Raw genomic sequence first — 57,671 nt, forward strand, 5'->3', positions numbered from 1 at the left:
TCCCGAATTACTTTTCCACCACAGAACCAATAACATCGCGAATTTTATCTACAGGAATGTTCATCATTTCTATACGTGGAGAAAACTCGCTTAGTTCATCACGTGCACTGGTTAAGGCTTTTGACATTTCATTGAGAATATGGATTCGACCATCTTTGGCTTGCTCAAGTGCTTTTCATAATTTCTTCGGTAATACCATCAATTTTAATGTCCATTTGCAAAGATGTGATACCGTTTTTTGTACCTGCTACTTTAAAGTCCATATCACCAAGATGATCTTCATCACCTAAAATATCAGACAAAATAGCAAAACGTTCACCTTCTTTAATCAAGCCCATTGCAATACCTGCAACAGGGCGAGCCAAAGGAACACCTGCATCCATAAGCGCAAGTGAAGTCCCGCAGACAGTTGCCATTGAAGATGATCCATTAGATTCAGTAATTTCCGATACAGCACGAATAGTGTAAGGGAAAGAGTCTTTTGTTGGCAATATTGGGTGAATAGCACGCCATGCCAATTTACCATGACCAATTTCTCGACGACCAGGAGAACTACGTCCTGTTTCACCTACTGAAAAAGGTGGAAAATTGTAGTGGAGTAAGAATGTTTCTTTGTACGTTCCTGTTAATGAGTCAATGTATTGTTCGTCTTCACTAGTTCCCAAGGTTGCGATAACAAGTGCTTGTGTTTCACCACGGGTAAACAGCGCTGACCCATGTGCACGAGGTAAAATACCAACTTCTGATTGAATTGAACGTACAGTTGAAAGGGTGCGTCCATCAATGCGTTTTCCAGTATCAAGAATATTTTGGCGAACAATTTTAGCCTGTAAATGCTTGAAAACAGTGGCAATTTGATCAGCATTAAATTCACAATTTTCCTCTATTTTCGACATAAATTTGTCGACAACGTTTGCCTTAATAGCGTCAATTGCGGTGACGTTCTTGTTTATCGGTGATTGTGTAAGCTTTTGGAGGTCTTTTTCGACCATTTCAAGCATAGTTGTTTCAAGGTCAGATAAATCTTCTGGAATGAAATCGCGCGGTTCTTTTGCAGCAACTTCGGCAAGTTTAATGATAGCGTCAATAACTGGTTGAAAACCTTTTTGACCAAATATAACAGCACCAAGCATGACATCTTCAGGTAATTCTTTGGCTTCTGATTCAACCATTAACACGGCATTTTCTGTTCCAGCGACGACAAGATCAAGTTTTGATTCGGGCATTTCATCAATGTGAGGATTGAGAACATATTGTCCATTACAATAACCAACTCTTGCACCAGCAATAGGACCTAAAAGGAATGCCTGATAAAGTTAATGCAGCAGAGGATGCAATCATAGCAAGAATATCAGGGTTGTTTTCTAAATCATGCTGTATAACAGAGGCAATGACTTGAGTGTCATTCTTATAACCGTCGACAAAAAGAGGACGAATCGGACGATCAATCAAACGTGAAATCAATGTTTCATTTTCACTCGGCCGACTTTCGCGTTTGAAATAGCCGCCTGGTATTTTACCGACAGCATAGGTTTTTTCTTGATAATTGACGGTTAATGGAAAAAAATCTTGATCTGGTTTTGGATTTTTTGCTGAAACGACGGTTGCCAAGACGATGGTTTCACCGTAGGTTGCAATAACTGCACCATCAGCTTGACGTGCAATTTTTCCTGTTTCGAGGATGAGTGGCCGACCGGCCCATTCAATTTCTACCTTATGGGTTTTAAACATTTTTTATCCTTAATGGCCAGTGTTCACGTTCTAGTTTTGTATGTTTACTTTTAAATGCGGGCAAGACAACAAGATGCTTCTGTTTTTTTCGCAAAGATAAGAATAAATCACAATTGAGATATGAAGCAACTGGCAATCCTGCCGTATGAAATTTTTTATCAATTTTGAAGATGAAAGCAGTAAGCCGACATAAATGGATGTTTTTTGTAAAAAACATCCATTTACTTTGTTTTAGCGACGCAAACCTAATTTTCCGATCAATACCTGATAGCGATCTTGGTCAATTTCTTTAAGGTAATCAAGAAGGCGACGGCGTTTAGAAACCATCTTTAAAAGGCCACGACGAGAATGATTGTCCTTTTTGTGAGATTTAAAATGATTAGTTAAATTAGAAATACGTTCAGAAAGAACAGCAACTTGCACTTCTGGCGAGCCTGTATCACCGGTTTTAGTTGCATATTCGTAATGAGAGCGTTTACGTTCAGCTGTAATCGACATCATATCATCCTTTCAAAAATGAGGAAACAACAGTCACCCATAGCCGAGATGTCGTCCAGCGAGGGTCTATGAAAACCAAGAAGAACAAAAATTCTTACTTGCTTTGGCATTATATAAGAAAGAAGAACAAATACTAGCCCTTGAAAGTATATTGAAGATCTTCTTTAGAAATAAAGTTGTTTAGTTTAAGGCTATTTTATGAAATATGGCATATCATTTGAGAGAAAGATTGCAGCTTTGCGCAATGTGTTTATGGTAAAAAGAGATTAGACTGCCGATTGGAGACAAAAGATGCAGAAAATTCTAACGTTAAAGCTTTTTCGAAATTCAGTGTTTCGAAATTTATGGTCAGCGACTCTCATTTTTAATTTAGGAGTTGTTATACAAGCTGTAGGGGCAAGTTGGCTGATGACTTTGATTAGTTCATCGCATTCATGGTTGGCTTGTTCAAGGTGCTACAGTATTACCGCTTTGTTTTTTCTCTGATGGCAGGAGCATTAGCCGATAATTTTAATCGGCGTCAGATTATGTTATTTGCACAAATAGTTATGATAATTGTATCAATTAATTGACTGTTTTATCCTATTTAGGATTGATAACGCCTTGGCTTTTACTGTGCTTACATTTTGATTGGATGTGGGCTTGCTTTTCATAATCCTGCTTGGCAAGCAACAATGGGGGATATTGTAAGTAGAGAAAATATCCCTACTGCTGTTACTCTAAATAGTATTGGCTTATTTAATGCGCAGTATAGGTCCTGCTATCGGAGGAGCTGTTATTGCTACTCTAGGTGGAACGGTTGCTTTTTTATTAAATGCTATGAGTTATATTCCTTTAACGAGTGCTTTATTTTTATGGAAACCCAACTATAAGACCAATACATTACCATTGCCGCGAGAGAAATTTTAGGGGCTATAGCAGATGGTTTGCGTTATGTTGTGATGTCGCCTAATCTTTTAAGCGTTATGGCCAGAGCATTTCTTTTGGTATCGGGACGATTTCGGTTTCTGCTCTGTTACCAATTGTTGCATGTGACATTCTTGGGGAAGTGCCCTTCTCTATGGTACGTTACTTGGTTGTTTTGGTATAGGTGCGATTACAGCTGGCTTGTTAATTCGTATATACGGCATTGTTTAATTCAGAAACAATTGTTGCGACTTCATTTATTGGCTTTCTTTTGTTTGCTTTGTTTTAGCAGTAAGTCGTTCAATTGTTGTAAGCCATCTTGTTTTATTTCCTGCTGGTTTATTTTGGGTTTTAGCGTTGTCGCTGTTTAATACATCTGTGCAACTTTCCACACCACGTTGGTTGTTGCGCGTGCTTTAGCACTTTATCAAACTGCATCTTATGGTGGTATGGCAGTTGGTAGTGTGATCTGGGGTGTATTTGCTGATGCTTATTCTCCAACAGTGGCTTTGGTGTTGTGCTCTCTTTTTAATTTTAGGAGCTCTTGCGGGTATAAAGTTTAAAATCCAAGAAATTCCTCAGATAGATTTTGATCCACTTGATCAATTTAAAGAACCACAAGTTTTGCTTGACTTGGAAGCATGTAGTGGTCCTATCATGATTATGATTGATTATCAAATCAATGAAAATGATCTCAAAGAATTTCTTGAAGTTATGGCACGTCGTCGTCATATTCGTCGACGTGATGGCGCTCGCCAATGGTTCTTGTACGTAATCTTGGAAAACCTGGCTGTTGGACAGAAGTTTATCATATGCCAACATGGGTAGATTATCTACGCCATAATTATCGTGCTATAAAAGCAGATGCAGAAGTGAATAAACATCTTAGTCGATTAAATTGTGCACCCGATGGTATAAGAATACATCGTATGATTGAGTGGCAAACAATACCACAGGCTGATGAGGTATATTTGAAGCTTTCTACAGAGCAATGATTTTAGTAGAACGGTTTGGATATAAAGTGGTAAAATGGACCAATTATTTGTAATAAGTGTAGGAAAATACTTTGTTCCATAAAGAGGTTATCGCAGATAGAAAGAAGTTCATCTATTTGTGAAAATACGTTTTGGTTTGAATTGGTTTTTTCAATAGTACCTATAGCGAGAAGTTGGTCTTTGTGGATTATACAAACATCATTTCATCAATACATGCATTTTGATTACGTAAGAGTACTGGATTGCCCGTTTTTAAATGCTGTACTTGATTTTCGCTTATGGTGTAATGAGGTAAGTGAACTAATGCGGCCTTTGTTTCAGTTAGTAGTTCATCAAGTATAGAGAAATCCCGTTTGGAAAATGCATAATTTTCTCCTTTTCGTCTTTATGTATTACAGCTGCCTCTAATTTACTCCATGGAATGAGATCATTTTCATTAAAAGGAGCCACTGCGACACGGCGTAAGTCAGCAATATATCCATAACAACCAAGGTCACGTCCCATATCGCGCGCTAAGGAGCGTACATATGTTCCTTTTCCGCATGTTATTTCAAAAATGGAATGTCCTTGTGTGGTTCCAGTAAGTTTGAGGGATTCAATTTTCACTTCGCGGGGTGGAATTTCAACAATCTCGCCTGCACGGGCTAGATCATAAGCACGATTACCGGCAATTTTAATTGCAGAAAATTTTGGAGGTGTTTGTAAAATAACACCTGTATATTTGGGTAAAAGGCGAGGATATCTTCTTGTGTTGGACGTTGAATCGCTGTTTTAATTACTTCACCTTCGAGATCATCTGTTGAACGCTCTTCTCCCAAGCTACATGAAAGTGATAGGTTTTGATACCTTCCATAACATAAGGAATAGTTTTGGTTGCTTCACCTAATGCAATAGGTAACATACCAGAAGCAAGTGGATCAAGTGTACCTGCATGCCCTGCTTTTGTGCATTAAAGAGCCATTTGATTTGTGAGACAGCTTCTGTTGATCTCATTCCTTTTGGTTTGTCAAGAATTATCCAACCAGAGATAGAACGACCTTTTTTTTTGCGTTGTTGTGCCATGCTCTTTTAATTTTCAGGCTCGTTATTATAAAGAAGATCGCGTGCTACTTCAGGTGAATGGAGTAGAGCATCAATTTTTGAAAAATTATCAAAACTATTATCAAACCGAAAACGTAATTCAGGCATGTATTTCATTTGTCGCAATTGATGGCTAATTTCTTTACGGATAAAACGACTATGTTTATTTAAAACTTCTATAATAGCAGTATGAGAAATATCGTGAACAATACTGAGTGGAGAAACAAAGCAAGTAGCAATTTTCAGATCTGCTGACATACGTACTTCAGAGATAGAAATAACAACACCTTTTAAGGCATCATCAAGTAAAATATCTCGTTGTAGTATATGAGCTAACACGTGGCGAACTTGTTCTCCCACTCTTAATTGCCGTTGTGATGGACCTGTGTTTTTCATTGAACTCATAACCTTTATTACAATTTCTCTTCTCTTTACTTTTTAAAAAATTAAAAAGGAAAGAGACACCATTCACCAATCCAAAAATTTCTCTCTTTTAATAGAGAGGAAAGTTATCAGGTGATTTTATAATGTGCGATTAATGTGCTCGACTCGGAAAATTTCAACAATATCGCCGATACGTGTATCTTCATAATTTTCAAATGCTATCCCACATTCTTGGCTAACTTGCACTTCATTAACTTCATCTTTGAAACGTTTAAGTGTTTTAAGTTTTCCTTCATGAATAACAATATTATCCCGAATGAGACGAACACTTGCTCCCCGTTCTATTTTACCTTCTGTAACTCGACAACCAGCAACTTTTCCAATTTTTGTAATATTAAAGACTTCCAAAATTTCAGCATTACCAAGAAACGTTTCACGTTTTTCTGGTGAAAGTAATCCTGACATGGCCGCTTTGACATCGTCAACAAGATCGTAAATGATGTTATAATAGCGAATTTCGATTCCTTGAGCTGCGGCTAAATCACGCACTTGTTTATTAGCTCGGACATTAAAACCAATAACAGCAGAATTAGATGCTGCAGCAAGAGAAATATCACTTTCAGTAATTCCTCCAGTACCAGAATGAACAATACGGGCACGTACTTCCTCATTTCCTAGCTTTTCTAATACTGATGCAATCGCTTCAATAGATCCCCGAACATCTCCTTTAATAATAAGCGGAAATTCTTTTATGCCAGCGGTTTGCAGTTTTGTCATCATTTGTTCAAGAGAACCACGAGAACCAGCTTTTCGTGCTACAGCTTTATCACGTGCTAATCGTTGACGGTATTCAGAAATTTCACGTGCTTTTTCTTCATTCACTACAACGGCAAAACGGTCACCAGCTTGCGGTGTACCTTGCATACCTAAAATTTCGACCGGTGTAGAAGGACCCGCTTGTTTAATATGGTTACCATGATCATCAATTAAAGCACGAACACGGCCCCATTCATTACCTGCTACGATAATGTTGGAAAGATGCAATGCACCTTTTTGAACAAGAACAGTTGCAATGGATCCACGTCCTCTATCAAGTTTTGCTTCAATAACAATACCTTCTGCAGTTCGCTCTGGGTCTGCTTTCAGGTCAAGAATTTCAGCTTGAAGAAGAATAGCTTCTAGAAGTTTATCAAGATTTTGACCAGTTTTAGCAGAAACTTCAACCTCTAAAGTTTCCCCACCCATGGATTCCACGAAAACTTCGTGTTGCATAAGTTCTGTGCGCACTTTTTGTGCATCAGCAGTTGGTTTATCAGTTTTGTTAATGGCAACAATAATAGGCACACCAGCAGCTTTTGCATGATTGATTGATTCAATTGTTTGCGGCATAACACTATCATCTGCAGCGATTACCAGAATAGCAATATCAGTAATTTGAGCACCTCGAGCACGCATGGCTGTAAAGGCAGAGTGTCCGGGTGTATCAATAAAGGTAATCTTCTGTCCATTTTGTTCAATTTGATAAGCACCAATATGTTGCGTAATACTACCTGCTTCATTAGATGCAACATTGGCTTTGCGAATAGCATCGAGCAAAGATGTTTTTCCGTGATCGACATGACCCATAATTGTTACCACTGGTGGACGTTGCCGCATTTTTGAGGGTCATCAGCTATATTAAAGATACCTTCTTCTACATCTGATTCTGAGACACATTTAACTGTATGACCGAATTCAATAGCGATAAGCTCAGCAGTATCTACATCAATAACATCGCCGGGCTTCATCATTTGGCCCTGTTTCATCAGAAATTTTATAACATCAACAGAGCGCTCAGCCATACGTTGCGCAAGTTCTTGAATGGTAATAGTTTCAGGAAGAATAACTTCACGAGAAATTTTTTCCCGTGGCTCTTGGTTTTGAGCACGTTTAAATTTTTCCTGTCTGCGGCGCATTGCAGCCATTGAACGGCCACGTGCACTGCCTTCTTCATCTAAGGCACTATTAAGTGTGAGTTTTCCGCGGCGGCGTTCATCGGCACCTTTTACAGCTTTAGGTGCACGTATTTCTGATTTAGAAAGATTAGCGCGACGGTTACGCTTTTCTTCGTCTTCATTGTCATCTATGGCGCGTTTTTCGATTGAAGCTGTATTTTTAAACGGGGTAGCTGCCTTTGCTGATTCTATTGGTTCTGTTAGAGAGACTGCAGGAGAAAAAGTTTGAGTTTGTACAGCAGTGTGTTGAGTGTCTTGCTGTTTCATTTTTTCTTGAGCAGCTTGTAAACGCAAGCTTTCTTCACGTTCTTTGGCACGTCTTTCTTTTTCTTCAGCTTGTTGACGCGTTATCTGTTCTTGGATTTTTGCTTCTTCTAAAGCACGAAATCTTGCTTCTATTTCAGCTGAAGAAAGATTACTTTGAGCCACAGATTTTTGGGCTATAGGTTTACTCGTTGCTTTTTCTTCAAACCGCGGTTTGGAGCGTGGTTGAGCCACATGCGGTTTAGTAATTGACAATGATGTCTCAACTTTTTCATCAGGACGTGTAATTTTACGTCGTTTAGTTTCGACAACTACAGCTTTTGTACGGCCATGACTAAAATTTTGTTTGACCATACTAGTTTCTAGCCCTGTTCGTTTGAGGGTCAGCGTCTTTTTAGCTGTTATCTTGTCATTATTATTTTCACTCATTGTATTTCCTTCACGGCTTTTGCCGTCATCTCACAAGGCTTATTGTATTTCTCGTTACGATAGGCGATCAATTTGTTTATCGTTTTGCTAAAACCCTCTGCAGATTTTGTATTCAATAAGGCTGCATGTATCACAAGATTAGCTCCAAAAACCACACTCATTTCATCGCTTGTAAATAAAGATAAAACTTTTATATCCTGATTCGTTTTCTGTTGTATTGCATAGATTGCTTGTAAAATTTTCCGTTTACCATCTTCCGTAGCTTCTTTTGCATGCAACACAAGAGCAACCTGACCAGAGCGGATAGCAGAATCAACTTTGGTTAAACCTGTGACAACAGCACCTGCTTTTCGCGCCATAGAAAGGCTCCCAAGGGCAGATTTTAGGAGGAGTTTATCCACAATATTAGCAAGATTTGAAGCAACCTCCACATCTGTTTTAAGATTTTTGCTAAAAGCTTTACGTTTAATTGCTTCTTCAACGGTATTATAATGAGCAGAGACCCAAATACCACGCCCGGGCAAATTAGCTTTAAGATCGGGGATAATTTGATTGTTTGGACCAACGACAAAGCGAATCAACGCTGTTGTTGAAGCGCTCTTCTTTGTCACAATACAGGTCCGCTCATTCATTTAAAGTGTGTCTCCTATTTAAAGTGTGTCTTCATCCACGTTATCTGTTTTCTCATTTTCTGTAGAATTTTCTGCGACACAATCAGTTTGACATATCCAACCTGCTTGCACACGTGCAGCTAAAATCATAGCTTCTGCATCAGTACGTGTAATATCAAATGGGGTTAAGATACCAGAGAAGTTCTGAACTTGACCTCCTTTGCGTTCTCGCCAGCCAATTAAGTCGTCCACTGCATAACCTGCAAAATCGTCTATTGTTTTAATACCATCTTCGCCAATAGCAACCAACATCGCGTTTGTCATGCCAGGAAGTGATCGCAATTCATCAGCAACACCAAGTTTTTTACGTTTTTCATCTAATTCTTTTTCTTTGCGTTCTAGGTATTCGCGTGCACGGCTTTGAATTTCTGAAGCAGTTTCATTATCAAAACCATCAATAGAAGCGATTTCTTCAAGATCAACATAGGCAATTTCTTCAATTGAAGCAAAACCTTCTGATGCCATAACTTGTCCGACCATTTCGTCAACATCTAAGGATTCCATGAAAAGCTTACTACGTTCATTAAATTCTTTTTGACGATTTTCGGATTCTTCTTGTTCTGTTAAGATATCAATGCTCCATCCTGTTAATTGCGAGGCTAAACGAACATTTTGCCCACGTCGCCCAATAGCGAGACTGAGTTGGTCATCAGGAACGACAACTTCAATACGTTCTGCATCTTCATCAAGAACGACTTTTGAAACTTCAGCAGGCTGTAATGCATTGACAATAAATGTTGCAGCATCAGGTGACCAAGGAATAATGTCAATTTTTTCTCCTTGCAATTCTGCAACAACAGCTTGAACCCGACTTCCTCGCATTCCAACGCACGCTCCAACAGGATCAATTGAACCATCACGTGAGACGACAGCAATTTTGGCACGCGAACCTGGATCACGTGCAACGGATTTAATTTCTATAATACCATCATAAATTTCTGGCACTTCCATGGTAAAAAGTTTTGCCATAAATTGAGGGTGCGTACGCGAAAGGAAAATTTGCGGCCCTCGCTGTTCACGATGTACGTCATTAACAAAAGCACGAATCCGATCTCCATAATGAAAGGACTCACGAGGAATTAGCTCATCACGCCGTATTATAGCTTCTCCACGTCCTAGATCGACAATAACGTTACCATACTCTACACGCTTGACTGTACCAGAAATTATTTCACCAACTTTATTTTTGAATTCTTCAAATTGCTGGTCACGTTCCGCATCACGTACTTTTTGGACAATAACCTGTTTGGCAGATTGTGCTGCAATGCGCCCAAAATCCATAGGAGGTAAAGGATCACAGAAAAAATCACCAATTTTTATATCAACTTGATGTTTTAAGGCGTCAGATAAAGCGATTTCATTTGTATAATCTTCAACGATATCAACAACTTGAAGTAAACGCTGCAATTTAATTTCACCAGTTTTAGAATTAATTTCAGCACGGATATTGGTTTCTTGACCATAACGTGAACGCGCTGCTTTCTGTATAGCATCAGCCATTGCAGAAATGACAATTTCACGGTCAATTGACTTTTCGCGTGCAACAGCATCTGCGATTTGCAGAAGTTCAAGCCTGTTAGCGCTTATAGCCATAGATTTTCTCCTTTTTTATACCATCCAAGCGGAATGATTCTAATTAACATTAATTTTGACAGTTTGTTTTCTCGGTTAAAGTATTAAAATTGTCTTCAGGGATTAGCTGTTGACGTAACTCTTTATCTTTTTTCAGTGCGTCGCGAATAAGTTCATCAGTAAGCACTAGACGCGCATTCGTAACATCAGCGAAGGGAATCAAAACATCCGCTATTTCTCCGTGAGAAGCTTTATCGGTATTTAAGGTAAAGCTATTTTGTGTAATATTTGTTAGTGTGCCGCGAAATTTTTGGCGCCCATTAATAACAACACCAGTTTCAATTTTTGCAATATGTCCTTGCCATTTGAAAAAATCAGATTTTCTTACCAATGGGCGATCAATACCAGGAGATGAGATTTCCAAATGATATTTTCGTTCAATGACATTTTGCACATCAAGAAAAGGCGAAACAGTGCGGCTAATAATTTCACAATCTTCTATTGCCATGGTGCCATCAGTGCGTTCAGCCATAATCTGAAGAGTTAAGCCATTTAAACCAGAGAATTTGACGCGAATTAAACGATAATTTAAAGGTTTGAGCAATGGTGAGACAAGAGCAGCCACACGCCCTTCAATCCCATCTTCTTCAAACAGACGTGGCTCATCAATGTTATTTATTGTTTCAGTTTCGTTTATATCATTCAAGTTGTTTTGACCCACTGATATTAAAAAAGAGCGGGTTCAAACAACCCACTCCTTATCACAAGATGAAGAATCCGTTTCATTATATTCTTAAATTTAAAGTTTTTCAAGTCGTCCATGATAAAGTGTTTTATCAGCTATTTCCTAATAAAAGTAAGATAAGCAGGTGTTCTGCCTTCACGCAAAGCTTTTGCTTCATAACGGGTGCTCTGCCATGACGGGTAGGGGTTTTTCCAATCTTTAGGACTTTCTACTTGCCATTCAAAACTGTCGTGATGTGTGCAGTGGTATAGGGTCCAATTAACGTAAGTATCTATATCGCTGGCAAAACGGAAATTTTTACCTATCTTAAGAACTCGAGCAAAACGATTAAGGTTTTTTGCATTGATAAATCGCCGTTTCCAATGCTTTTTTTTAGGCCATGGATCGGGATAAAAAAGGTCTATTCCATCAAGTGATGCTGTTGGCAGCCAATCAAGAAGTTGTGTGGCATCATTATCATAAAGGCGAAGATGATTTTGATAATGTGTGTGTTTTTCAATATGGACCAATATTTTTGCCATACCATTAATAAAGGGTTCTACGCCGATAAAACCAGTTTGTGGAAAACGTTCCATTTCATGAATCAAATTTTCACCTCCACCAAAACCAATTTCAAGCCGGACTTCCTTTACTTGAGTAGCAAATAAAGATGTTAGCTCTAAGGGTGCTGGTTTATTTAAATCAATGTTAAGAGTAGGGAGAAGCGTTTTTATACACGAAAGTTGATTGTTTCGTAGTCGTTTTCCTTGTCGGCGACCAAAAAAAGCTTCGCTCATACGTGTTTTATGCGCAATCATGGTACTTTAATCATTGATTTAAGCGTTGCAATTAGATCAGTTTTTTCCCATGAAAATGAACCGTCATGTTCTGGTTTGCGCCCAAAATGGCCATAAGCAGCTGTTTTGGCGTAAATAGGTTTGTTAAGACCAAGGTGTTTTCGGATACCTGTTGGTGAAAGATCCATTATTTTGCGGATTGCGGTTTCAATAGTATTTTCATCTACTTTTCCTGTTCCGTGAAGGTTGAGGTAAATAGATAAGGGTTGTGCAACACCAATTGCATAAGAAAGTTGAATAGTACACCGTTCTGCTAAATCAGCTGCAACAATATTCTTAGCTAGATAGCGTGCAGCATATGCTGCAGAACGGTCAACTTTTGTTGTGTCTTTACCTGAAAACGCCCCTCCACCATGGGGTGCTGCGCCACCATAAGTATCAACAATGATTTTGCGTCCTGTTAATCCTGCATCACTTTGAGGGCCGCCAATAACAAATTTGCCTGTTGGGTTAATATACCAACTGCATTCATCAGAAATAGGAATATCACGTAAAGCTTGGCGAATATAAGGCTCAACCACTGTTTGTACTTTATTTGAATCCCAATTTTCATCCAAATGTTGTATTGAAAGAACAATAGACGTTACTTCTATAGGTTTTCCATTTTTATATCGTATTGTTATTTGACTTTTAGCGTCTGGCCCCAGTTTTCCAGCTTCTCCTTCTTTTTTATGGCGCGCTATAGCAAGAAGCTCTAAGATTTTGTGCGCATAATAGATTGGCGCAGGCATAAGGTCTGGTGTTTCACGGCAAGCATATCCAAACATAATACCTTGATCGCCCGCTCCCTCTTGGCCTTGACGATCAGTTGCATTATCAACCGCTTGTGCAATATCAGCTGATTGTTGACGCAAAAGAACATCAATTTTAACAGTTTTCCAATGAAAACCTGCCTGTTCATAACCAATCGCACGAATGGCTCGACGCGCAGCTGCGCGAAAATGAGTAGGATTGATAATAGGAGAGCCAATTTTATCATAGATAAATTCTCCATTTCTATCTCTTTTTAAGAGTGTATCAGGAACACGTACTTCACCAGCAATAACCACGCGATTTATGCTCACTAAAGTTTCACAAGCGATTCGCATTAACCATGGATCAGTTCCAGTTTTCTGCGCTTCTTTATAAACCATATCAACGATTTCATCTGAAATGCGATCACAGATTTTGTCAGGATGCCCTTCGGATACTGATTCACTAGTGAAAAAATAATTTTGATGCGGCATAAAAACTCCCTCAGAAAAGAAAACCGGCATTTTCTTATTATTTATTTGAAGTTTGCTCTATTTGCCAATCCTATGGCAAATCGTCAATGCTGATTTATGAGGCGATATTAAAGGAAAAATGTATTTTTATTTTTATAATTTATTTGTTTGATCTTCTTCAGAAAGAGCTTTTGCTAAATCAATGATTTTTCGACGTACTTTAGCATCAAGTATATTAGTAAAAGCACGCATTAATTGGATTCCTTCGCTGCTAGAGCAAAAATCCATAAAATTACTTTCGCTTTCAGCAAAACCCTCTGCAGATTGAGTAATACCTTTATCAAAAAAATAAGAAACAGGAACATCCATAATTTCTGCAATTGCTTGAAGGCGACTTGCACCAACACGGTTTGTACCTTTTTCATATTTTTGGATTTGCTGAAAAGTAATACCTAATTGCTCACCTAGTTTTTCTTGGGTAAGACCTAACATATTACGACGTAAACGAATACGAGTGCCAACATAAACATCTATTGGATCGGGCTTTTTTCTAGTTTCGGTCATACTGCAACTCTTTATTTTAGCGCTTTGTTTCCAAATCAATATTAGATGCACGTAAAGTTAGTTTATCATAAATTAGGATAATGTGTAATACTTTTCCCCAACGTTACTGGTACGTATAACATGATATTGTACATAAGCATTCAATCATTAAGATTGTTTTGTAAAGCCAAAACTAATACGGTACAATAGCATAAGAATGAATAAGATGAAAGTAGAGAATATTCTGCATTCATTGTTCCATATTAGAATAATTGGTGATGGAATCGGAGAATCAAGAAAACCAATAACATTTTGTTCAAGAGCATCAACGATTCGTCCGTAAGGGTCGATCACAGCTGATATTCCATTGTTAGCTGCTCGTATAAGAGGTATTCCTAGTTCAACTGCACGCAGCCGTGCTTGTTGAAAATGTTGGTACGGACCAGGTGTTATGCCGAACCATGCATCATTTGTAACATTAATAATTGCTTGAGGAGGAGGGCCTTTAAAAGTCATTTCATGGGGAAATATGGCTTCATAGCAAATGAGAGGAAGATAAGAAAATCCATTTGGCATCATGACAGTTTGGCGCACAGAAGCAGAGCTATATCCACCAATTTTATCGGCAATGGCATTTAATCCAATTTTATTCAATAAATTTTGATAAGGTAGGTATTCACCAAAAGGGACTAGGTGAAGTTTATCGGAAGAGTTAAGAATATTGCCCTTGGCGTCAATGACTTCAATTGTATTAAAATATTGTGTTTGGGCATTAGGGAAGTCAGTATTGGCTCGCACAGCACCAATAATAGCCCATTGTTGTGGCTTAAGAAGTGAGGCGATGCGCATTGTGATAGCGGAAGTACCTGTGAGAATATAAGGAACAGATGTTTCAGGCCATACGATAAAGTCAGGCTTTAAGGTTTGATCAGTTTCTGACATCATACTTAAGTTTAGATGAGCTGTGAATATATCTTCAGATGTAGTATTATTTAACTTTTTGTTTTGTTGGATGGAAGGTTGAACAATGCGTACCCAATAGCTACTTTTTTGATAATCAGCGATATTAGGTGCTGTATTCAGTCGATAAAATCCAAAGATGCTATGGGTTAATATAAGTAGAAAACAAAGAATAAGAGCAAATTTCTTTTTTTCATTTGTGAGTAAAACTGTAGGTAAACTATAAACTAAAACAGAAAGAATATTCATTCCATAAAGCCCTACAATCATGTCTGATTGCATGAACATCGGGGTTGGCATAGCTGTGTAGCCAAGAGCATTCCATGGAAATCCTGTAAACAAGATGGCGCGCAACCATTCTGCTAACCCCAATGCAAAAGCAAGAACAAAGAAGCGCGCTATCCCTTTTGTCCATAACCAACCAATAATAAAACCAGCAAAAAACCAATAAAGGGCAAGATAAATGGGAAGGCCAAAAATAACAAATGGTATTGTCCAAGCATAAGTGATCGGGTCTATCAATAAAGCATTACTTGCCCACCAAAGGCTGTAAACAAAATAACCAAAGCCAAAATTTCCGCAAGTTAGTGCACTTATTAAAAGGCGTTTTTTGAAATTTTGAATAGTGTTGATTGCATCAAGTAAGATAACAAAGATAGGAAAAGTTAAAAAACTGACAGGTGTTAGATAAAAGGGTGGGAGCGCAAAGGATGTAAGCGCACCACATAAAAAAACACATATTTGTCGTTTCCAACCAGTGATAGAAAGTAGGAAAGCTGTGAGCTTATTAAAAAGCACTTGACCATTATCCTTTTAAAGTAGCCTCTTCAGTTAAGTGCTCATTTTCTGAGATACGAACAATGCGCAATCGCTTAATCCGGCGGTTATCAGCTTCTAAAATACGGAATCTGTAACCAGGTATGGCTTCAATGATTTCACCTTTTGAAGGAATACGATCAAGAATAGAAACAATCAAACCACCAATGGTATCGACTTCATCACCGTGTTCTCCTACAATAAAATCAGGACCGAGAGCTTTTTCCACATCTTCTAATTCAGTTCTTGCATCAACAAGCCATTTATTGTCGGGTTCACGCACAATAACATTGTTGATATTGTCGTGTTCATCTTCAATATCACCAACGATGAGCTCAACAATATCTTCCATAGAAACTAAACCATCTGTGCCACCATATTCGTCAATAACCAAAGCCATTTGTGTTCGTGTGGCTTGCATACGTGTTAATAATTTACTGGCAAGCATGGAGCTTGGAACAAATAGAACTGTTCGAATAAGATCTAGTTCACCAATTGGGGTATGTAAATTCTCTGTATTACTTAGCTGAAGTAGACCAGATTTCTGTCCATTTTTTGTGGAAGCTGAGCTGGTGATAAAGCGGGTTATATGACTAAGGATATCACGAATATGGATTATACCTCGTGGATCATCTAGAGTTTCAGCATAAACAGGCATACGAGAATAACCAATTTTTTCGAAACATTCGAGAGCGTCCCCAAGAGGAGTATTTATTTCTAATGCTTCAATTTCAGAACGTGGAATCATCACATCATCAATGCGTGTTTCACGTAAGCGTAAAATATTGTGCAACATAATACGCTCTTCAGGTGAGAAGAGCGTTGCATCATCTTCATTGTGAGCAGCAAGGGCATCAGTTAAATCATCACGCAGTGATGTGGAATTACGTCCACGTAAGAATGAAAACAAATGGCTTAGAAATGAATTTTTTTCTATGTAATTTGTTCGTTGAGAAGAGGCTCCTTCAGTATGAGAAGATATTTGGTTATTATTGTGTGTACTAATTTTATCCACCATGGTTCTAAGATTTTCTAAGCCTTACTTTTTATAATAATGAGATGCTTTAAGTTTTATTGTGTAATATCGGTTTCTAAAGTTTGATTTTTATCATTTTAAAGCAACTCAGTATAGGGATTTTTTATGGAAAGCTTTTGAAGGATTTCTCTTTCTAGTTTTTCCATTTGATTAGCTTCATCATTTGTTTCATGATTGTAACCAAGAAGATGGAGGAGGCCATGAACAATCATGTGTGTCAGGTGATCTTGAAATGATTTCCCTTCTTCTTTTGCTTCTCGCATAATAGTTTCTCTCGCAATGATAATATCACCGAGCATAAATTTAGGACTTTGTCCAACTTTAAGAGGAAAAGCAGGAAAGGATAAAACGTTAGTGGGTTTGTTTTGAGAGCGCCATTGTGCATTGATTTGTGCTATGTGATCATCATTTGTAAAAAGCAAGCTGAGTTCACTTGTTACTTTGTTTAATGATAAATGGTGCATTGTGGTGGTTAATGCTTTTGTGGTGATGTCATAAAGTACGTCCTCATTATCCCATTCAGCATCTTCAATGGTTATATCAATAGTAATCATGATGGATTTAATTCATTTTTTAATCAAGATCATTAGAATGATACTTTTTTGCTTGTTTGCCAGAATCGCGATCATAAGCACGCACAATAGCAGCAACAAGAGGATGGCGCACAATATCTTTTTCGTCAAAACGAATGATCGAAATATTTTCTATATCTGAGAGAATGCGAATTGCTTCCGTTAAACCTGACTTTTGTCCTGCAGGAAGATCAATTTGGCTTATATCACCTGTAACAACAACACGCGCTCCTTCTCCAAGACGTGTGAGGAACATTTTCATTTGCATGGGTGTAGTATTTTGTGCTTCATCAAGGATGATAGCTGAATGAACAAGTGTCCGTCCGCGCATGAAAGCAAGAGGAGCAATTTCTATGACTCCAGAAGCTAAAATGCGTTCTACCTTTTCAGCAGACATCATATCGTAAAGAGCATCATAAAGCGGGCGTAAATAGGGATCAACTTTTTCTTTGAGGTCACCAGGAAGAAAACCAAGACGTTCTCCAGTTTCAACTGCAGGACGTGAAAGGATAATTCGTTCAATAATACCGCGTTCTAAGAGTGTGACAGCGTGAACAACAGCAAGATATGTTTTGCCGGTTCCTGCTGGACCTATGCCAAAAACAAGTTCAGAACACTCCATTGCTCGCAGATAAGCCTCTTGCGTTTGGGTGCGGGGATAGATTGTTTTTTTATGAGTGCTCAATTGTATTGGTACATGTTTTGTCATAGATTGAATTGTTTTTGGAGACTTTTGCTTTTCATTTGGCAAATTTGCCATGGCAATTGCACTTTCTGTGTCTGATAAAGTAAGCTCTTGACGTGTTTTTGCTAGTTTATAGAGCTGGCCTAATGCGTATTGCGCGTGTTTTGTGGCAGCAGCACTTCCACTAATTGAAACTTTGTTACCGCGCGGGTAAATATTAAGTCCGAGTTTTTGTTCAATATAAGAAAGATTTTCATCGAATTTTCCAAAAACCATTTTTGCGTAATTGTTATTTTCAAAAGTTAAAACAATATGATGAACTTCTGATAAGTTCTTTTTTTCAAAAATATTAATGTTTTTGGGGGAGGCGTTTGTTGTCTTTTTAGTGTGTTTTGGTTTTTCGGTTGATAGTTTCAACCTATTCTCCTGTGTTATTTAAGTATGATACATTTAAAATATAATTTTTTCTTTAAAAATGAAAGAGTTTTTTAAGTTAATACTTTGAACAAAATTTTAGGAGTATTTTTAAATATTCACTTTTTCTCCGACAAAACTATTTGAACTCGCATTTTTAATATGAATCTCCATAATAGTGCCTGTAGAAACTTGTGCATCTACGACAACAGGTAAAAGCCAAGGGGAGCGACCTACCATTTGCCCAAGATGGCGACCAGATTTTTCGATAAGGATATTGGTTGTTTGACCAATTTTAGAACGTAAAAATGTATGTTGCTGGTCAAGAAGGAGCGCTTGTAAACGTTGAAGACGAGAATTTTTTACAGTTTCATCAACATGGTTTTTCATTGTAGCACCAGGCGTTCCAGGACGCGGTGAGTATTTAAAAGAATAAGCTGAACTGTAACCCACTTGTTTAATGAGTTTAATGGTTTCTTCAAAATCTTCATCAGTTTCACCTGGAAATCCCACAATAAAATCGCCTGAAAAAGCAATGTCTGGTCGTGCAGTACGAATTTTTTCAATGAGTCGAAGATAATGAATACTTTTATGCTGACGATTCATTGCTTTTAAGATACGATCTGAACCCGATTGGACGGGAAGGTGCAGATAAGGCATAAGCATATCAAGATCGCGATGTGCAGCAATAAGGCTTTCATCCATATCACGTGGATGACTGGTTGTATAACGCAATCGCTTTAAACCATCAAGTTTAGCAAGATGATAGAGAAGGTCACCAAGGCGCCAAGTTTTACCATTAGCACTTTGTCCATGCCAGCCATTTACATTTTGCCCCAAAAGCGTAATTTCTTTTACACCAGCTTCAATGAGTTGGATGGCTTCGTGAGTAATTTGCTCAACAGGTCGTGATGTTTCAGCGCCTCGTGTATAAGGAACAACACAAAAGGTGCAAAATTTATCACATCCTTCTTGTATTGTTAAAAATGCGCTAACGCCTCGTTTTTGAACAGCATGTTTATTATGAGGTGGTAAATGAGTAAATTTATCTTCAACAGCATAGTTCGTTTCAACGACTTTTTTTCCTTGTTTGGCCTGTTTTAACAACTCTGGCAAGCGATGATACATTTGCGGCCCAACAACGAGATCTACTGTTGGTGCACGACGCAAGATTTCATTTCCTTCGGCTTGTGCAACACAGCCCGTTACACCAATTATTAAAGGTTTATCAGGTGCACGTTTTTGACGTATCATCCGCAAGCGACCAAGATCAGAATAAAGTTTTTCTGCTGCTTTTTCACGAATATGGCAAGTGTTAACAAGAATAAGGTCGGCATCATTTGGTGTTTGTGTGGTTACATAACCTTCGGCACTAAGACTATCGTTCATTCGTTGGCTGTCATAAGTATTCATTTGACATCCATAGGTTTTGATAAAAACCTTTTGGGGAGAAATAGAAAGTGTATTCTTAAGATGCGACTGCTTCATGATGCATTCCTAAACGCTTTTTACACAAATCTCAATCTGTTTGCTTAAAAGTTTTTTGCATGATAATTGCATTTTTGCGGCCATTTGGTGATTGATAATAAGCAAGACGTTTGGCAATCTTTTTGAATTTAAAATGCCGATAAAGAGCCAAGGCAGAAAGATTTGTTTCTTCAACTTCTAAAAATAGCTTTGCGGCACGTGCATGTTGAAGATAACAAAGTATACTATCGACAAGCAAAGAACCAATTCCTTGCCTTTGGTAATGAGGTCGAACAGCAATCGTAATAATTTCTGCTTCATCAAGAATAAGACGGCATAGACAAAATCCTAAAATTTGATCAGGCTGATTAATAAGGTAAACTTTGTAACCGAAAATAGAATGATCTTTTAAAAACAGATCAAATGTTTGTTCTTCCCAAGCCGGAATAAAACAATTTTGGTGAATTTGATGAAGACAAGCGCTATCATCAGTTTGTAGTGATGCAATTTCAAAATATTTTTTTGTGGGTGAAAGTTTAGCCATTATTTTTTCGTGGTAAGACAAAACTGGCATGTTGTTTTGCGTCGGCATCGCGTAAATAAAGTGGACGAGGAGGTGCAGCTTGTGGTTGTTTGTTTGCCGCAAGGTGAGCATAAGTTAAAACGTCAGCCGCTTCACATGGGATGAAATCTAATATGGTTGCGGTGTTTATCTTATTGTTTTTGATATGTGCAGCAATAATATCGGCAGCTGGACCAGTTAATATTGTTTGTTGTGGTAAATTTGCGATGATGTTTTCAAGTGTTTGTAAGCCAGGCGCACATAAAGCTGTAAGGTCTTTGTTAAAACTCTGATAATAGAACATTCCTCTACCAGCTTCAATAACAACAGTGATTGTTGACATAGTATTTTTGTTGTGCGCTTGTTTTGCTAACGCTTCAAGTGTGCTCACTCCAATAGCCGGTATTTCTAGTGCTAATGCTAAAGCTCTTGCAGTCGAAACACCTGTACGTACACCTGTAAATGACCCTGGTCCGATGTTAATGGCAATCCGATCCATTTGATCAAGTGTGATGCCAGTTTGATCAGTTATTTGCGTAATCTGACCAATGAGCTTTTCAGCATGGCCTTTGAAAATGTGTTCGCTGATACGCGCAATAACAGCTTGATGACGGGTAAGTGCAACAGCGCAATAAATTGAGGCAGTGTCTATGGCAAGGATAAACATGAACGCATTTTAACTGGATATAACAACAGATAGAAAGTTAATTATAGTTTTTTGAGTATTTTTATTTTGTATATTTTGCAAATGTTTGAAGATAATTGCAATATTAATAAACATTACCTTTTTGGGAATATTTTTTAGACTAGATTAATATTTAATATGTTTCTTGATATAATATGGCAAAAGTGCACGCAAGGGTATCATTAAAAGTATTACAATTATAAAGAGGTAATCGAGAAAGAACTATAAAATCTATATGCAGCATTAGAAGAATATGGCAAATATGAAAGATCCAGGGTTATTTAGATTTTAAGTCACAGGATATTTACTAAAAAGAAAATTATTACTCTGAAATGTGTGATATTTTAAAAACTAGTCAATTAATGAATTCTAATAAAACTGCCAGAGTTTTCAAACTGTATTTGTGTAAGAAGCTATTTTTCTATAATTTCTAAATCATACGCTCAGTCTTAAGTGTGTATATTAGTAAAATGCGCGAAATTTTATGAGAAGATATAGTCTCTTATTTAATCTTTTTGATATTTTTTTCTTTAAAAATACCATGGAAGAAATAACAAGATGATAGAAAAATTATATTTTAAAGATTGGTTCTCGCTCGTAGGGCTGCAGCTAAAGTTCCATCATCGAGATAATCTAGTTCACCACCTACCGGTACTCCATGGGCAAGTCGGGTAATTTTAACTGAAAAATTAGAGAGTTGATCGGTGATATAATGTGCTGTTGTTTGCCCTTCAACAGTTGCATTAACAGCTAGAATAACTTCTGCAATTGAGTCATTGATAACACGGTTTATTAAAGAAGTGATGTTGAGTTCATCTGGACCTATTCCATCTAATGGGGATAGTCGTCCACCTAGTACATGATAGCGCGCTGGTAAAATTCCGGCTCGTTCAAGAGCCCAAAGATCAGAAATATCTTCAACAACAATAATCGTTGTATTATCACGACGAGGATCTGTACAAATCAAACAAGGATCAGTTGTATCTACATTGCCACAAACAGAACAAATGCTTACTTTGTTTACAGCTTCTTGTATTGCAGCTCCTAATGGCTCCAATAGTATTTCTTTTTTCTTGATAAGATGAAGGGCAGCACGACGTGCTGAACGTGGTCCAAGACCTGGTATTCGCGCTAAAAGTTGAATGAGGCGCTCAATTTCAGGGCCTGCAATATGTTGAGACATACCATTATTCCAAAGATTAAATTAAAGCCACTTTATTAAAACGGGAGCTTGAAACCTGGTGGAATCGGTAAACCTGCTGTTATACTTTGTGTTTTTTCTGCTATAGCCGTTTCAATTTTTGCTTTGGCTTCATTATGAGCCGCCATAATGAGATCTTCAAGTATTTCAACCTCTTCAGGATTGATTAATGACGGGTCAATTTTGATTGCCGATATAGTATTTTTACCATTTAAGGTGATACTAACGAGCCCGCCGCCAGCTGTACCTGTTATATGCAAATTAGCCAAATCATCTTGCATTTGCTGCATTTTTTCTTGCATTTCTTTGGCTTTTTTCATCATGCCCATCATATCACGCATAGCAATTAGTTTCCTTATTCATCATTTGTATGATCATTATTTTCATTTTCGAAGATATGAGGAGTGAAATCAAGATCATTTTCTTGTTTATTCAGACGAATATCGACAATTTTTGCTCCTGGGAAATGATTGAGAATTGTTGCGATATCAGGATCTGTTTCCACATCAGAAAAAAGAGCCCTTTGGGCGGCTGCACTTTCTTCCTGTAAAGTTGGTCCTCCTCCTTCGGTGACAAAGGTTATTGTCCAATGTTTTTTAGTCCATTGATACAACATTTTTTTTATATCGCGAGCTAGTGAACGCGGAGCATTTTCAGCAAGTCTTAATGTTATATGCTCCGGTTCAAAAGAAACAGGATGAACAAATTCTTTGACAAGCAATTTGAAATGTATTTCACGGTGTTGTTCAGCTAAATTAACGATATCATGTAGGGAATTTATATTTAGGGACTTTTGTTCTGTCGTTTCCGTTTCTGGTGGAGAAGAAGCGTACGGTAAATGAACAACATTGTTAGAAGATTTGGTAGTTTGAATCTTATCAAGATTTTCTGTTGTTTCAAAAGAGTCTGTATTTTCAGGAGTTTGAATTCTTAATGATTCTATTGGTTGAATTGAAAGATTAGGTTGATTAGCTAAGGCTGTTTTTAAATTATGTTGGTTTTGCTGCGGGTTTGAAATTTGTGAGAAAGAATGAATGTGCGCATCATCGGCTTTTACGGTATGATTTACATTGTTGGTTTCTTGATGGGAGTTATTTTCGGTAATTGTAAAAGATGTTTTTTCTTGTGTAAGTTTTTTTAGGGCTTCATCAAGAGTTGGCAGGTCAGCAGTATGGGTAAGACGAATCAATACCATTTCAGCAGCTTGAATAGGACGTGCAGCTTTATTGACTTCCTGTAAGCCTTTGAGCAGAATTTGCCAATTTCTAGAAAGAACGGGAATAGAAAGTTTTTGTGAAAAATCTAAACCTCGTAAACGTTCTTCTTCTGTTAAAAAGAGATCTCCAGCTATTTCTGGTGTCAAACGCAACCGTGTGACCAAATGGTTGAAGTCAGATAATTCTGTTAATATCATAAAAGGGTCAGCGCCTGCGTCATACTGGTTACGTAATTCGCTCAATGCACTAATAATATTTCCTTTCATAACAAATTCAAACAGATCAATAATACGCGCTTGATCAGCTAGTCCTAACATTGTGCGTACTGAAACGGTACTAACCTTGCCATTACTATAAGCAATAGCTTGATCAAAAATAGACAAAGCATCACGTGCAGACCCTTCTGCAGCACGAACGATTAGAGATAAAGCTTGATCTTCTACTTTAATTTTTTCATGTTTAGCAATTTTACGTAAGTGCTCTACTAAAACTGCTGATTCAATACGCCGTAAATCAAAACGCTGACAACGTGAAAGAATTGTAATAGGAACTTTACGAATTTCTGTCGTTGCAAAAATAAATTTTATATGTGGGGGTGGTTCTTCAAGCGTTTTTAATAGGCCATTGAATGCTTGTGTTGAAAGCATATGAATTTCGTCGATAATGTAAATTTTATAGCGCGCAGAAACAGGGCGGTAACGTATTTGTTCAATAATTTCGCGAATATCATCAATGCCAGTGTGCGAAGCAGCATCCATTTCTATAACGTCGATATGGCGGCCTTCAATAATTTGTGTACAGTGTTCACCAAGTGTATTAAGCGCGATAGTGGGTTGATCAATGTCTTTTGTTTTGTAGTTGAGTGCGCGCGCTAAAATGCGTGCTGTCGTCGTTTTTCCTACTCCGCGAATTCCTGTTAACATCCACGCTTGTGCAATACGCCCTGTCTCAAAGGCGTTAGTAAGGGTGCGTACCATTGCTTCTTGACCAATAAGGTCAGAGAAATTCTGAGGTCGATATTTGCGAGCGAGAACACGGTAAGTCGTTGCTGCAGGCAGATTTTCCATCAATGATTCCAATTTTTAAAGTTCTTGTAAATATATTACAATGACATGAAAACACAGATTAAAAATATACTCTACTATAAAAGGATTTTTTCTCAATCAATTTATTTTAAGAAAATAGGATCATTGTTTAAAATACTCAAGATTTCTTTGTTTTTTAAATGTAGAGTACTTATTCTATCACGAAAACTTGTAAAATAACAAAGGCGTGATTCCATTTAATAAAAGTGGAAGGTCGGCACGATGACCCGTACCAGAGCTCGTTAGGGCTGCTTCTTTCCAGACCTGACCCGGTTGGCGAGTAGTTCGTCCATCACCAACCTCCCAATTTTATATTGTTGATTTGAGACGGAAAATCAAGCTTTGAAACAAAAAACATAGAAAGAATAATTAAAAAGCTTCTTTTTGAATTTAATTTATATTTAACATAAGCAGTATTTTAGGTTTTCCCTAAACACTTTGTGATTTACGGTTTTTGAATGATTTTATTTTCTATGTTGTGGGTTGCTGAATACGCAAGAAATTTGTCAACTATTTATAATAAAACAGCCTATGTTTTTGTTTGAAGTAGATAAAATATTGGCTTTGTTATAGGTAATTCCTGATCAAAATTTTCTCTTATTTCTAATGTTTGTTTGCAATATGGTTTATAATTTACGGGATGATTGGGCTGTAAAAGTGAACGCCGCCAATTAATGTGAAAATTAATTTTGCTTTTTAAAAAGTTCGGTTATCCAATCTATTGGAAAATCTATACAATATTTGAATATTCGTTGAATATATGTGGAGGTATAAAATTACTCAAACTGAGTTGAGGGTATTTTGCAAATCCGGTTTTAAAGAAGAATTTTTCCAAATAACTGAGTAGATTCTATACATTTGGAGCTCTTATAAATGCCTTATTTGCCAAGCGTAATCTTCTATAATGCAAGTCTATCTTAATAGCTTTTTACTTATTTAAAAACTACAGCGTTTTCATAAAAAGAAACTTACACTTAGAAATTAGATGCTTTTAAGAATAATATCTTTTTTCTTTATGTGGCAATGTGAGTAAAAAACAATAAGCCGTCTGGCTATTGTTAGTGATAATTTTTAGCGTGGTGCAAAAGTGTTAATATGATTACAAAGAGTTGATTTCTTTATATTAAGATTTTGCGTACTTTATCAAGATCATACTGTGTGTCGACACTTAAAGGAATCGTATCAATTATTTCTACATCGATACGCATATTATTTTCTAATGCACGTAATTGTTCAAGTTTTTCACGTTGTTCGAGTGTGGATGGTGCAAGAGTTACAAATCGTTCAAGTGCTTCACGTCGATAAGCATATAATCCAATATGATGGTAAAGAGGACCGTTTCCGTAAGGTGCAGTTGCACGGGTAAAATAAAGAGCACGCAAACGATTTTGAGAAAGTGGTGTGCCAATAATTTTGACTACATTGGGATTTGTTTGTTCATCTTCTTCAACAAGTTTAGCGCTCAGGGTTGCAATATCAGTTAAGTCATTTTCTAAAGGCTGTAGAGCACTAATAATTTGGTGAGCGGTTATTGTTGGTAAATCACCTTGTAGATTTACAATGATATTGTAGTGTCGCTCAGGATCAATGATGGTTAAAGCTTCATAGATACGATCAGATCCTGACTGATGGTCAGTACGTGTTATGACGCATTCGTGTCCGTAAGCTGTAACAGCTTGAGCGATGGTATTGTGGTCTGTTGCAACAATGATACGTCCTAATGCAGCTTTTTTTGCTTGTTCAGCTACATGAATAATCATAGGTTTTCCAGCAATTTCAGCGAGAGGTTTTCCTGGAAGACGAGATGAACCCATGCGAGCGGGAATAAGAATAAGTGGTTTAAAAGCCATCACTAGAGTTCCAAATGTTGTATATTTGATATATTTATAATGATATACTATAAGGAAAAGTCTTAAACTGAAAATGATAAAAATTGAACATTTAGATTTTAATGAAACGATCTACATTTACCTATTTTATTTGTGTTTCTCTGTTTTTTCTAATTATTGCGGGGGGAATTTTCATTTTTAGTGATGTAATTTATGAGTATTTTGCATCAGTTCAACATTCTTATACTGCAGATAATGATGAGCTTAAAGAAAAGCAGGATCTGTCTCATCATTATCTATCGTTAAATGAGCGTCTTCAACAAGGTGATCTTGAAAATGGGCGTAAAATTTTTCGTCAGTGTGCTCTATGTCATACTTCTGGGCGTGATAATTCTAATCGTGTTCTTGGCCCGACACTTTGGGAGATAGTGAATCGCCCTTTTGCGGATGCAAAAGATTTTACTTATTCAAGAGTGTTACGTGAAAATTCTAATAAAAAATGGGATTTTCCCACTTTAGATCGCTATCTTCAATCACCTCGTAAAGCGTTTCCAGGGACAACTATGTCGTTTCGAGGGATTAAAAATGATCAAGATCGTGCTGACCTTTTACTCTATTTACGTAGTTTATCTGATCACCCTGTTCCTTTACCACTGGATAATGAAGATGCTAACCAAAATTAGTTTGTGCCAAAAGTTCTGACTTTAAAAGTATGCGTAGTTAACTTTACTTGTGATTTGGGTTTTATCGAGTTATCAGAAGAATTGTGATGAATGTATTATTTTAAGTGATTTGGTGTGACTTGATCAAAAGGTAAAATAAGAAATGGTGGCCTATATTCTATGGCGTCTCTTACTAATTATACCGACACTGATTGGTATTTTGACGGTAACATTTGTCATTGTACAATTTACACCGGGTGGACCTATTGAGAATATTATTGCTCAATTACAAGGGATGGGTGGTGATGCAGTGGGACGGGTGGCTGGTGGTAGCGATCTTAGCCTTTCTTCTGATAGTGTTTTTGATGGTGCGCGTACTGATTTATCTGCTTATGGGAGTTTTAAGTACCGTGGAGCACAAGGGTTAGATCCAGAATTTATTGCCAAACTTGAACGGCAATTTGGTTTTGATAAGCCACCTTTGGAGCGTTATTTGACGATGCTTGGCAATTATATACGTTTTGATTTTGGGGAGTCTTATATACAAGGGCGTTCAGTTGTTGAGTTGATTAAGAGTGCTCTACCTGTTTCTCTTTCTTTTGGTTTTTGGAATTTGCTGATTTCTTATGCTATTTCCATACCGTTAGGAATCCGTAAAGCTCTTAAAGAAGGCTCTGCTTTTGATGTATGGACGAGTGCTATTATTGTTATTGGCTATGCAATTCCTAATTTTCTCTTTGGAATTTTTTTAATGGTTTTTTTTGCTGGGGGATCTTTTTTTGATTGGTTTCCATTAGGTCATTTGACTTCGGATAATTTTGATAAATTATCCTTTGGAGGCAAGATATTAGATTATCTGTACCATTTGATTTTACCATTAACAGCGATGGTCATTTCTTCTTTTGCTACAACAACCTTGTTAACGAAAAATTGTTTTCTGGAAGAAATTCGTCAGCAATACGTTATTACAGCTCGTGCAAAGGGTTTAAGCGAACGCTCGATTCTTTATGGTCATGTTTTTCGCAATGCGATATTGATTGTAATTGCTAGTTTTCCTGCAGCTTTTATGGGTTCATTTTTTAGCGGATCTTTATTGATTGAAATGCTGTATTCATTAAACGGTATGGGGCTTTTAAGTTATACATCTATTGTTAATCGTGATTACGCTGTTGTATTTGCCTGTCTTTATATTTTTTCGCTGATTGGTCTTGTTGTGAGTCTTATTTCTGATATCATTTATATGCTAGTTGATCCACGTATTGATTTTGATAGAAAAGATTTATGATGGAAAAGATAAAATATGATCAATTCTGTAACTCGAAGTTACAAAAACGATCTTTTTTTTCTCCATTGAGTGCGCGTCGTTGGCATAATTTCAAACAAAATCGTCGTGGTTGGTGGTCATTGTGGCTCTTTTTATTTTTATGTTTTTGTTCTTTTTCAGCGGAATTTATTGCCAATGATCGCCCTATTATTGCTTCTTATAAGGGGGAGTTGTTATTCCCTGTTTTTTTTGATTATTCCGATGAAAAGTTTGGTGGGAACTTAGCTGTAGCGGACTTTCGAGATTCTTTAATTCAAAATGAAATTGCAAAACATGGTTGTGCGGTGTGGCCATTAGTTCGTTATTCCTATAATACAGTAGTAGGTAATAAAACTGTAGCATTATCACCTCCTTTTTGGTTTCAAAGCAAAGAAGAGCGTTGTATCAATTATGCACAAGGAAGCGCTGATCCGGAATGCACGATAAGTCGATGGAACTGGCTTGGGACAGATGATCTGACACGTGATGTTTTTGCACGGGTTTTATATGGCTTTCGGTTATCGATAATTTTTAGCATTCTGTTGACAGCTATTTCGACTATTATTGGTGTTATAGCGGGAGCAGTTCAGGGGTATTTCGGTGGTTGGGTTGATTTGATTTTTCAACGTTTCATTGAAATATGGTCTTCTGTACCATCGCTTTATTTAATTATTATTATGGCTGCTGTTTTAGCGCAGGGTTTTTGGGTATTATTAGGGGTTATGCTTCTTTTTCAGTGGGTCGCATTGGTTGGTGTTGTACGTGCGGAATTTTTACGTGCGCGCAATTTTACCTATATTACTGCTGCGCGCGCTTTAGGGGTGCCTGATCGCATTATTATAATACGTCATTTATTGCCAAATACTATGGTTGCTTCCTTAACTTATATGCCATTTTTATTAACATCAGGTATTTCTTTACTGACGTCACTTGATTATTTAGGGTTTGGTCTTCCGCCTGGTTATCCTTCTTTGGGTGAGGTGATGCGGCAGGCTACCTCTAATTTAAACGCTCCTTGGATTGGCATTACAGGTTTTGTTGTTATTGCTACTTTATTGGCTTTGTTGGCTTTTATTGGTGAGGCAGTACGGGATGCTTTTGATCCACGAAAGACATTACAATGACAAAGATGCTTTCGGTACGTAATTTATCGGTCGCATTTTGCCAAATAGAAGAAAAAAATGTGTTGTTGACCAAATTTCTTTCGATATTGGAAAGAGAGAGATAGTTGCTCTGGTAGGGGAGTCTGGTTCTGGAAAATCGGTAACAGCACTATCTATTTTGCAACTTTTACCTTTTGTGAAAACACTTTATCAATCAGGTGAAATTCTTTTTAATGATCAAGATTTAATGAAACAGAAAGAAGAGGATTTGCGTAAAATTCGTGGCAAAGATATTGCTATGATTTTTCAAGAACCAATGATTTCTCTTAATCCTTTGCATACTGTGGAACAGCAAATAGGTGAAGTTCTTAAAATACATTCAAACATATCTGATAAATTATTACGCACACGTATTATTGATTTGTTGACTCAAATGGGAATTGATGAACCGGAAAAACGTTTGGGTTCTTTCCCACATCAATTATCGGGTGGTCAACGGCAACGCGTGATGATTGCAATGGCGCTTGCAAATAAGCCACAATTATTAATTGCCGACGAACCAACAACTGCACTTGATGTGACAGTTCAAGCACAAATTCTTGAGCTCTTAGTGCAGCTTAAAAAAAGCTGCAATATGTCGATGCTTTTAATTACCCACGATTTGGCTATTGTGCGTCGTGTTGCAGAGCGCGTTTATGTTATGAAAGAGGGGAAAATTATTGAAAATGGTACCACGAGTGAAATTTTTAACAATCCCCAGCATTCCTATACAAAGAAATTATTAGCGGCAGAGTTTCAAGGTTATCCTCTACAGGCTAATGATAATGCGCCTGTTTTGATGCAAGGTAAGAAAATACGTGTTTGGTTTCCAATTAAAAAAGGTTTATTGCGGCGAACAGTTGATTATGTAAAAGCCGTTCAAGATGTTGATATTACAGTTCGTACCGGCCAGACACTTGGTGTTGTTGGTGAATCAGGTTCAGGGAAAACAACATTGGGGCTTGCACTGACACGAATGATTTCTTCCAAAGGTCAGATTTATTTTGATGGTGTTGATATTGGCAATTTTACTTTCAATCAGATGCGTTCTTTACGCCGCCATATTCAAATTGTTTTTCAAGATCCTTTTGGTTCGCTTTCACCACGTATGTCTGTAAGTGAGATTATCACTGAAGGGTTATCGATTCATGAACCATATCTTTCTGATTGTGAACGCGATGATCGCGTAATTGAAGCTTTGCGTGAGGTTGATCTTGATCCTGCTGTGCGCTATCGTTATCCCCATGAATTTTCCGGTGGACAAAGACAGCGAATTGCCTTCGCACGTGCAATTATTCTTAAGCCTCGCTTTATTATGCTTGATGAGCCAACATCTGCTCTTGATATGAGCATGCAAGCACAGATTGTTGATCTTTTGCATCGTTTACAAAAAAAATATCATTTGGGTTATTTGTTTATTAGCCATGATTTAAAAGTCGTTAAGGCGCTTGCTCATGAAGTACTCGTAATGCACAAAGGAAAAGTAGTTGAGTATGGTTGCGCTGACCGTGTTTTTTCTTGTCCCCAAAATTCTTATACGCAAGCTTTAATGGCTGCAGCATTTGCATTAGAATCTGGCCGTTTATAGACAATCACATCAAATTGCGCTGACAGTCCATTATAGAGAAGGATTTTTCCTACTAAAGGTTCACCAATGTTTGTGATTAGTTTAATAGCTTCCATTGCTTGTAATGTCCCGATAACTCCAGGCAAAGGACTAATAATTCCAACTTCAGAACATGTGGGTATGACACCAGTTGTAGGTGGGTTAGGAAACAAATCGCGATAGTGGGGATTATTGTCTTTATAAGGCATCAATACTGTTAGTGAGCCATTGAATCGGTTTATGGCACCACTTATTAAAGGTTTAGCACATTGAGCAGCGTGGTCAGCAAGTAGATAACGTGTTGCAAAATTATCGCTTCCATCGATAATAATATGGTAAGCATTGAGCAGTTTATCCACATTACTTTCATCTAAACGTAGACTATGTTTTTCAACTATAACATGAGGGTTTATCGCTTTTATAGTGGCTTCAGCGCTAATGGTTTTGCATTGATTAATTGTATTTGTGTTATGAATGACTTGGCGTTGTAAATTGGAAAGTGAAACAATATCATCATCAACAATTCCAAGCGTTCCAATACCTGCTGCAGCAAGATAAGTAAGAACAGGGGAGCCAAGACCACCTGCGCCTATGACAAGAACACGAGCAGTTTTAAGCTTTTGCTGTCCCGCACCACCAATTTCGGGTAAAACAATATGACGTGTGTAACGTTCAATTTCTTCTTTGCTTAATTTTGTATCACCGTTTTGTATCATAGATTTTCTCTTGTCATAGTTTTTTTATGATTTAATAAATTTATGGCTCATTAACCAGTCTGTTTTTAGTGATAGGAGGTTTTATTTATGAAGATTGCTATTCAGATGGATCATATTTCAACGCTTCAGATCCAAGGAGATACTACATTTGCGCTTGCTTTAGCAGCGCAAGAACGTGGACACTCTCTTTTTCATTATACACCAGATTGCTTATCTATGCGTGGTGATTGCGTGATTGCACGGTTAGAGCCATTAATCGTACGTGATGAAGAGGGGAGTCATTATAAATTGGGAGAGTCTATGTATACACCATTGGTGGATATGGATGTAGTTCTTTTACGTCAAGATCCACCTTTTGATATGCATTATATCACCACAACTTATTTATTAGAGCGCATTCATCCTAAGACGCTTGTCGTAAATGATCCAACATGGGTGCGTAATAGTCCAGAAAAGATTTTTGTTACTGAATTTTCTGATTTGATGCCAGAAACATTAATTACAAAAGATATTGAAGAGATAAAAGCATTTAGGAATAAAGTTGGTGACATTATTATTAAACCACTCTATGGCAGTGGGGGAGCGGGTGTTTTTCATTTGAAACAGGATGATCGCAATTTAACGTCGCTTGTGGAGATGTTTGAACACAGTTATCGTGAACCTTTTATTGTTCAGCGTTATTTGGATGTCGTTCGAAAAGGGGATAAGCGGGTTATTTTGCTTGATGGTATGCCTGTTGGGGCGATTAATCGGATTCCGGCGGAAATGGATGCTCGTTCCAACATGCATGTTGGAGGTCGAGCAGAAAGTATTGGTTTGACTGAACGTGATTATGAGATTTGCGCACGCATTGGTTCTGTTTTGCAGAAACGAGGTTTTCTTCTTGTAGGAATTGATATAATTGGAGACTATATAACAGAAATAAACGTTACATCTCCCACTGGGATTCGTGAAATTAAACGCTTTGGAGGTGCGGATATCGCCTCTCTTTTTTGGGACATTATTGAACGTAAGCATTCAAGTTAATTTATTTAAGAAGATTACTAAATTTATTTTCTGATTCTACAAATGTAAACTAGAATTTGGGTCTTAGGGAGTGTATGAATGAGTAAGTTGTTATCAGTTGGAGTGGGGCTGATGTGCGTTACTGCGTTGCTAGTTGATATTAGCAATGCTCGTGATCAGATTAAGATTGCGGGTTCATCGACAGTTTTACCTTATGAAAAAATCGTTTCTGAGGTATTTGGAGAAATTTACCCTAATTTTAAAATTCCCGTTATCGAGTCTGGTGGTTCAGGTGCTGGTATTAAAGAGTTTTGCCGTGGTATTGGGGATAAGACGATCGATATTGTTAATACTTCACGTCCAATGAAATCAGGTGAATTACAGTCCTGTTTTGATGCTGGTGTGAAGGATGTTGAGGAAATGCGCATTGGGTATGATGGCATTGTTTTTGCAACAAATATCAGTGGACCTGACTGGGAATTACACTCTGTAGATGTGTATAGGGCATTGGCTGCTCAAGTTGTGGTTGATGGGAAATTACAATTAAATAAAGTTACGAAATGGAATACAATCAATAGTGCTCTTCCTGATTGGGCAATTACAGTTTATATTCCTGGTGAAAAACATGGAACGCGTGAAGTTTTTGAAGAAAAATTATTAGCTGCAGGCTGTAAAGCTAGTGGAGCAGTTGAGGCAATGGAAGCTTTGGGGATGAGTGAGAAGGAGATTAATACTGCTTGTATTGCTGTACGTAAGGATGGGAAGGTCATTGATATTGATGGCGATTATTCTGAAACATTTGCTCACCTTATGTCCAATAAAACAGGTGTTGGTGTTTTGAGTTTGTCTTTTTATGAGAATAATGCTGATAAACTTAAGGTTGCATACATTAATGGTGTTGCTCCAAATAGTGAAACAATTTCTAATGGTGAATATTCACTTTCGCGTCCACTTTTCTTCTATGTTAAAAAAGCACATTTTGGTATTGTTTCAGGTTTGTGGGAATATGTTGACTTTTTTCTTTCCGATCAAATGATTGGTCCAGATGGACCATTAGCCGATTATGGTTTAGTTGCTGCTTCTGAAGAAGAACGGCAAGTGCAGCGTGCTTCTTTTTATGCTGGTACAGTGATGAATTTAAAATAATTTTCTAAAATGATGATGTAGGATTCTTCTGTGCTACTTTTTTGTAAAAATTGAAAGACAATATGCTTATTTCTTTTGTTATTTTTCTGCTATTGATTTTTGGTTTTGTCGGTTTTTGCATTTCTTATATGCGAGCTCGTTTCCTTGAATGTATGAGATTCAAGATGCACTCTCGTGCGTATTATTACGGTTGGTGGACATTGTTAATGACTGTTGTCCCAGCTTTTATTTTTTTAGTTTTTTGGAACGTTGGGAGTACAGTTTACTTAGAATATAATGCTTCGCAGGCAGTTAAGATATCTATAGTACGGGCGATAGAAATAGAAAATCATGACCTTATTTTAGAGATCATTCGTGATTTAGCTAAAATTATTCATCATTTTGAGGGGGATTTGATGACAATTTCCTACGCGGATATACAAGAGAAATTGTCGAAAAAAGGGTTTGTTTTGCCTATGGAGGTACCAGATTATGCGTTGAAAGTAGCACAATCATGGTATTTTTCTTCTAAGAAACTACAATTTATCGGTTATGGTTTATGCTTTATAATTGCATTTTGTGGTTTTGTTTTTGGGATTATACATGTTTCTCCACAACAGCGTGCACGCAATAAGGTTGAGCGTTTCATTATTATTGGGTTAATTTGTGCATCTGCGATTACAGTTGTAACAACAATTGGCATTGTAATTTCCATGTTATTCCAGACGGTGAGTTTTTTTCAATCCGTACCATTTTTAAACTTTTTTTGGGGAACAGTTTGGGACCCTCGTTTTTCAACCAATGGTTCAGGGGGTGAAATAGGGCAATTTGGTTTCATACCGCTGTTGGCTGGTACGCTTTATATTGCGTTTGTGGCAATGCTTTTTGCTGTTCCTATTGGGTTGTTTGCTGCTCTTTATATGGCCGAATACGCTTCAAGTCGATTACGGTCAATTGTAAAGCCATTATTGGAGGTTCTTGCCGGTATACCCACTATTGTTTATGGTTTTTTTGCTTTAATGGTTGTTGGACCTTTTTTGCGCGATCTTTCTATTTCTCTTTCTGGTGGTGCTGGTTTTATTATGGCTCATAGTGTTTTGACTGCTGGTTTGGTTATGGGAATTATGTTGATTCCTTTTGTTTCATCTTTGTCAGATGATATTATTACTGCTGTTCCCCGTTCTTTGCGCGAAGGTTCTTACGGTTTGGGAGCAACGCAATCTGAGACTATTAAAAAAGTCATTATACCAGCAGCGCTTCCTGGGATTGTGGGGGCACTTATATTAACAGCATCCCGGGCAATTGGCGAGACAATGATTGTCGTGTTAGCAGCGGGCGTTGCAGCCAATTTGACTCTTAATCCATTTGAGGCAATGACTACAATAACGGTTAAAATTGTTAATCAATTAACAGGTGATTTTGAGTTTAATTCACCGCAGACTCTTGTAGCTTTCGCTTTGGGAATGACACTTTTTATTTTGACTCTTTTGATGAATATTTTTGCTCTTTATATAGTGCGTAAATATCGGGAGCAATATGAATGAATGGAGATTTTGTCTCGTATCGTCGTAATATTGGTCTGAGGCGTCGTTATTGGGCTGAACGTCGTTTTCGTACTTATGGCCTTGTTGCTATTTTTATTAGTTTGTTTTTTTTAATTATTCTTTTATGGTCTATTCTCAGTCAAGGCTATACAGCCTTTTTTCATAGTGAAATGACATTATCAATTTATTTGGATGAAAAGGTGATTGATCCGAGTGGTCAACGTGAAACTAATCCAAAGGTATTAATAACTGCAAATTATCCACTTCTTGTACGTAATGCTTTGGCTACAAAACTTGGAGTAGATTACAATGATCGGGCAGCTATGCGCGATATTAACCGTATGTTTTCGGGTAATGTTCGCGTGCAGTTACGTGATATGGTAGTAAAAAATCCGAACTTAATTGGTACAACGCAGAAAATTAAAATTTTAGCGGCGGCAGATGTTGATTTAGTTTGTAAAGGACAGATTAATTTGCAAGTAGCAGAGGAAAAGCGCAAAGTGTCTAATAGACAGATAGAATGGATTAGACGCTTAATTAATGACAATACACTTTATAAAACATTCAATCGCGGTTTTTTTACATTTGGTGCTTCAAGTCGTCCTGAAACTTCAGGATTAGGTGTTGCAATAATTGGTTCTTTTTATATGATGTTTATTGTCTTAGCAGTTGCGTTGCCCATAGGGGTAGCAACGGCTCTTTATCTTGAAGAATATGCGTGCAAAAATACGTTTACAGATTTTATAGAGATTAATATTAATAACCTTGCTGCTATTCCTTCGATTATTTTTGGTCTTTTAGGGCTTTCTATTTTTATTAATTTTTTAGGAATGCCACGTTCTGCATCTTTTGTTGGTGGGCTTGTTTTAACTCTTATGACATTACCAACAATTGTTATAGCTACACGCTCTGCTTTGCGAGCTGTTCCACTATCTATTCGTACAGCAGCTTTAGGATTAGGTGCATCAAAGACGCAAATGGTTTTTCATCATGTTGTTCCTTTAGCAGTGCCCGGTATTCTGACTGGCACAATTATTGGTTTGGCACAGGCACTAGGTGAAACTGCTCCTTTACTTTTGATTGGAATGGTTGCTTTTGTTGCGAATATTCCTACTACACCAATGGATCCAGCAACTGCTTTACCTGTGCAAATTTTTATGTGGGCTGGTGAAGCAGAACGTGCTTTTGTTGAAAAAACATCAGGTGCCATTATTGTATTGATGGTGTTTCTTGCTGTGATGAATATTTCAGCTGTTCTTTTGCGTCGACGATTTGAACGACGTTTATAACTTCAGTAAAGTATGTACATCGAGATAAGGTTAGGTCTACAATGAAGGTCAAAATGCGAGGTCAAGATGTTAAGGTTTTTTATGGAGATAAAGAAGCTCTCCATGGTATTACTCTTGATATCCCTAAGCATAAAGTTACTGCATTAATCGGTCCTTCAGGCTGCGGAAAGTCAACTTTTTTACGTTGTTTTAATCGTATGAATGATACAATTGAAGGTGCTAAAGTAACAGGTTTGATTACTTTAGATGAGGAAGATATTTATGATTCACGGATTGATGTTGTAGAATTACGAGCACGTGTGGGGATGGTTTTTCAAAAGCCTAACCCTTTTCCAAAATCTATTTTTGACAATGTTGCTTATGGGCCACGTATTCATGGTTTAGTGAAATCACGTATTGAATTGCATGAGGTGGTTGAAAAAAGTTTGATACAAGCAGGATTATTCGACGAAGTTAAAGATCGTCTCCATGGACCGGGAACAAGTTTGTCAGGAGGACAGCAACAACGTTTGTGTATTGCGCGTGCTATTGCTGTGAATCCTGAAGTTATCTTAATGGACGAACCATGTTCAGCTCTTGATCCGATTGCGACAGCACGTATTGAAGAACTTATCGATTCATTACGACAAGATTACACAATCGTCATTGTAACACATTCAATGCAACAAGCTGCACGTGTTTCTCAATACACGGCTATGTTTCATTTGGGGCATTTGGTAGAAGTTGATGAAACTGAAGTGATATTTACTTCACCAAAGGAACAGCGTACGCAAGACTATATTACAGGGCGTTTTGGGTAAGTTAATTTAGGAGTATAAAATATGCCTACGAGCCATACTGTCCGTTCTTATGATGCAGAGTTAAAATATTTGGCAGAAAAGATTGTGGAAATGGGTGGTTACGCAGAAAGAATGATTGAGCGCTCTATAGCATCAATTGTTCATAATGATTTTCAGCTTGCTACTACGGTTATTGCTGATGATTTATTTTTGGATGAAGCAGAACGCGACATTGATGAAAAAGCGATTACTGTTATTTGTAAACGTCAACCAATGGCTGTTGATTTGCGTGAAATTGTTGGTGCTATTCGCATTTCTTCTGATCTTGAGCGAATTGGGGATATGGCAAAAAATATTGCTAAACGGGCAGCTGCTATTTCAGAAATACGTCAACCTGAAGCTTTTTACTGTAAACTTGAAGCGATTACAATTTTGGCACTCAATCAGTTAAAGGAAGTGCTGGACGCTTATACTAAGCGTTTGTTAGATCGTATTGATGTGGTACGCGAACGTGATAATGAAATTGATGCTTTGTATACTTCTCTTTTTCGTGAGCTTTTGAATTACATGACAGAGGATATACAGAATGTTGCAGTTTGTACGCATTTGCTTTTTTGTGTAAAGAGCATTGAACGGATTGGTGACCATGTCACCAATATTGCTGAAACACTGCATTATATCATAACGGGCCATCATATGTCTTTTGATCGTCCTCGTGATGATCTTACGTATACAATTGGGGTAGATGATAAAAAAGCAGATTGAAGTTTTGAATCGTGTTTGCAAATATGATATTTGATAGATAATCCAACCTTAGATATGCAGATCGAGTAAGTATACATTGAATGATAAAAAAAAGAAAGATTGATCGATTTGCCTAGTTAAAGGAATAAGATGTTACTTTAAATTAAGGTTTTTAATTGTTTTTTCATGTAAATCTTTTTTAGTGCTTATTATATTGTTAAGGGTTTACTGGTAGGTAAATAATTAACGGTATAGTGTTATTTAATTACATATTTAAAATTTGAGTGTTTTGAAAACATATGAATCTACTGTATAAAATGAAAAAAAATAGATGGATTATACGTATCGCTGTTTCTGTAATACCGTTTGTTACTGTAGGTTGCGCATCAAATCATTTAAATATTAAGAAGGCACCCAATAATCAGGTAACTAAAGTGGCGGCACCTTCATTGACAGAGCGTCAATGTCTTATGCGTGCGATGTATTTTGAATCAAATCGTTCAAGCCGTGAGGGAATGATTGCAGTCGGAACGGTTGTTATGAACCGTGTTAATTCAAGTGCCTATCCGAAAACGATTTGCGGGGTCGTTGGTCAGCCCAAACAATTTGCTCCTGGTGTTTTAACGCGTCCTATGACTGAGAAAGCATCTGTTGCTCGTGTTAAAGAGGCTGCAGATGCTGTTTTACGGGGTGAACGGGATAAGAAGAGTAAAAACGCTATGTTTTTTCATACTGCTGGGTTGTCTTTTCCCTATAAGAATATGCACTATGTTCGTGTTGCCGGAGGCAATGCTTTTTATGAGAAACGGGCGCGTGATGGATCACTTCAAGTTCCTGTTAATGATCGTCCTTATAATGTTGCTTTTGCTTTTGCCCAAGATCGCGATGATGTACCAAATTTCATAGATATGGGCTTAAAGAACAAGGGAACAAAAGTAGAAGAAATACAAATAGCATCTGCTTCAATAGAAGTTGAGCAAGTGAATTCTATACCTTTTGTTGTTACGCAGCCTGACATGATCCCTATTCCTACGCCTGCACCTAATCGCATTGCTAAGACACAGGAAACTACGCCAGCTATAGCATATACTGCGCCATCATTGGATAAGTTAAATACAGTTGTTGCAATGTTAGAAAAACAGTACAAAGTTCGATAATTTTTCATAATTTAGAAGGATTATAAGTGATGTGTTGTAGCATTCATGCGGTATTTTCGCGTGAAATGCTTTACCATTTTGCAGAAGTTACGGTAAGAGTATGGCTTAAGCTATGAGAAAGACAATGCTTTATTCTACGCTGTTTTTTGATTATGGTTTTATGAATAACGTTTTGCTGCTTTTTATAGTTAGCTACTAATTTAACTGCTTGTTTAGCAAATAGGCTAAAAAAACGGAAAAACTTTTATCACGCAAAAGACGTTATCTATAATTTCCATAGTTTGGCTGAAGAAGTGTTTAAGCTCTCCTCATATTTATAAGATTAAAAATTTATACATTCAATGAGACCATTTTCCTATCAGAAGAGTATTGATTAGTAATGTTAAGTACATTTTAAAGTGAGGTGTATTGTTGACGCACATGCTTTAATAAGTCAAAAAATTATTCAACATAATAAGAAGTTTAGTTGATTGGATGACATCGTTCTTGTTTGATATTTTTTGCTTATTTTTAAGAGAGGCTTACTTTTTATAATACCTTATTGATAAAAATATTGCACATTGCTTTGCTTTAAAGAATGTTCTTTCAAATGCTTTTAATAGAGCATTGTTTACTAGTGAAAAAGATTGCAATGTATTGTAACTATAAAAATATGCTTCATATTGATTGGATGGTGGAGAAGGGGTAATCAATATAGATAGTCTTACTCAAATTGGCATGGTAGTTTCTAGTGTTTTGTTAGAAGAAATTGAGTTAGCTGTGATGAATTTTAGGAGTATTTTATTTGAAGATACATCAATATTAGGAAGATGAATGCCGGAACTTCCTGAAGTAGAAATAGTTCGTTGTGGGCTTAAACCAGTTTTGACTGGTGCAGAGATTATATCTGTGACACTTAATCGTAAAAATTTGCGATTTCCTTTTCCAGAAGAGTTTTCTAAAAAGCTTGTTGGTAGAAAGATCATAGAACTTGATCGACGTGCAAAATATTTATTGTTTCATCTTTCACGGAATGAAACAATTTTAGGTCATATGGGAATGTCAGGAACGTGGCGCATAGAAAATGGGCTTTTGAAAAAAGAGTACGCTTCTATAGGCAAATTAGTTGCACATGATCATTTTATAATGGACGTTAGAGCGAAAGATAGTAACGTTTACCGTATTATTTATAATGATGCTCGTCGTTTTGGTTTTATGCTTTTAGTAGACACAATAAGGCTTGATGAGCACCCGCTTTTAAAGAAGTTAGGAGTTGAGCCTATGGGGGATGCGCTTTCTGGTTCTTATTTGCAAAAGGTTTTTATCAATAAGAAAACATCTCTTAAAACTGCTTTGCTTGATCAGTCTATTATTGCAGGACTTGGGAATATTTATGTTTGCGAAGCGCTTTGGCGTAGCCGTTTATCTCCACAACGTAGTGCGTTTACATTGGCATTAAAGAGCGCGCGTGCATATGAATTTGCAAATCGTTTAGCACAAAATATATGTGCTGTGATTTCTGAAGCGATAATTGCTGGTGGATCTTCTTTACGTGATTATGTACATATAGATGGTTCACTTGGTTATTTCCAACACAATTTTTCGGTTTATGGACGAGAGGGAAAGGAATGTTTGCAATGTGGGGTGCCTATTGTACGTATTTTGCAGGCTGGACGCTCAAGTTTTTACTGCCCAAAGTGTCAAAAATGAATAAATATCTTGCAAAATCTTACAACAAGCTTAAAGTCACGGGTGGCTTATTAAAATGGAGAAATTTTTATGCTTGATAAAGTGCTTACACATCTTGATGAAAATATAGATAAAAGTCTTGAACGTCTTTTTTCTCTTTTACGTTTTCATTCAATTTCTACAGATCCAGCTTATAAGGATGCATGCCGTCAAGCAGCTGATTGGTTGGTGGAAGATTTAAAAACTATAGGTTTTGAAACTTCGCGTCGTGATACACCTGGCCACCCGATGGTTGTTGGACATCATCCAGGACCTTCGGATGACTGTTTGCATGTCCTGTTTTATGGGCATTATGATGTTCAACCAGTTGACCCCTTAAATTTATGGGCCGATGATCCATTTGAACCTTCTTTAAAAGAACGGAATGGAGAGAAGGTTATTTGTGCTCGTGGTGCTTCAGATGATAAAGGTCAGCTTATGACTTTTATTGAAGCATGCCGTGCGTTTAAAAAAGAAACAGGCCAGCTTCCTGTTAAGGTTACTATTTTATTGGAAGGTGAAGAAGAAAGTAGCTCTCCTTCACTTATTCCTTTTTTAAAAGCAAATGCTGATGAACTTAAAGCTGATTGTGCATTTGTTTGCGATACACCAATGTGGGATGCCAATACCCCCTCAGTTTGTATTGGTCTTCGGGGGTTGTTAACAGAAGAAGTCATTATCACGGGAGCTAATTGTGATTTGCATTCTGGTGCTTTTGGAGGGGCAGTAGCCAATCCTCTTCGTATTTTAACTAAAATTTTGGGTGGGCTTCATGATGAAAATAGTAGGGTGACGCTTCCTGGATTTTATGACGGTGTAGAAGAAACACCTCCACAAGTTTTGCAATCATGGAATGAGCTTAATAGTAGTGCAGAAGCGCAGCTTCGTCCCTTCGGCCTTTCTATTGCTGCTGGCGAAAAGGGGCGTAGTATTTTAGAACAAATATGGGCTCGTCCTACAGCGGAAATCAATGGTATTAGTGGGGGCTATGCAGGTGAAGGGTTTAAAACAGTTATTCCTTCTCAAGCCAGTGCAAAAGTTTCTTTTCGCTTGGTTCATAAACAAGATCCTGAGAAAATACGTCAGGCTTTTCGTAATTATGTGTGCGGCCTTGTTCCGGCAGATTGTACAGTTACATTTAAAGACCATGGTGCTTATCCAGCTGTCCAGTTATCTCATAATTCACCTTTTGTTGAGGCAGCAAAAGATGCTTTATCACAAGAATGGAATAATCCTGCTTTATTAATTGCTATGGGTGGTTCAATTTCAATTGTTGGAAGCTTTCAATCAATTCTTGGTATGGAAAGCGTCTTAGTTGGATTTGCATTGGCTGATGATCGTATTCATTCACCTAATGAAAAATATAATTTAAAGTCGTTTCATAAAGGACAACGGTCTTGGGCGCGTATTCTTGAAACTTTCGCGAATAGGAGAATAAATGACAGAAATTCGTGTTCATCAAGGTGATTTGCCAAATTTAGACAATTATCACGTTGATGCTATTGCGGTTGATACTGAAACTTTAGGATTGCAACCGTATCGTGATCGTTTGTGTGTTGTTCAGCTTTCTTCTGGGGATGGCACTGCTGATATTATACAAATTGCTAAAGGGCAAAATAGTGCTCCTAATTTGGTCAAATTGCTTGAAGATAAGGCAATTACCAAAATATTCCATTTTGGGCGTTTTGATCTTGCCATTTTAGCGCATACTTTTGGAATTATGCCAGATGTTGTTTTTTGTACAAAGATTGCATCAAAGCTTACGCGCACTTATACTGATCGGCATGGTTTGAAAGAGATTTGTAGCGAGTTGCTGAATATTAATATTTCTAAACAGCAACAATCCTCAGATTGGGCGACAGAAACTTTATCACGCGCGCAAATTGAATATGCGGCATCTGATGTTTTATATCTACATCGTTTGAAAAATGTATTTGAGACACGTTTAAAGCGTGAAGAGCGAGAAAATGTTGCAAAAGCGTGTTTTCAATTTTTACCGACGAGAGCAAAACTCGATCTTTTGGGATGGCCAGAGACTGATATTTTTGCACATAGTTGAGTTTAAAAATTTGTTTTTAATCTAAGCAGAAAAAGTTAATAGAATAAAATGCTTGTGTTTTACGGGCATTTTTTATTTTCCTATTTTTTTCAATGTATTGTTTTTGAAGAGTTTTATAGAACAGCTTTTATAAATCAATCTATTTGATCTGAAAATTATATCACGAATATGTATTCTTTTATTATAAGACATATCCTTATGTGAGATCAAAAGATACAAAATGGGGTTTATAAGGTATAGCGGTAGATAAAAGTAGGAGCTATTAATATACGTTGAAGGTCAGATATGTAGTATCTCCAAGAGTTATTGTTGGCACTATGGCCATGGGTAGTGCTTTTTCTAGAGAAGTCGGCGAATAACAACTTGTGTGCAATTTTATTTATTTTTAATCACGCATTAATACCTAGTATCGTGAAGGCGCGATTATGGTATGGTTTTAAGGTATTTTAAATTTGAGATACATTAAAGGTGCTATAAGTCCATTGTGAGTAATGGGTGGGTATAAGGTGTTTCTTGGTTATATCCTTGGTATTGAATATTCAATAACCAAAAAATTATCGTCCCGTATAAAAGATTAATATTTGAATTTCAAGAAAAAGAAATTTGCAAAAAACAAGGTTTCAAATTGGTTGCCAAATCAATTTTTCATGTTGATATGCACCATGCACAATCCTCATTTATGGGGGGTTACATTGTTAGAATACCCTATTTTGATGAATCTTTCACTTTTTTCTTAATCTTCCTATGGATATTTGGAGTGAAGTAATTATATATAAAATCCGTTTTGGATATTTAGATATTTTGTATGGAGATTGATCTATGAATATAAAACATCTCGGATTTATATTTTTTTTCGCTTTTGGTTCAACTTCTTCAGTCCAGGGAGCTAGTCTTATGAGTGTGAAAGGGTTAGCACTAGATATTGCTCACACTTCTTCTTCTAAAGATTTGCATTTTGGTGAGCAGGATAGTGATACTACGAATGGTGCTTTTCTAAATATTTCTTGTACTGATCACAACAAATGGACAACGAATTATGGGCAGGGTGCAGTTTTTTTAATTAGAAACAATGGAGGCAATAGAAATCTGGTATCATCAAATCGAAGATTACGGCGTCCATCGTGGTGGCTTAGAATACATACGTTTAGTTATTAGTTAATAATGAAACTGCTTCAGTGACGTTTTGAACAAAAATAATAGAAAATGAGGTGAGTGTATATGCATTTTCCTGCACCTTATCTGGTTTTGTTTGTGTTATTAGCTATCTGGGACCTCAGAGTATTATTTTAAGTTTAGTCAATCCGTAGAAATGGATGATTGGATTATTTCTAGTCGTGTAATGGATGGCATGAAAGGCACTATTTATGTTTCTACTAGACGGCGTGAGTGGTTCATTCTGAATGATTGTTATTTGTGTAATGAGTATTTGGATTTCGGTAGATATTTGAACAGAAGCTCAAATTTACAAGTTTGCTACACGATTACTGGGCTATTATAGCTTATAAATCTCATTTATTAAGACGTTAAAAGTTATGTCTTTATTCTTGATGGTGCGTTTATTTAGAAAAGCCAATTTTCTTTATTATCCTATTTATTTAAGGGGGAGGTGTGGTATTGTAGTGAACAGATTGATGGAGTCTCGAGAAAAGATTTATTAGATAATATAAGGACATACATAACAATTACAGTACAATGTCATATAGTATTTCAAACATATAAAATTTTTTATGTATTTAAGAAGATGCTGAATTTATTATTTATGGTTTTATTAGGTGGAGTGCTTGTCACGTTTTTTCTGCCAAATAGTGAAATATCTTTCTATTATTTATCGCTATCTTTTTAGACTATATTGCTGTTAGCGGGTCTTTAGGTCGATTATTATCAATAATGAACAAAAAAATAACTTAATCAGACTCATTTCTATAATATGTGTCCTCTTGTTAATGAAGAACCGAGAATTATTTTTCTATAGATAATTGAAATAAAATATTATAAAATACATTTTGAATCGTATTATGGAGATCAGTCTATGATAAGGTGCCTTATTATTATATGTGCTCTTACTTTATTCTCAACTTCTGTTGTGCGAGCATCAGGTTATATGGTTATTCAAGAACCAATGCCAGTTTTTGTTCCTTCTACTTTTTCTTGGGAAGGTTTGTATTTAGGTGGACAAATTGGTGGGGCATTGGGCAAACTTTCTTTAAGTCCTCGTGTTATTTCTGGTAAAAATACTGTTACTAAAAAATCTCAAATAGTTTCGAGTGATAAGCATAATCTTGCAGGTTTTATAGGTGGTTTTTATGCAGGTTCCAACCTTAGGATCGACAATGGACTTATCTTAAGCGTTGATACAGACATTGTTTGGTCTAACCAAAAGAATGTACAATTTGGTAAGCGGATGACTGTTGGTGATCAATCAGCTCGTGTACATAACGCACTCGTTAGTCGTTTTGGGCACAAAAAATCTGGCTCGGTTAAAGTGGGTGATGAGGTAACTTATAATACCACTCGTAAAGAGAAATGGGCTGGTGCCACACGGATTCGTATTGGTTTTGCTGCTGATCGTATTATGCCTTATATTGCCGGCGGCATTGCTTATACGAAACTTCAAATCGTCCCTTGGTTTTTAGTTAATTCAGCTAACCCTTTAAATTTAACAGCAGAAAAAAAGGCGATGATTGGTTATACTCTTGGTGCAGGGGTTAATTTTGCAGTAAGTGATAATGTTATTCTTCGTGGAGAATATCGTTATTCAGATTTTGGTAAAAAGAAATTTATGGAGAGTCCGGTAAATGTTAGTTATAGCACCCATGACTTACGTGTGGGTGTAGCATATAAATTGTAACCTTTTGTTAAGATTAATTGATAAAGAATTCTATTTTTAATGGAACTCTCGACGTTTAATTGAGGGGTGTGTCTTTTTTGTTACAGATATTTAGCGAAAGTAGTTTATATAAGTTTCATATTCACACATTAGCTATGGAGTAAATTATGAATATGAAATGTGTAATAACAGCGTCTATTTTTGCTTTAGTTTCAGCTTCTGCAGCTCAAGCAGCAGATATGCCAATTCAGGAAAGATCAACACCAGTGTTGCCACAAGTTGTTGTTGCTCCTGCTTTTTCTTGGACAGGTTTTTACCTCGGTGGCCAGATCGGTGGTTTTTCAAGTAACAGTAATTGGGTGCAGACTTCTGGTAACATACAAGGAATTCTTGAAAACAATAAGGCGTTTCCTAAATTTTCAGGTTTTGTGGGGGGGCTTTACGCAGGTTCTAACGTTGATTTCGGTAATGGCTTTGTTTTGGGTGTTGACACAGACATCGTTTGGTCTGGGGAAAAAGCTAAAGCATCGAGAAACTCTACTTTGTCTCAGACTGGTAGTGAAACAAGATTCGCAGCGCGGGTTGGAGTATCTACTGGAATTTCTGAGCTTGTGCCAGAAACTAACCAAGGATCTGGTAATAACGCTTCTAATGTAACTGGAGATGTAACTTTTAGCGATAAATGGTCTGGTGCTACACGGGTTCGTCTTGGTGCTGCTTTTGATCGTATTATGCCTTATGTTGCTGGTGGTATTGCTTATTCGCAAATTAAAGCTTCAGTTACAGCAAAAGATGCGGCAGGTACAGAGACAGTTGTTGAAGGCTTGTCAGGTTCAAAAACGTTGGTTGGATACACTCTTGGTGCCGGTGTTGATTTTGCAATGACTGACAGTGTTATGTTACGTGCAGAGTATCGTTACTCAGATTTTGGTAAAAAGAAATTTATCAATGACCAAGTTGAAGTTGATCTTAAGACCAATGATTTCCGCGTTGGTGTAGCGTACAAATTCTAATTTGTTATAAGGTTTAAATTTTTAAAAGGCTCTGTCTTTGGCAGGGCCTTTATCTTTTGATAAATTTATTTTTAATGGAACTCTTAGCGTTTAATTGAGAGGTGTGTCTTTTTTGCTACAGATATTTAGCGAGTGTGATTTATATAAACTCCATATTCGCACATTAGCTATGGAGTAAATTATGAATATGAAATGTGTAATAACAGCGTCTATTTTTGCTTTAGTTTCAGCATCTGCAGCTCAAGCAGCTGATATGCCAGTTCAAGAAAGACCGACAACAATGTTGTCACAAGTTGTTGTTGCTCCTGCTTTTTCTTGGACAGGTTTTTACCTTGGTGGTCAGATCGGTGGTTTTTCAAATAACAGTAATTGGGTGCGGACTTCTGGTGACATACGAGGGATTCTTGGACACAATAAGGCGTTTCCTAAATTTTCAGGTTTTGTAGGGGGCCTTTACGCAGGCTCTAACGTTGATTTCGGTAATGGTTTTGTTTTGGGTATTGACACAGACATCGTTTGGTCTGGAGCTAAAGTCAAAGTATCAAACAGCTCTTGGTCTCAGACTGATGATGAGATAAGAGTTGTAACGCAGGATGGAAGATCTACTGGAAGACCTGTTCTTGTTCAAGAAACTAACAATAATGTTTCTCGTGTAACTACAAATGTAACTTTTAGCGATAAATGGTCTGGTACTACACGGGTTCGTCTTGGTTTTGCATTTGATCGTATTATGCCTTATGTTGCTGGTGGTGTTGCTTATTCGCAGATTAAAGCTTCGGTTGCAGAAGAAAGGCAAGGCGTAGAAACAGTTTTTGAAGAATTGTCAGGTTCAAAGACGATGGTTGGCTATACTCTTGGTGCCGGTGTTGACTTTGCAATGACTGACAGTGTTATGTTACGTGCAGAGTACCGTTACTCAGACTTTGGTAAAAAGACATTTATCAATAACAGCGCTGAAGTTGATCTTAAGACCAATGATTTCCGCGTTGGTATAGCATACAAATTCTAATTTGTTGTAAAATTTAAGTTTTTTAAAGGCTCTGTCTATGGCACAGGGCCTTTATTTTTTGATGAATTTATTTTGGGGTTTCTTTTTTTACTGATTTTGTGATAAAGCCCTGACGCGTGATGATATTTTCTTCTTAATCGTTGCTTCATACGAATTATTAATTCGGCCTTCCGCATAAATTAAACAACCATGGTTGCAGGGTTTAGGGGAATTGTGAAAAATAAAATCATAAAAGTGGACAGGAACGTTTCACAATGACTGTGAAAAATGAAACAATAGATTACTCAAAAACTCTTTATTTACCAAAAACAAATTTTCCTATGCGTGCAGGGTTGCCGCAAAAAGAGCAAGAATTAATGGCTCGGTGGGAAAAGATTGATCTTTATACCCGTTTGCGTCAACAAGCAAAAGATCGTCCACTTTATGTTATCCATGATGGTCCGCCTTATGCAAATGGCAATATTCATATTGGGCATGCTTTAAACAAAGTTTTAAAGGATGTTGTTGTGCGTTCATTTCAAATGCGTGGTTTTAATGCAAATTATGTCCCTGGGTGGGACTGTCATGGGCTTCCCATTGAGTGGAAAGTTGAAGAAAAATACCGTGCACAGGGGAGAAATAAGGATGATGTACCCCTTAATGAATTTCGTCAAGAGTGTCGAGAATTTGCACAATATTGGGTTACCGTTCAGAGTGAAGAATTTAAACGTCTTGGTATTGTTGGAGATTTTAAAAATCCTTACACGACAATGGCTTTTCACGCAGAAGCATGCATTGCAGGTGAATTGATAAAATTTGCTATGTCAGATCAACTTTATTGTGGTTCAAAGCCTGTAATGTGGTCTGTGGTGGAGCGTACGGCTTTGGCTGAGGCAGAGATTGAATATCACGATCATGAGTCTGAAGTTATCTGGGTTAAATATCCTATTTTACGCTCTTCTTCTCATGATTTATGTGATGCTTTTGTAGTAATTTGGACAACAACACCATGGACAATTCCTGGAAGCCGTGCAGTTAGTTATGCTTCTAAGATTTCTTATGGTGTTTATGAAATTGAGAGTGCAGAAAATGCTTTTGGCCCCCAAGCTGGTGAAAAGCTTCTTTTTGCTGATGCTTTGGCTGATAGTTGCGCAGAAAAAGCGAAACTTGTTCTTAAGCGTTTGCGCTCTGTTTTAGATGATGAACTTAAATCTCTTGTTTTATCCCACCCCTTAAAAGGTTTATCTGGGGGATATCTCTATAAAATCCCGATGCTTGATGGTTCCCATGTAACGGATAGTTCTGGTACAGGTTTTGTCCATACAGCACCTAGCCATGGGCGTGAGGATTTTGAAATTTGGAATAGTTATAAATCTGCATTGGAGCAGGCTGGTATCGATACGGCTATTCCTTTTCCCGTTGATGATGCTGGTTTTTATACAAAAGATGCACCTGGTTTTGGGCCAGAACGTAAAGAAGGGGCTGCCCGCGTTATTGATGATAATGGTAAAATGGGTAATGCAAATAAAGAAGTTATTGATGCTTTAATTCAAGCGGATCGATTATTTGCACGTGGTCGTTTAAAGCATTCATATCCTCATAGTTGGCGTTCCAAAAAACCAGTAATTTTTCGTAATACGCCACAGTGGTTTATTTCAATGGATAAAGATTTCGGTGATAGTTCAACTTTACGCAGCCGAGCCTTAGAAGCTGTTTCGATAACGCGTTTTGTTCCATCTTCTGGTCAAAATCGTTTAGCTTCTATGATAGCAGATCGCCCTGATTGGGTACTTTCTCGTCAGCGAGCTTGGGGTGTTCCGATTTGTATTTTTGCTAATGAAGATGGTGTTGTTCTTAAAGATGAACAAGTCAATGAGCGTATTTTGCAGGCTTTTGAAGCGGAAGGTGCGGATGCTTGGTTTGCACAAGGGGCGCGTGAACGTTTTTTGGGTGCACGTGCACATGAGTCTTGGCACCAGGTGCGTGATATTTTAGATGTTTGGTTTGATTCTGGGTCGACTCATAGTTTTGTATTAGAAGGTCGCGCTGATTTGAAATGGCCTGCTGATGTTTATTTTGAAGGGTCGGATCAACATCGTGGTTGGTTTCAGTCTTCTCTTTTGGAAAGTTGTGGGACGCGTGCTTGTTCACCTTATAAAACGGTGATTACACATGGTTTTACTCTGGATGAGAATGGCAAAAAATGTCTAAATCTTTAGGGAATACAGTTGTTCCACAAGATGTCATTAAAACCTCTGGCGCTGATATTTTTCGTCTTTGGGTGATGACGACTGATTATTGGGAAGATCAGCGTTTAGGCAAAAATATCCTTCAGACAAATGTGGATTTGTATCGTAAATTGCGTAATGCAATTCGTTGGATGCTTGGAACTTTAGCGCATGATACAGGGGAAGAAGTACCTTATTGTGCTATGCCGGATCTTGAAAAGTTCATACTGCATCGACTTTATGAGCTCAATCAATTGATTAATCAGTCTTACGATGCGTTTGATTTTAAAAAAATTATGCGTGCATTATTAGATTTTTCGATCATTGAGTTATCTGCATTTTATTTTGATATCCGCAAAGATTCTCTTTATTGTGATGCACCTTCATCAAAAAAGCGTAAAGCTTCTTTACAGGTTGTTCGTGAGATTTTTGAACGGATGGTAACGTGGCTTGCTCCTATGTTGCCTTTTACAATGGAAGAAGCTTGGTTGGAGCGTTATCCAGAAAGTTGTTCAGTACATTTAGAGCAATTTCGTTTTGCTCCAGAAGAGTGGAAAAATGAAGCATTAGCTGAGCGTTGGAAAAAAGTTCGGCAAGTTCGGAAAGTTGTTACGGGCGCTTTAGAACTTGAACGGGCAGAAAAACGTATTGGATCATCTTTAGAGGCAGCGCCTGTTGTTTTTATTTCTAATCCAGTTTTATTGGAAGCGTTAGACAATTTAGATATGGCGGAAATTTGTATCACCAGTGCTCTAACAATTGTTCAGGATATACCACCTTCAAATGCTTTTATTTTAGATGATGTTGAAGGTATTGGTGTATGTTCAAATAAGGCTTTAGGTGCAAAATGCGCTAGGTCATGGCGTTATACACAAGATGTTGGAAGTGATCCAGCTTATCCTGATGTCTCTGCTCGTGATGCGGCTGCTTTGCGGGAATTGCAGGAACTTGACGAGAATTGCAAAGGCTCTAAGTTAGAAGAATTGAAGTAAGCGATATTCAACAGTTTTTGTCATGTGAATTCTGTCATTGCTGAGGAGGGTCTTTTATGTTAAGTGCAGAATGCATTATTATGTCTACAGATAGGTAAGTTTGTGCGTAGATAACTAGTTCCTAGTTAATCAGAGTGGATATAAGTGAATCATACGTTTGAAAAGTGGATAAGCAGTGAAAAAGCGTGAAGTCAAAATAGTGTTAATGAGCACCCTCAGTGTATGCTTTATTTTAACAGGGTGTCGTGTGCCTGCTCCCACTTATGGGACAGATAAGGCAGTTTCATTGCAATTTGTTGATGATATTGTGAGCCTTGTTCCATCTAGTTCAACAGATAATAATCCACCTGTTATGAAGCAACGCCCTGAACTTGTATATCCAGGGCCGGATTCGCGTACAGTTTTACCTCCGCCTCGAGAAGATAGTGTAGGGGGCTCCCCACAGGTGAATGTGAAACAACGACGTAAGAAATATTTGTTCCGTCGACAAGCAGCAGATGAGGGATATGTAAATTATCAGAGAGATCTTAGTGAGCCACCTTTAATTTATCGTCAACCAGCAAAAACAGCACCTGTTGGTCAAAAGGGGCACGATGAATCAGTGAAAGAACGTAAAAGGAAGCGTGCTGCAAGAAAAGCAAAATCTGGTGACAAGAAGAGCTTGTGGCCTTTTTAAAAGCATTGCCTAAAGAGTAGGTATTTGAGGCGAAAGTAAAGTGTGTTTTTGATTTCGCTTTTGAGCAAAGAATTCTTTAAGTAAGTGACTTGCTTCTTTTTCTTTGAAACCAGAATAGACTTCAGGTATATGATGACAAGTTGGCTGTTGATAAAAGCGCGGACCGTGTTCAACAGCACCGCCTTTTGGGTCGCTTGTTGCATAATAGAGGCGTCGTATGCGTGCAAATGAAATGGCTGCAGCGCACATAGCGCAAGGTTCGAGTGTTACATAGAGATCGCAATCAGGAATTCTTTCGCTTTGGAGCATTTCACAAGCTATACGAATAGCGCGTATTTCTGCATGTCCTGTAGGGTCGCATGCAGTTTTTGTATAGTTTCCAATACGTGCAATGATTGTTTTACCACGCATGATGACAGCACCTACAGGGATTTCATCTTGCTTTGCTGCCAATTGTGCTTCTAAAATGGCTATTTCCATAGGAGTAAAAGTCATATTTTTCTTTCTATGTAGAGAATAGGTAATCAAATAGTTATAGAAGTTTGCTGTAGAGTAATTGAATGTCTTATATTTAATTTATGATAAAAGAGATTTTATCATTTCTTTAAAAGTGTTTACAGTTAATTTGAAAATAAACAGGTGCATATTATTGCTGTTAAAGGATAGAAAATGATGAACGATAGTACTACTCCCTCTTTTCAGGATAAACGATATGATGCATGTGATAAATTTTCTAAAAGATCTGAGGGGGAGCAAAATAAAAAGAAAATAGATGACAACAGTGAAAATGAGCGGATTGCTAAAAGATTAGCACGTGCTGGTGTAGCATCGCGTCGTGATGCGGAAATGATGATTATTGCGGGGCGTGTTGTTGTTAATGGGGCAGTTGTAACTACGCCTGTTTTTAATGTTACGCGTTCTGATGTTATTACAGTTGATGGCAAATCTTTGCCTCCTGTGGAAAGAACACGTTTATGGCTTTACCACAAACCAGCAGGATTTGTTACAACTAACCGTGATCCTGAGGGAAGACCAACAGTATTTGATAATTTGCCGAAAGAAATGCCTCGTGTTTTATCTGTGGGTCGTCTTGATATTAATACAGAAGGGCTCTTGTTATTAACTAATGATGGTGGTTTAGCACGTATATTAGAGCTTCCTATAACGGGATGGGTGCGAAAATATCGGGTGCGTGCCCACGGAAAAATTAAACAGAGTAAACTTGATAGCCTTAAAAATGGTATTGCGATTAAGGGTGTTTTTTATGGCTCGATTGAAGCATCAATTGAACGTGAGCAGGGAGCAAATATATGGCTTTCTGTGGCTTTGCGTGAAGGAAAAAATCATGAAATTAAGAATGTTTTAGGAGCTTTAGGGTTATCGGTTAATCGTTTAATTCGTATATCTTATGGTCCATTTCAACTTGCTGACTTAGACAAAGGGGCAGTTCGTGAGTTAAGAGGCCGGGTATTACGTGATCAATTGGGTGAACGTTTGATTGCACAAGCCAATGCGGATTTTGATTCTCCTATTCTTAAACCATTTTCAAATTCTGTAGTTTCTGTAAAAAAACAGAACAGTAAAAAGCTTTTTTTAGCAGGTGATGATGAGGTTATTTCTCGTGTAAATGGTACACGACATGAAAAACAAAGTGGCTTTTGTGAAGGTCGTCGGGCACGATTGAATACGAAATCTGATGAACAATCTATGGATAAAACAAAGAATTTGTCGCTGCGTTCACGTCATTCTAATGTTTGGATGGCTCCTGGCGCGCGTCCACAGGTTGAGCGTAAGAAGTTTTGCTATAATGAAGACAGTTATCATAATCGTGCAAGTGATTATGTTGGTAAAAGATTTTCGGGTAAAGAAAAATTATTAGAAGGCCAATTACGAAAAGAGAACTCCGTTAATTTTAATAAAAAACGTGGCAAAATACCTTATGATGCAACACGTTCTTGCAGCAAGGAAGATCAGCTTTTTAAAAAGAAGGGGAAAGTTACCACGGGCGATAATGATAAGCGTTTTTCAGATAGCAAGCGAAAGAGTAAGTTTTGTAGTGGTAATTTAAGCAAATTTAAACCTGTGAGAAATGGAATAAAAACATCTAAATTATCTAGAGGCTGATATGCGAGTTATTAGCGGTAAATTTGCCGGGCGTATTTTATCATCTCCTCTTGGTCAATCCATTCGCCCGACGAGTGATCGTACGCGCGAAAGTCTTTTTAATATTCTTGTTAGCCGAGAGGAGCAATTTTGGGCAAATAAGCGTGTTCTTGATCTTTTTGCTGGCACTGGTGCTTTGGGCATTGAAGCGCTTTCACGTGGTGCAAAAGCTGCTGTTTTTGTTGAAAACTCAGTTGAAGGGCGTGGCTTAATTCAGAAAAATATTGAATCTTTTGGATTACAAGCAATTGGGCGAATTTTGCGTCGTGATGCTACTAAACTTGGTAATATTGGAACAATGCTTCCATTTGATGTTATTTTTGCAGATCCTCCTTATGGTTATTGTTTGGGTGAAAAAGCTTTTATAGAGGTTCTTAAAGGTGGATGGGCAAAAGATGGAGCACTTTTTGTGCTCGAAGAAATGAAAGAGGCAGTTATTAATTTACCCGATATATTGCATTTAGATGATGAACGTTTTTATGGTGAGACAGCCATACGTATTTATAAGCTTCAATTATAATCTTTGACTTTGAGAAAAGTCATTCTCCATAATAATTGGTTATATTCGCTTTTAAACTTATTTATCTGAGTATTGTAAAAGATAATCATAATTTTCGTGAGTAAATAATATTTTTAATGGATAGAACTTAGTGTGGTGATGATTGTTAGTAAGTGTATGAAATGTTGCCTTACTTTATAGAGTGCGTTTTCTCTAATAGTTTAAAAGACGTAGATATGGTGAATAATTACTGCTAAAAAATGTGTTTTCGGTCTTCAAAAAAGGTACGCTATTTTAATGATATATCATAGTAACAATCTTACATAAATGCATAGGGTGTTTTCTATGGTATCTATTACAGTGAAAAGTAGTTGATAGGTATAAGTTAGAGCAAGTAAACTTAGACAATAGAAGTGCAATTGGTTTTTATGTGATACAAAAATATAATAGCACTTTCTGACATAAGTATATGAAGAATAAGATTGGGGATTGCTGATTAGTTATACATACGCGCTAAAATATAATCAGTATTGTTATGTTTGATCATGTCAGATTAATTACTTAAAATTTTAATAAAGGACTGACGTTAGTAGTTGTGAGTATATTAAAGCATTGATCCAATATGGATAGCACGAATCGTAGAAGGGTGTTGCTTTATATTTGCTTAGAAATCGAAGAGTAAAAGAGGCACGATAAGAATGAAAATTGGTTTAGCGTTTGGTAGTGGAGGAGCGCGCGGTTTTGGTCATCTTCCGGTTATTGGAGCGCTTGAAGATTTGGGTTTAAAACCAAGTGTTATTGCTGGGTCTTCCATTGGTTCGATTATAGGTGCGGGTTTAGCTGCTGGAATGACACAAGCTGATTGGGAGGATTATTGTCTTTCGACTTTTTCTCATTCGGATAATGTTCTGCGTCGTTTATGGTCTTTGATGCCGATTTCATGGAAAGAGCTATGGGAATGTGGTTTGCGTTTTTTGCAATTTAATTTGGAATCTATTTTAGAGAATTTTTTACCTCGCGATTTTCCACGAGATTTTTGTACTTTAAAAGTTCCTTTTTGTGCTGTGGCTACAAATTTAAAAACGGCAGAAATGGTTATTATTCAAGAAGGAGATTTGCGTTCGGCTTTAGCTGCTTCTTCTGCTATTCCTGGTTTATTTAAGCCAGTTTTGCGCAATCATATTTTGTTGGTTGATGGGGCGGTTTGTAATCCTGTACCTTTTGATTGCTTTATTGAACCAGTTGATCTTTCAATTGGTGTTGATGTTATTGGGCCACCAATAGTTGATTGTAAAAATGGACATGTTTCAGTTGCGGAAAGCTTTATTGCTGCAAGTGTTGTAGGACAACAGGCGCTTGTTGCAGCACGTTTGCGGTTTTCAAATTTGAATCTTTTATTGCAACCTCCTATTGATGGGATTCATATTTTAGATTTTCTTGAAGCCAAAGAAATTTTACAACGTTTAGCTCCTTTTCGTGAAAAGGCTAAGAAGGAAATTTCTCAATTAATTGAAAATGCAATGGCATATTAATATGCATATTTGGCTATGAATATATAAAAATGATGTTTTGTATGATTTTGTTAATGATTTATCATTGTAAATGGTAAATATTTGAAGGAGCTTATAATGACTGTCGAAGAACAAATTGATAAAGCCGTTTCATTGATTGAAGCGGCAAAGCGTTCTGGGGCAGATGCTGCTGATGCTGTTATTGTCCATTCACATTCTGTTCGTGTATCGGTTCATCTGGGCAAAGTTGAATCGACAGAAGCTTCGAAAAGTAATGATTTTACATTGAGAGTTTTTGTAGGGAAAAAACTAGCAAGTGTTTCTGCTAATTTGGCATCATATCCAGAAAAATTAGCAGAGCGTGCTGTTGCTATGGCTAAAGCTTCACCTGATAATTTGTTTGAAGGTTTGGTAGATAAAGGATGTTTGGTCACTCATCCTAAGGATCTTGATCTTTTTGATGGTTTTGTTCCGCAAAGCCATTTTTTAACAGAAGATGCTTTGAAAATGGAAGCAGCAGCTCTTGATGTTAAAGGAGTCAACAATTCTGGTGGTGCTACAACAGCTTACGGCAATAGTGGGCTTGTTCTTATAACCAGCAATGGTTTTTGTAAGGCGTATCGTTCTAGTTGTTTTTCACGTTCTTGTAGTGCACTTGCTGGTGAAGGTACAGCAATGGAACGAGATTATGATTATACAACTTCTTTACATTTTTCTGATTTGGAAGAAGCAGAAGTTATTGGCAGAAATGCAGGATCAAGAGCAGTTCGGCGTTTAGGAGCAGTTCGTGCAGCTACTGGGGTAGTTGATGTTATTTTTGATCCGCGTGTGGCTCGCGAAATTGCTGGGCATATTGCATGTATGGTTAATGGAGCATCGGTTGCTCGTAAAACGAGCCTTTTACAGAATTTACAAGGGACAAGGGTGATGAAACCTGATGTCAATGTAACAGATCAGCCTTTGAGATTGCGTGGCAATGCTTCTCGTCCTTTTGATGGTGAAGGGGTAGAAGGGCAAACATTAAATATTATTGAAAATGGTGTTTTAAAAACTTGGCTTCTTTCATCATCAGCAGCTCGTGAATTGGGGCTTAAAACCAATGGGCACGGTGTACGTTGTGGATCGTTTATTCAACCAGCGAGTACTAATTTTGCTATTGAACCAGGTTTAGCATCACCTCATGATATGATAAAAGCTTTACGAAATGGTTTTTATGTTACAGAATTGTTTGGGCATGGGATTGATTTTGTTACCGGTCAATATAGTCGTGGTGCTTCCGGTTTTTGGATTGAAAATGGTGAAATCGCTTATCCGGTGAGCGAAGTAACTTTGGGCTCTGATTTGCTTCATATGTTAGCGCATTTAACACCGGCCACTGATATTGATCGACGTTATGCAACAGCTTCTCCAACATTGTTAATTGAAGGAATGACACTTGCAGGAAAATAACGCGCATTATCATTCTGACCTTAATCTTTTGCTTAATGTTTGTCGAGAAGCGGGGGATTTGGCGATGAAATATTTTGGGTATGAGCAAGAAGTTTGGATCAAAGA

At 37.4% G+C, this 57,671-nt stretch carries 44 protein-coding genes, 1 other RNA gene and 6 pseudogenes (1 of these 51 running past the window's edge); 26 read left to right on the forward strand and 25 right to left on the reverse strand.

Annotation, left to right across the window (positions count from 1 at the left end; genetic code table 11):
- A pseudogene (gene pnp, locus BWD121_RS00005) lies at positions 1-1,731 on the reverse strand (polyribonucleotide nucleotidyltransferase); the annotation flags it as partial.
- Positions 1,732-1,962: 231 nt separating this feature from the next.
- A complete protein-coding gene (gene rpsO, locus BWD121_RS00015; protein ID WP_078662846.1) occupies positions 1,963-2,229 on the reverse strand; it encodes a 30S ribosomal protein S15 in 267 nt (88 codons plus the stop codon).
- 291 nt (positions 2,230-2,520) lie between these two features.
- Between rpsO and BWD121_RS08640 the strand changes: the two are divergent.
- Positions 2,521-4,130, forward strand: a pseudogene (locus BWD121_RS08640) (MFS transporter).
- A 108-nt stretch (positions 4,131-4,238) separates the two neighbouring features.
- Here the strand turns inward: BWD121_RS08640 and truB are convergent.
- The 21 genes and pseudogenes from truB to BWD121_RS00125 form a co-directional block, all read right to left on the reverse strand.
- A pseudogene (gene truB / locus BWD121_RS08590) lies at positions 4,239-5,192 on the reverse strand (tRNA pseudouridine(55) synthase TruB).
- Between the two features lie 6 nt (positions 5,193-5,198).
- A complete protein-coding gene (gene rbfA / locus BWD121_RS00030; protein WP_078662847.1) occupies positions 5,199-5,606 on the reverse strand; it encodes a 30S ribosome-binding factor RbfA in 408 nt (135 codons plus the stop codon).
- A 126-nt stretch (positions 5,607-5,732) separates the two neighbouring features.
- Positions 5,733-8,281 (reverse strand): annotated as a pseudogene (gene infB, locus BWD121_RS00035) (translation initiation factor IF-2).
- Entirely contained in the window at positions 8,278-8,913 is a 636-nt protein-coding gene (locus BWD121_RS00040; RefSeq protein WP_078662848.1) for an RNA-binding protein, read from the reverse strand. The pseudogene infB and the gene BWD121_RS00040 overlap by 4 nt, the downstream one beginning before the upstream one ends.
- 18 nt (positions 8,914-8,931) lie before the next feature.
- The gene (gene nusA / locus BWD121_RS00045; protein WP_010703288.1) at positions 8,932-10,545 is read right to left on the reverse strand and encodes a transcription termination factor NusA; all 1,614 of its coding nucleotides are present in this window, start codon (positions 10,543-10,545) and stop codon (positions 8,932-8,934) included.
- A gap of 49 nt (positions 10,546-10,594) precedes the next feature.
- On the reverse strand, positions 10,595-11,221 hold the full coding sequence (rimP, locus tag BWD121_RS00050; protein ID WP_078664026.1) for a ribosome maturation factor RimP: 627 nt from the start codon (positions 11,219-11,221) through the stop codon (positions 10,595-10,597).
- Between the two features lie 143 nt (positions 11,222-11,364).
- A complete protein-coding gene (locus BWD121_RS00055; protein WP_078662849.1) occupies positions 11,365-12,066 on the reverse strand; it encodes a tRNA (guanine(46)-N(7))-methyltransferase TrmB in 702 nt (233 codons plus the stop codon).
- Complete coding sequence (metK, locus tag BWD121_RS00060) at positions 12,063-13,331, reverse strand: methionine adenosyltransferase (protein WP_078664027.1); 1,269 nt, start codon at positions 13,329-13,331, stop codon at positions 12,063-12,065. The genes BWD121_RS00055 and metK overlap by 4 nt, the downstream gene beginning before the upstream one ends.
- A 132-nt stretch (positions 13,332-13,463) precedes the next feature.
- A complete protein-coding gene (locus BWD121_RS00065) occupies positions 13,464-13,874 on the reverse strand; it encodes a helix-turn-helix transcriptional regulator (protein ID WP_078662850.1) in 411 nt (136 codons plus the stop codon).
- Between the two features lie 147 nt (positions 13,875-14,021).
- On the reverse strand, positions 14,022-15,611 hold the full coding sequence (gene lnt, locus BWD121_RS00070; RefSeq protein ID WP_078662851.1) for an apolipoprotein N-acyltransferase: 1,590 nt from the start codon (positions 15,609-15,611) through the stop codon (positions 14,022-14,024).
- A gap of 7 nt (positions 15,612-15,618) precedes the next feature.
- Complete coding sequence (locus tag BWD121_RS00075) at positions 15,619-16,647, reverse strand: hemolysin family protein (RefSeq protein WP_078662852.1); 1,029 nt, start codon at positions 16,645-16,647, stop codon at positions 15,619-15,621.
- A gap of 95 nt (positions 16,648-16,742) precedes the next feature.
- A complete protein-coding gene (gene ybeY / locus BWD121_RS00080; RefSeq protein ID WP_078662853.1) occupies positions 16,743-17,219 on the reverse strand; it encodes an rRNA maturation RNase YbeY in 477 nt (158 codons plus the stop codon).
- Between the two features lie 19 nt (positions 17,220-17,238).
- The gene (locus tag BWD121_RS00085; protein WP_078662854.1) at positions 17,239-18,339 is read right to left on the reverse strand and encodes a PhoH family protein; all 1,101 of its coding nucleotides are present in this window, start codon (positions 18,337-18,339) and stop codon (positions 17,239-17,241) included.
- 108 nt (positions 18,340-18,447) lie between these two features.
- Positions 18,448-19,824, reverse strand: coding sequence for a tRNA (N6-isopentenyl adenosine(37)-C2)-methylthiotransferase MiaB (miaB, locus tag BWD121_RS00090; RefSeq protein ID WP_078662855.1), 1,377 nt, complete (start codon positions 19,822-19,824; stop codon positions 18,448-18,450).
- A gap of 31 nt (positions 19,825-19,855) precedes the next feature.
- A complete protein-coding gene (gene rimI / locus BWD121_RS00095; RefSeq protein ID WP_078662856.1) occupies positions 19,856-20,347 on the reverse strand; it encodes a ribosomal protein S18-alanine N-acetyltransferase in 492 nt (163 codons plus the stop codon).
- The gene (gene tsaB, locus BWD121_RS00100; protein ID WP_078662857.1) at positions 20,340-21,032 is read right to left on the reverse strand and encodes a tRNA (adenosine(37)-N6)-threonylcarbamoyltransferase complex dimerization subunit type 1 TsaB; all 693 of its coding nucleotides are present in this window, start codon (positions 21,030-21,032) and stop codon (positions 20,340-20,342) included. Before tsaB ends, rimI begins: the two co-directional genes overlap by 8 nt.
- Before the next feature lie 595 nt (positions 21,033-21,627).
- On the reverse strand, positions 21,628-22,233 hold the full coding sequence (gene recR, locus BWD121_RS00105) for a recombination mediator RecR (protein WP_078662858.1): 606 nt from the start codon (positions 22,231-22,233) through the stop codon (positions 21,628-21,630).
- A gap of 35 nt (positions 22,234-22,268) precedes the next feature.
- Entirely contained in the window at positions 22,269-22,592 is a 324-nt protein-coding gene (locus tag BWD121_RS00110) for a YbaB/EbfC family nucleoid-associated protein (protein WP_078662859.1), read from the reverse strand.
- Between the two features lie 14 nt (positions 22,593-22,606).
- Complete coding sequence (locus tag BWD121_RS00115) at positions 22,607-24,535, reverse strand: DNA polymerase III subunit gamma/tau (RefSeq protein WP_078662860.1); 1,929 nt, start codon at positions 24,533-24,535, stop codon at positions 22,607-22,609.
- 224 nt (positions 24,536-24,759) lie between these two features.
- Positions 24,760-24,857, reverse strand: an RNA gene (ffs, locus tag BWD121_RS00120) — signal recognition particle sRNA small type.
- Positions 24,858-25,671: 814 nt separating this feature from the next.
- Complete coding sequence (locus BWD121_RS00125) at positions 25,672-26,403, reverse strand: 3-deoxy-manno-octulosonate cytidylyltransferase (RefSeq protein WP_078662861.1); 732 nt, start codon at positions 26,401-26,403, stop codon at positions 25,672-25,674.
- A 101-nt stretch (positions 26,404-26,504) separates the two neighbouring features.
- Between BWD121_RS00125 and BWD121_RS00130 the strand changes: the two genes are divergently transcribed.
- From BWD121_RS00130 to BWD121_RS00145, 4 genes and pseudogenes are all read left to right on the forward strand, one after another.
- Positions 26,505-27,065, forward strand: coding sequence for a cytochrome c family protein (locus tag BWD121_RS00130; protein WP_078662862.1), 561 nt, complete (start codon positions 26,505-26,507; stop codon positions 27,063-27,065).
- 142 nt (positions 27,066-27,207) lie between these two features.
- Positions 27,208-28,329: a microcin C ABC transporter permease YejB gene (gene yejB, locus BWD121_RS00135; RefSeq protein WP_078662863.1), complete on the forward strand. Its 1,122-nt coding sequence runs from the start codon at positions 27,208-27,210 to the stop codon at positions 28,327-28,329.
- The gene (locus BWD121_RS00140; RefSeq protein ID WP_078664028.1) at positions 28,329-29,471 is read left to right on the forward strand and encodes an ABC transporter permease; all 1,143 of its coding nucleotides are present in this window, start codon (positions 28,329-28,331) and stop codon (positions 29,469-29,471) included. The genes yejB and BWD121_RS00140 overlap by 1 nt, the downstream gene beginning before the upstream one ends.
- Positions 29,468-31,077, forward strand: a pseudogene (locus BWD121_RS00145) (ABC transporter ATP-binding protein). Before BWD121_RS00140 ends, BWD121_RS00145 begins: the two are co-directional and overlap by 4 nt.
- Here the strand turns inward: BWD121_RS00145 and BWD121_RS00150 are convergent.
- Positions 31,023-31,811, reverse strand: coding sequence for a molybdopterin-synthase adenylyltransferase MoeB (locus BWD121_RS00150; protein ID WP_078662864.1), 789 nt, complete (start codon positions 31,809-31,811; stop codon positions 31,023-31,025). The pseudogene BWD121_RS00145 and the gene BWD121_RS00150 sit on opposite strands and share 55 nt — an antisense overlap.
- Before the next feature lie 87 nt (positions 31,812-31,898).
- Between BWD121_RS00150 and gshB the strand changes: the two genes are divergently transcribed.
- The 16 genes and pseudogenes from gshB to BWD121_RS00230 all read left to right on the forward strand — a co-directional run bounded on the left by gshB (position 31,899) and on the right by BWD121_RS00230 (position 51,944).
- On the forward strand, positions 31,899-32,837 hold the full coding sequence (gene gshB / locus BWD121_RS00155) for a glutathione synthase (protein ID WP_078662865.1): 939 nt from the start codon (positions 31,899-31,901) through the stop codon (positions 32,835-32,837).
- A gap of 78 nt (positions 32,838-32,915) precedes the next feature.
- Entirely contained in the window at positions 32,916-33,962 is a 1,047-nt protein-coding gene (locus tag BWD121_RS00160) for a substrate-binding domain-containing protein (RefSeq protein WP_078662866.1), read from the forward strand.
- A 62-nt stretch (positions 33,963-34,024) separates the two neighbouring features.
- Positions 34,025-35,485, forward strand: a complete 1,461-nt coding sequence (gene pstC / locus BWD121_RS00165; RefSeq protein WP_078662867.1) for a phosphate ABC transporter permease subunit PstC — start codon at positions 34,025-34,027, stop codon at positions 35,483-35,485.
- Positions 35,482-36,774, forward strand: coding sequence for a phosphate ABC transporter permease PstA (gene pstA, locus BWD121_RS00170; RefSeq protein ID WP_078662868.1), 1,293 nt, complete (start codon positions 35,482-35,484; stop codon positions 36,772-36,774). Before pstC ends, pstA begins: the two co-directional genes overlap by 4 nt.
- Before the next feature lie 41 nt (positions 36,775-36,815).
- A complete protein-coding gene (gene pstB / locus BWD121_RS00175) occupies positions 36,816-37,574 on the forward strand; it encodes a phosphate ABC transporter ATP-binding protein PstB (protein WP_240536671.1) in 759 nt (252 codons plus the stop codon).
- Between the two features lie 21 nt (positions 37,575-37,595).
- Positions 37,596-38,318, forward strand: a complete 723-nt coding sequence (gene phoU, locus BWD121_RS00180; protein ID WP_078662870.1) for a phosphate signaling complex protein PhoU — start codon at positions 37,596-37,598, stop codon at positions 38,316-38,318.
- A gap of 296 nt (positions 38,319-38,614) precedes the next feature.
- Positions 38,615-39,454 carry a cell wall hydrolase gene (locus BWD121_RS00185; protein ID WP_078662871.1) on the forward strand — a complete coding sequence of 280 codons (840 nt, stop codon included), beginning with the start codon at positions 38,615-38,617 and terminating at the stop codon, positions 39,452-39,454.
- Between the two features lie 813 nt (positions 39,455-40,267).
- Positions 40,268-41,143, forward strand: a complete 876-nt coding sequence (gene mutM / locus BWD121_RS00190; RefSeq protein ID WP_078662872.1) for a bifunctional DNA-formamidopyrimidine glycosylase/DNA-(apurinic or apyrimidinic site) lyase — start codon at positions 40,268-40,270, stop codon at positions 41,141-41,143.
- 69 nt (positions 41,144-41,212) lie between these two features.
- The gene (locus tag BWD121_RS00195; protein ID WP_078662873.1) at positions 41,213-42,628 is read left to right on the forward strand and encodes a M20/M25/M40 family metallo-hydrolase; all 1,416 of its coding nucleotides are present in this window, start codon (positions 41,213-41,215) and stop codon (positions 42,626-42,628) included.
- Positions 42,600-43,220, forward strand: a complete 621-nt coding sequence (locus BWD121_RS00200; protein ID WP_078662874.1) for a ribonuclease D — start codon at positions 42,600-42,602, stop codon at positions 43,218-43,220. The genes BWD121_RS00195 and BWD121_RS00200 overlap by 29 nt, the downstream gene beginning before the upstream one ends.
- Before the next feature lie 819 nt (positions 43,221-44,039).
- Positions 44,040-44,375, forward strand: a complete 336-nt coding sequence (locus tag BWD121_RS00205; protein ID WP_078662875.1) for a hypothetical protein — start codon at positions 44,040-44,042, stop codon at positions 44,373-44,375.
- 874 nt (positions 44,376-45,249) lie between these two features.
- Positions 45,250-46,068 carry an outer membrane protein gene (locus BWD121_RS00210; protein WP_078662876.1) on the forward strand — a complete coding sequence of 273 codons (819 nt, stop codon included), beginning with the start codon at positions 45,250-45,252 and terminating at the stop codon, positions 46,066-46,068.
- A 146-nt stretch (positions 46,069-46,214) separates the two neighbouring features.
- Positions 46,215-47,060 (forward strand): outer membrane protein, encoded by an 846-nt coding sequence (locus BWD121_RS00215; RefSeq protein ID WP_078662877.1) that lies wholly within the window; start codon positions 46,215-46,217, stop codon positions 47,058-47,060.
- Between the two features lie 181 nt (positions 47,061-47,241).
- Positions 47,242-48,069: an outer membrane protein gene (locus tag BWD121_RS00220; protein WP_078662878.1), complete on the forward strand. Its 828-nt coding sequence runs from the start codon at positions 47,242-47,244 to the stop codon at positions 48,067-48,069.
- Positions 48,070-48,323: 254 nt separating this feature from the next.
- Positions 48,324-51,268 (forward strand): annotated as a pseudogene (ileS, locus tag BWD121_RS00225) (isoleucine--tRNA ligase).
- Between the two features lie 175 nt (positions 51,269-51,443).
- Positions 51,444-51,944, forward strand: a complete 501-nt coding sequence (locus BWD121_RS00230) for a hypothetical protein (RefSeq protein ID WP_078662879.1) — start codon at positions 51,444-51,446, stop codon at positions 51,942-51,944.
- 9 nt (positions 51,945-51,953) lie between these two features.
- Here the strand turns inward: BWD121_RS00230 and BWD121_RS00235 are convergent, their stop codons facing one another.
- Positions 51,954-52,439 carry a nucleoside deaminase gene (locus BWD121_RS00235; RefSeq protein ID WP_078662880.1) on the reverse strand — a complete coding sequence of 162 codons (486 nt, stop codon included), beginning with the start codon at positions 52,437-52,439 and terminating at the stop codon, positions 51,954-51,956.
- 273 nt (positions 52,440-52,712) lie between these two features.
- Here BWD121_RS00235 and BWD121_RS00240 point away from each other — a divergent pair, with 273 nt between their 5' ends.
- The 5 genes from BWD121_RS00240 to BWD121_RS00260 form a co-directional block, all read left to right on the forward strand.
- Positions 52,713-54,068 (forward strand): pseudouridine synthase, encoded by a 1,356-nt coding sequence (locus BWD121_RS00240; protein ID WP_078664029.1) that lies wholly within the window; start codon positions 52,713-52,715, stop codon positions 54,066-54,068.
- A 1-nt stretch (position 54,069) separates the two neighbouring features.
- Entirely contained in the window at positions 54,070-54,627 is a 558-nt protein-coding gene (rsmD, locus tag BWD121_RS00245) for a 16S rRNA (guanine(966)-N(2))-methyltransferase RsmD (protein ID WP_078662881.1), read from the forward strand.
- 677 nt (positions 54,628-55,304) lie between these two features.
- Positions 55,305-56,138, forward strand: a complete 834-nt coding sequence (locus BWD121_RS00250; protein WP_078662882.1) for a patatin-like phospholipase family protein — start codon at positions 55,305-55,307, stop codon at positions 56,136-56,138.
- Between the two features lie 96 nt (positions 56,139-56,234).
- Complete coding sequence (locus BWD121_RS00255) at positions 56,235-57,566, forward strand: TldD/PmbA family protein (protein ID WP_078662883.1); 1,332 nt, start codon at positions 56,235-56,237, stop codon at positions 57,564-57,566.
- Positions 57,553-57,671, forward strand: the 5' portion of a protein-coding gene (locus BWD121_RS00260) for a 3'(2'),5'-bisphosphate nucleotidase CysQ (RefSeq protein ID WP_078662884.1). Its footprint extends 688 nt past the window's final position; 119 of the gene's 807 nt are visible here — the first part of the coding sequence; the start codon lies at positions 57,553-57,555; its stop codon lies off the right edge, out of view. The genes BWD121_RS00255 and BWD121_RS00260 overlap by 14 nt, the downstream gene beginning before the upstream one ends.

The sequence above is a fragment of the Bartonella sp. WD12.1 genome (assembly GCF_002022415.1).
GTDB lineage: Bacteria > Pseudomonadota > Alphaproteobacteria > Rhizobiales > Rhizobiaceae > Bartonella.

What these genes read in the sequence shown, in the direction of transcription:
- rpsO (WP_078662846.1), bottom strand. Translation starts at nt 2,229, where the DNA reads ATGTCGATTACAGCTGAACGTAAACGCTCTCATTACGAATATGCAACT.
- rbfA (WP_078662847.1), bottom strand. Translation starts at nt 5,606, where the DNA reads ATGAAAAACACAGGTCCATCACAACGGCAATTAAGAGTGGGAGAACAA.
- BWD121_RS00040 (WP_078662848.1), bottom strand. Translation starts at nt 8,913, where the DNA reads ATGAATGAGCGGACCTGTATTGTGACAAAGAAGAGCGCTTCAACAACA.
- nusA (WP_010703288.1), bottom strand. Translation starts at nt 10,545, where the DNA reads ATGGCTATAAGCGCTAACAGGCTTGAACTTCTGCAAATCGCAGATGCT.
- BWD121_RS00055 (WP_078662849.1), bottom strand. Translation starts at nt 12,066, where the DNA reads ATGATTGCGCATAAAACACGTATGAGCGAAGCTTTTTTTGGTCGCCGA.
- metK (WP_078664027.1), bottom strand. Translation starts at nt 13,331, where the DNA reads ATGCCGCATCAAAATTATTTTTTCACTAGTGAATCAGTATCCGAAGGG.
- BWD121_RS00065 (WP_078662850.1), bottom strand. Translation starts at nt 13,874, where the DNA reads ATGACCGAAACTAGAAAAAAGCCCGATCCAATAGATGTTTATGTTGGC.
- BWD121_RS00075 (WP_078662852.1), bottom strand. Translation starts at nt 16,647, where the DNA reads ATGGTGGATAAAATTAGTACACACAATAATAACCAAATATCTTCTCAT.
- ybeY (WP_078662853.1), bottom strand. Translation starts at nt 17,219, where the DNA reads ATGATTACTATTGATATAACCATTGAAGATGCTGAATGGGATAATGAG.
- miaB (WP_078662855.1), bottom strand. Translation starts at nt 19,824, where the DNA reads ATGAAGCAGTCGCATCTTAAGAATACACTTTCTATTTCTCCCCAAAAG.
- rimI (WP_078662856.1), bottom strand. Translation starts at nt 20,347, where the DNA reads ATGGCTAAACTTTCACCCACAAAAAAATATTTTGAAATTGCATCACTA.
- tsaB (WP_078662857.1), bottom strand. Translation starts at nt 21,032, where the DNA reads ATGTTTATCCTTGCCATAGACACTGCCTCAATTTATTGCGCTGTTGCA.
- recR (WP_078662858.1), bottom strand. Translation starts at nt 22,233, where the DNA reads ATGTCTCAACATATTGCAGGCCCTGAAATTGAGCGCCTCATTCAACTT.
- BWD121_RS00110 (WP_078662859.1), bottom strand. Translation starts at nt 22,592, where the DNA reads ATGCGTGATATGATGGGCATGATGAAAAAAGCCAAAGAAATGCAAGAA.
- BWD121_RS00115 (WP_078662860.1), bottom strand. Translation starts at nt 24,535, where the DNA reads ATGGAAAATCTGCCTGCAGCAACGACTTACCGTGTTCTCGCTCGCAAA.
- BWD121_RS00125 (WP_078662861.1), bottom strand. Translation starts at nt 26,403, where the DNA reads ATGGCTTTTAAACCACTTATTCTTATTCCCGCTCGCATGGGTTCATCT.
- BWD121_RS00130 (WP_078662862.1), top strand. Translation starts at nt 26,505, where the DNA reads ATGAAACGATCTACATTTACCTATTTTATTTGTGTTTCTCTGTTTTTT.
- yejB (WP_078662863.1), top strand. Translation starts at nt 27,208, where the DNA reads ATGGTGGCCTATATTCTATGGCGTCTCTTACTAATTATACCGACACTG.
- BWD121_RS00140 (WP_078664028.1), top strand. Translation starts at nt 28,329, where the DNA reads ATGGAAAAGATAAAATATGATCAATTCTGTAACTCGAAGTTACAAAAA.
- BWD121_RS00150 (WP_078662864.1), bottom strand. Translation starts at nt 31,811, where the DNA reads ATGATACAAAACGGTGATACAAAATTAAGCAAAGAAGAAATTGAACGT.
- gshB (WP_078662865.1), top strand. Translation starts at nt 31,899, where the DNA reads ATGAAGATTGCTATTCAGATGGATCATATTTCAACGCTTCAGATCCAA.
- BWD121_RS00160 (WP_078662866.1), top strand. Translation starts at nt 32,916, where the DNA reads ATGAGTAAGTTGTTATCAGTTGGAGTGGGGCTGATGTGCGTTACTGCG.
- pstC (WP_078662867.1), top strand. Translation starts at nt 34,025, where the DNA reads ATGCTTATTTCTTTTGTTATTTTTCTGCTATTGATTTTTGGTTTTGTC.
- pstA (WP_078662868.1), top strand. Translation starts at nt 35,482, where the DNA reads ATGAATGGAGATTTTGTCTCGTATCGTCGTAATATTGGTCTGAGGCGT.
- pstB (WP_240536671.1), top strand. Translation starts at nt 36,816, where the DNA reads ATGAAGGTCAAAATGCGAGGTCAAGATGTTAAGGTTTTTTATGGAGAT.
- phoU (WP_078662870.1), top strand. Translation starts at nt 37,596, where the DNA reads ATGCCTACGAGCCATACTGTCCGTTCTTATGATGCAGAGTTAAAATAT.
- BWD121_RS00185 (WP_078662871.1), top strand. Translation starts at nt 38,615, where the DNA reads ATGAAAAAAAATAGATGGATTATACGTATCGCTGTTTCTGTAATACCG.
- mutM (WP_078662872.1), top strand. Translation starts at nt 40,268, where the DNA reads ATGCCGGAACTTCCTGAAGTAGAAATAGTTCGTTGTGGGCTTAAACCA.
- BWD121_RS00195 (WP_078662873.1), top strand. Translation starts at nt 41,213, where the DNA reads ATGCTTGATAAAGTGCTTACACATCTTGATGAAAATATAGATAAAAGT.
- BWD121_RS00200 (WP_078662874.1), top strand. Translation starts at nt 42,600, where the DNA reads ATGACAGAAATTCGTGTTCATCAAGGTGATTTGCCAAATTTAGACAAT.
- BWD121_RS00205 (WP_078662875.1), top strand. Translation starts at nt 44,040, where the DNA reads ATGAATATAAAACATCTCGGATTTATATTTTTTTTCGCTTTTGGTTCA.
- BWD121_RS00210 (WP_078662876.1), top strand. Translation starts at nt 45,250, where the DNA reads ATGATAAGGTGCCTTATTATTATATGTGCTCTTACTTTATTCTCAACT.
- BWD121_RS00215 (WP_078662877.1), top strand. Translation starts at nt 46,215, where the DNA reads ATGAATATGAAATGTGTAATAACAGCGTCTATTTTTGCTTTAGTTTCA.
- BWD121_RS00220 (WP_078662878.1), top strand. Translation starts at nt 47,242, where the DNA reads ATGAATATGAAATGTGTAATAACAGCGTCTATTTTTGCTTTAGTTTCA.
- BWD121_RS00235 (WP_078662880.1), bottom strand. Translation starts at nt 52,439, where the DNA reads ATGACTTTTACTCCTATGGAAATAGCCATTTTAGAAGCACAATTGGCA.
- rsmD (WP_078662881.1), top strand. Translation starts at nt 54,070, where the DNA reads ATGCGAGTTATTAGCGGTAAATTTGCCGGGCGTATTTTATCATCTCCT.
- BWD121_RS00250 (WP_078662882.1), top strand. Translation starts at nt 55,305, where the DNA reads ATGAAAATTGGTTTAGCGTTTGGTAGTGGAGGAGCGCGCGGTTTTGGT.
- BWD121_RS00255 (WP_078662883.1), top strand. Translation starts at nt 56,235, where the DNA reads ATGACTGTCGAAGAACAAATTGATAAAGCCGTTTCATTGATTGAAGCG.